This is a genomic window from Thiomonas sp. (genome assembly GCF_054608695.1).
This window is the reverse complement of the sequence record NZ_JBTRXV010000028.1, coordinates 1-44,388: the sequence shown is the minus strand read 5'-3', so window position 1 is coordinate 44,388 and position 44,388 is coordinate 1. Positions and strand designations below refer to the sequence as shown.

Here is a 44,388-nt window from a genome sequence, read left to right as displayed (position 1 = left end):
ACCCGCGGGCATTGCGCACCATTGCTACATCGGTCTTCCGCGGCACCGCATTCCACCTTGCCACAACCGGAGCACGCTGTGTTTCTTCGGCGCGATTTGCGGCAACGGGCCGATTACTTCGCTAACCGCTCCCAACACCGACAGGTGCCCCATGCCCGAAACCCGCATCATCCCCTTCAGCCCTGCCCTGCGGCATGACACCGGCCGCCAGCGGCTGACGCAGGCGCTGGCGCGTCTGCTGTTCGCGCTGTGCCTGGCCGGCATGGCCAGCGTGAGCTGGGCGCAGGCGCTGGGCATTGCCGGCGCCTGGAAGACCATCGACGACAAGACCGGCAAGCTCAAGGCGCTGATTCGCATCGTCGAACAGCCGGGCGGCAGCTACAGCGGCACCATCATCAAGAGTCTGGTGCCCGGTGCCGACCCGCACCGCATCTGCACCCTGTGCAGCGGCGCGCTGAAGGACCAGCCGATGATCGGCCTGACCATCCTCACCGGCTTGCGCCAGGACGCCGAACACCAACACAGTTTCAGCGGCGGCGAGATCGTCGACCCCGACAGCGGCAAGACCTACCACTGCAACGCCAGACTGGTGGACGACGGCGCCAAGCTGGACGTGCGCGGCTACATCGGCATCTCGCTGTTCGGCCGCACCCAGACCTGGGTGCGCGAGCCATGAGCGGCGCGGCGATGCAGGTCTTCGGCAGCCACGCCACTTACCCCAGCACGCGCCTGCCGCTGTTCGCGCGCAACGTGGTGGCCACCTCGCAGCCGCTGGCGGCGCAGGCCGGCTTGCGCATGCTGCTGGCTGGCGGCAATGCGGTGGACGCGGCCATCGCCAGCGCCGCGGCGCTCACCATCCTGGAGCCGGTGAGCAACGGCCTGGGGTCCGACGCCTTTTGCATCTTGTGGGATGGCCGGCAACTCCACGGCCTGAACGCCTCGGGCACGGCATCTGCGGCATGGACCCCGGCCTATTTCCAGCGCAAGTACGGCATGGATGCGCGGCAGCCACCCAAGCGCGGCTGGGACAGCGTGACCGTGCCCGGCGCCGTGGCCGCCTGGGCCGCGCTCTCGGCCAGGTTCGGCAAGCTGCCGTTTGCGGATGTGCTGCAGCCCGCCATCGACTACGCCGAGCACGGCTGCGCGGTGCCGGTGGTGGTGCAGCGGAAATGGGCGGCCGCGGCCGGCGACGCCGAGCTCACACGCCAACCCGGTTTCGCCGCGGCCTTCCTGCCCGGCGGGCAGGCGCCGGCGCTGGGCGAAGTCTTTCGCTTCCCCGCCGCCGCCCGCGCCCTGCGCGCCATTGCCGCGACGCGCGGCGAAGCCTTCTACCGTGGCGAGATTGCCGCGGCGCTGGCGGCGCACGCACGCGAGCACGGCGGCGCCATGACCGAGGCCGATCTCGCCGGCTACGCGCCGCAATGGGTGCAGCCGCTGGGGCAGGACTACCGCGGCCACACCCTGCACGAGATTCCGCCCAACGGCCAGGGCATTGCCGCGCTGATGGCGCTGGGCATGCTGAGGCGCTTCGAGCTCGGCAGCCTGACGGTGGACGCGGCCGCCACCCAGCACCTGATGATCGAGGCGATGAAGCTGGCCTTCGCCGACATCTACCGCCATGTCGCGGAACCGGGGGCCATGGCCTGCGCGCCCGAGCACCTGCTGGACCCCGATTACCTGGCCGAGCGTGCGCGCTGCATCGACCCGTCCCGCGCGCAGGACTTCGGCCCCGGCGCCTTGCCGCGCGGCGGCACCGTCTACCTGAGCGCGGCCGACGCCGACGGCATGATGGTCAGCTTCATCCAGAGCAACTACATGGGCTTCGGCTCCGGCGTGGTGCTGCCGGAGTGGGGCGTGTCGCTGCAGAACCGCGGCCACGCCTTCAGCCTGGATGCGGCGCATGCCAACGTCGTCGCCCCGGGCAAGCGGCCGTTCCACACCATCATCCCCGCCTTTCTCACGCGTGCCGGCCAGCCGCTCATGGCCTTCGGCGTGATGGGCGCGCACATGCAGCCGCAAGGCCATGTGCAGACCCTTGCCCGCATGCTGGACTGGGGCCAGAACCCGCAAACCGCCTGCGCCGCGCCGCGCTGGCTGGTGAACCACGACGGCAGCCTGAGCCTGGAAGCGAGCATGGACGCGGCCGTGGCGCAAGGCCTGGCCGCGCTGGGGCACCGGCTCACCACCATCCGCGACAGCTACCAGGACTTCGGCGCCGGCCAGTTCATCTGGCGCCTGGGGGACCCGGCTGTCGACGGCTATGTCGCCGCCAGCGACCCGCGCCGCGACGGCCAGGCCGTGGGGTTCTGAGCGCCCCCGCGTGTCCTTGTGAAGTGCCGATGCGCCGATGCGTTCAAGAGGTCGAACGCATCGGCGCACGGTGGAAGCCTCCAGGCAAAAGCCAGCCCGGCAGACGCTACATGCCGCGCCGCGCCAGGTAAATGCCAACCAAGACCAGCGCCGCGCCGGCGATCTGCCAGCCGGCCAACGCCTGCCCCAGCAGCACCCAGGCATAGACCACCGCCATGGCCGGCTGCACCAGCAGGCCGACCGAGGACAGGGCCGGGTTGAGCCGGCGCACGGCGTAGGCAATGACCACCTGGCCGCCAATCTGCACCAGTAGCGCCAGGCCCACCAGCCAGACCCAGCCGATGGCGGCGGTGGGCCACAGCCGGCCCTCGAACCAGGCGAAGGGCCACAGCACCAGCGCCGCCAGCAGGGTGACGGCGGCCATCAGCGGCGCGGTCGCCAGCCGCTGGCGGGCCTGCTGCACGCCCACCTGGTAGGCGGCGTAGAACAGCGCCGAGGTCAGGCCGCAGGCGTCGCCCAGCAGGGCGCGCGGGTCGTGGAAATTCGGGCCGATCATCAGGCTGGCGCCCGCCAGCGCCGCCACCAGCCCGGTGACATAGACCGAGCTCGGCGCCACCCGGGTGATGGCCCAGAACGCCAGGGCGATGACCACCGGGGCGAAGTTGGATTCGAGCGTGGCGTTGCCCACGGTGGTCCAGATGGCGGCGACATGGAACAGCAGCAGGTCGAGCGCGAACATGGTCGCGGTGAACAGCGTCAACCAGCGCGTCGGCCAGTGTTGCAGCAGCGCCGGCGGGGCGTTGCGGGCGGGGCGGTGCTGCAGTTGCAGGGCGCCGGGCGGCTCGGCTGCAGCCTCGGACAGTGGCACGATGGTGGCCGGCTGCCGCTGGCTTCGCCGCTGCCAAGCCACCCAGGCCAGCAGCAGCGGGGTGGCGATGGCCATGCGCCAGAACGCGCTGGCAAAGGGGCCGATGTTCGCGGAAGTGTCGGCCAGATGCACGAACACACCGGCGAGGCCGAGCACGGCGCCGCCCAAGAGTAGAACCAGGAAATCCATCACGACATTGTCGCTGGCATGACCGATGGCCTGTTTGCCCGCAGCCCTACGGCGCTTGGCGCGCAGCCGAAGCGAAAGCCGCACCCACCGGCAAGCTAACAAGCTGACCTCCGAGGCGTCAATCCGGCAGGCTGGTTTGCTGGAACACCGGGGGCAGTTTTCGCAGCGCCCGGATGCGCAACTGCTTGTTGACGTTCATGCGGCCGAACACCACCTCGATGGCCGAGGCCGGCACGCCGAACTCCTTGGCGAGAAAGCGCACCATGTGATCGGTCGCGCGGCCGTCACGCGGTGCGGCGGTCACGCTGACCTTGAGTTGCGGACCCTTGGGCTTGCCGATGGCGTCAACGCTCGCGCTGGGCTTGCCCAGGATGTTGACCACCAGCGTCTCGCCCTCCCACCAAAAGAACGATGCTCCCCGAACCTGTTGGGGTTTCATGGCGCAGACCGTCTCCGGGGCGCGCCGATGCGCGCCGTCAAACCCCCGGCGCCGAATGCGCAATGCGGCACGTCGCGGGCCTGTGCTGACGGCCGCTCAGCGCTTCAGCGCTTCATCGATGGACTCGCCCGGCCGCCACGGCCGGCCGAGCTGGAATTCGATGTAGTCGCGGATCAGGCGCCGCACCACTTGCGACGGCGTCTGGTCTTCGCGCGCGCACAAATGCTCGAACAACTCCTTCTTCTGCGGGTCGATCAGGATGGTCAATCGGCTGGTGCGTTGTTCCATGATGCGGTGACTTGTATTAGTATGGCACGCACATCTTATGTGATTTACCGTCCAACGCAACCCCACCATGAATGCCCTCTTGCTCCTGCCCGTCGCTTTGGGCGTGGTCTCGGGGTGGATCCTGATCGGATTGGCAGGTTTGCTGGCACCCCATTCGACGCGGTGGGTGGCCCACGGCCTGTTCCCCGTGGGCGCCATGGGCAGCGCGGTGATGGCCGGCGTGGGCTTGGCCGCCCTGTTCGCACCGGCCACGGTGATGCAGTTGTCCATCGGCCTGCCGGGCCTGCCCATGCATGTGCGGCTGGACGCCCTGTCCGGTTTTTTCCTGCTCCTGCTCGGCGCCTCGAGCGTGGGCACCTCGGTGTTCGCCGCCGGTTATTTCCGCACGGGCGAGGGCACGGCGCCGGGCTTGCTGGGCTTGCAATATCACGTGTTTCTCGCCGGCATGAGCGTGGTGATGCTGGCGGCCGACGCCTACACCTTCATGCTCGCCTGGGAAGTGATGGCGCTGTCCTCCTACTTCCTGGTGGTGACGCAGCATCGCATTGCCGAGATTCGCAGCGCCGGTTTCACCTACTTGCTGCTGGCGCATCTGGGCGCCATCGCCCTGTTGCTGTGCTTCGGCGTGATGATGGCTGGTGGCATGGGCGGCCTCACCTTCGCCGCGATGCGCGCGCACCAGCTCTCCCCCGCCTCGGCCAGCGTGGCCTTCGGCCTGGCCGTGCTCGGCTTCGGTGCCAAGGCCGGTCTGGTGCCGCTGCACATCTGGCTGCCCGAGGCGCACCCGGCGGCGCCCTCGCCGGTCTCGGCCTTGATGAGCGGCGTGATGCTCAAGACGGCGCTGTATGGCCTGCTGCGTGTGAGCTTCGACTTGCTGCACGCGCCGCTGTGGTGGTGGGGCGTGCCGCTGCTGGTGCTGGGCCTGTTCGGCGCCTTGTTCGGCGTGCTGTTCGCCGCGGTGCAGAACGATATGAAGCGCCTGCTGGCCTATTCCTCGATCGAGAACATCGGCATCGCCTTCACTGCGCTGGGCCTGGCGCTGGTGTTCCATGGCGTGGGCATGCCGCTGCTGGCGGCCTTGGCGCTGGCCGCCATGCTCTACCACGCGCTCAATCACGCGTTTTTCAAGAGCCTGCTGTTTCTCGCCACCGGCTCGGTGCTGCATGCCACCCAGCAGCGCAGCCTGGGGAGCCTGGGCGGGCTGTTGCGGCGCATGCCCTGGGTCGGCTGGACGGCGCTGATCGGCACTCTGGCCATCGCCGGCTTGCCACCGCTCAACGGCTTCATCGCCGAATGGCTGCTGCTGCAGGCGTTTTTGTTCACGCCGAGCGTGCCGCAGCCGTTTTTCAACATGCTCATTCCGCTGGGCGCGGCCGTGCTGGTGCTCACCGCGGCGCTGGCGGCCTATGTCATGGTGAAGTTCTACGGCGTGATTTTCCTCGGGCGGCATCGCGAGCCGCAACTCGAGCACGCGCACGACGCCGGCTGGCTGGAGCGTTTCGGCCTGGTCTGGCTGGCGGCCGGCTGCATCCTGCTCGGCCTGCTGCCAGGCCTGGTGTTGCAGTTGATCGACCGCGTCAACCTCTTGCTGCTCGGGCAGCCGCTCGCGCAGACCGGCAACTGGTTCTGGCTGGTGCCGATGTCGGCGCAGCGTGCTTCCTACAACCCGGGAATCGTGCTGCTGGTGGGCGGCCTGGTCATCGGCCTGACGGTCTGGTTCACCCACCGCGTCTACACCGGGCGCACGCGCCGCGCCGACGCCTGGGACTGCGGCGCGCCCGGCCAGACCGCGCGCATGCAGGACACGGCCGAAGGTTTCGGCCAGCCCATCCGCCGCCTGTTCGCGCCGTTTTTCCAGACCCACGCCGAACTGCCCCTGCCGTCCGATGCTGCGCCGCGCTACCGCGTGGTGGTGAGCGACAAGTTCTGGGCGCGCTTCTACAACCCGCTGGCCGACGCCGTGCTGTGGCTGGCGCAACGCGTGGGGCGCATCCAGCAGGGGCGCATTTCCATCTACCTGCTCTACAGCTTCGTCACCCTGCTGGTGCTGCTCATGGTGGTGGTGCGATGAACGTGGCCAGCATCTTCACCCAATTGTTCGCGGTCGCGGCCTCGGTATTGCTCGCTCCGCTGTTTTCCGGCTGGGTGGCGCAGTGCCGCGCCTGGCTGTCCAACCGCTCGGCTCCGCCCATCTGGCAGCCCTATTCTCGGCTGCGCAAGCTGTTCCACAAGGACGCGGTCATCGCCCGAGACGCCACGCCGCTGTTCCGCGCCGTCCCCTACATGCTGTTCGGCGTGATGGTGGCGGCAGCCGCCATCATTCCCTCGCTGTCCACCGATCTGCCGTTCGCCTCGGTGGCCGACGCCATCGCGCTGGTGGGGCTGTTCGCCCTGGCGCGGGTGTTCATCGCCCTGGCCGGCATGGACATCGGCACCGCGTTTGGCAGCATGGGCTCGCGGCGCGAAATGATGGTGGGCTTCCTCGCCGAGCCGGCCTTGCTGATGGTGCTGTTCACCTCCTCACTGATCTCCGGCAGCACCCTGCTGCCCACCATCGCCGAAGCCCTGCAGTCGCGCGCCCTGGCGATTCACGCCAGCCTGGCGTTTGCCGGCGTGGCCTTCGTCATGGTGCTGCTGGCCGAGAACGCGCGCATCCCGGTGGACAACCCGACCACCCACCTGGAACTCACCATGATCCACGAGGCCATGGTGCTGGAGTATTCGGCGCGCCATCTGGCCCTGGTGGAATGGGCCAGCAGCCTCAAGCTGTTCAACTACGCCTGCATTGGCTTCGCCCTGTTCCTGCCCTGGGGCCTGGCCGGCCGGGCCGACGGCGTGCTGTGGCTGCTGCCGGCGCTGCCGCCCTTGCTGCTGAAGCTTCTCGTTGCGGGTTTCGCCATCGCCCTGATCGAAACCTTGAGCGCCAAGCTGCGCATTTTCCGCGCGCCCGAATTTCTCGCCACGGCGTTTTTGCTCGCCGTGCTCGGCCTGCTGGTGCACCTGATGCTGCAGCATTGAGCATGACGGCAGCCCCATCCATCGTGTCCGCCGCCGCGTTGCCGCTGGCGACCCAGCTCATCCACCTGTTCGCCGCGCTGCTGCTGCTGCTGTCGTTCGCCATGCTGGCGCAGCGCCGGGTGGTGAACCTGGTGAACCTGTTCGCCGCGCAAGGCGCGACCCTGGTGGCCTGTGCCGTGGTGGTGGCCTACTCCACCCATCAGCCCGATCTGTATCAATCCGCCGCGCTCACCTTCGTCCTCAAGGTGCTGGTGCTGCCCTATGTGCTTCACAAGCTGATCGGCCGGCTGCATGCCGAGTGGGACACCGAGACCCTGGTGAACATTCCCACCATGCAGATCATCGGCATCCTGCTGGTCATCTTCGCCTTCGTCCTGGCGCAGCCCATCTCGCAGTTCGCCGGGGCCGCCACGCGCAGCACCTTGGGGCAAGCCATCGCCGTGGTGTTCCTGGCTTTCCTGATGATGATCGTGCGGCGCAAGGCCATTGCCCAGGTGGTGGGTTTCCTGGCGATGGAAAACGGCCTGCTGTTCGCCGCCACCAGCGCCACCCACGGCATGCCGATGGTGGTGGAGCTGGGCATCGGCCTGGACGTGCTGGTGGGCGTGTTCATCCTCGGCATTTTCTTTTTCCAGATCCGCGAACAGTTCGACAGCCTCGACCTGCAGCACATGGAAACGCTGAAAGAGGATTGAGTGGAACTCATCGTCCTGCTGGCCATTCCCCTGCTCGGTGCCGCGCTGCTGGCGCTGTTCGGGCATCGCGCTGCTGCGCCCCATCTGAACCTGGCCGCAAGCGCCGCCGCCTTCCTCGCCGCCTGCGTGCTCACCGCCGAGGTCATCGCGCATGGCCCGCTGCAGGTGCTGTCGGGCGAGTTTTTCATCGACCCGTTCAACGTCTTCCTGGTCACGCTCACCGCCTTCATCGGCATGACCACGGCCGGCTTTTCGCGGCCGTACATGCGCATCGAGCAGGAGCATGGCCGGCTCAATGCCGCGCGGTTGCGGCTGTATCACAGCATGTACCAGCTCTTCATGTTCACCATGCTGCTGGCGCTGACCACCAACAATATGGGCATCCTCTGGGTGGCGATGGAGGCGGCGACGCTGACCACCGTGCTGCTGGTGTCGCTCTACCGCACCAAGGCCAGCCTGGAGGCGGCGTGGAAGTACTTCATCCTCTGCGGCGTGGGCATCGCGCTGGCGCTGTTCGGCACCGTGCTGCTGTATTTCGCCGCCGAGCGCGTGCTCGGTGCCGAGGGCATGAATGCCTTGCTCTGGACCCAGCTCGATGGGGTGAAGGGCAAGCTCGAGCCGGGCATCATCGGCATCGCTTTCGTCTTCCTGCTGGTGGGCTATGGCACCAAGGTGGGCCTGGCGCCGCTGCACAGTTGGCTGCCAGACGCACACGCCGAAGGGCCGACGCCGGTGTCGGCCGTGCTCTCCGGCCTGCTGCTGAACGTGGCGCTGTACGCGGTGATGCGCTGCAAGGTGCTGGTCGAAGGCAGCGTGCGCGCCGCCTGGCCGGGGCAGATGCTGATGGGCTTCGGCCTGCTGTCGGCGCTGGTCGGCGCCTTCCTGCTGTGGCGGCAGAAGGATGTGAAGCGCATGTTCGCCTATTCGTCCATCGAGCACATGGGCATCGTCACCTTCGCCTTCGGCATGGGCGGACCCGTTGCCAACTTCGCCGCGCTGCTGCACATGACCGGCCATGCGCTGACCAAGAGCGCCATCTTTTTCACCACCGGACACGCCACGCAAAAGGCCGGCACCCAGCGCATGGACGCCATCCAGGGCCTGCGCGAACAATCGCCCGCGCTGGGTTGGGGGCTGATGCTGGGGGCGCTGGCGATTGTCGGCATGCCGCCGTTCGGCGTGTTCGCCAGCGAGTTCCTCATTCTCACCACGGCGATGCAACAGCAGCCCTGGGCCACACCCATCCTGCTGCTGGCGCTGGGCGTGGCCTTCGGCGCCATCTTCCTGCGGGCGCAAAGCATGGTGTTTGGCAGCAGCACCCTGCGCCGCCTGCCGCACCAGCCGAACATGGTGCCGGTGTTCGTGCATCTGGCGCTGGTGTTGCTGCTGGGGTTGTGGATCCCGGCATTCCTGGTGTCGTGGTGGCACCTGGCAGCCAGCATGCTGGGAGGCTGAAAGCCATGCGCGCACGCTGCTCCGTCATGCCGGTCGATCACCAGACCCTGGACGCGCTCGGCTGGGCGGCCCTCGCGCATCGCCTGCACGAGCAGGGCGCGCGGCTGCTGACCCTATGGGGCAGCGACACGCGGCCCGCACGCGGCGGCTTCACGCTGTTCGCCTGCTGGCTGGGCGCTGAGTCGCTGACCCTGGCGCAGCTCGACCTCGCCCCCGGCGTGACGCACTACCCCGGCCTGCACGAACGGTTTCCCGTGGCCGAGCGCCTGCAGCGCGCCGTGCGCGACCTGCTCGGCCTGCAGGCGCTGGGCATGGACCCGCGCCCCTGGCTGCGGCACACGGCCTGGGCGCCCGACGTCTACCCGCTGCGCCACGACGCCGCACCGCCCGCTCCCTGCGGCCAGCCCGAGGCCGAGCGCTACGCCTTCGTCCCGGTGGATGGCGAGGGCGTGCATGAAATCGCCGTCGGCCCGGTGCATGCCGGCATCATCGAGCCGGGCCAGTTCCGCTTCTCCGTGGTCGGCGAAAAAATCCTGCGCCTCGAACAGCGTCTGGGCTTCACCCACAAGGGCGTGGAGAAACGCTTCGAACAGCTCGGCCTGCGCGAGGGCGTGCGCCTGGCCGCGCGCCTGAGCGGGGACAGCGCCGCGGCCAACGCCTGGGCCTATTGCATGGCGCTGGAGACCCTGGCCGATGTGCAGGTGCCGCCGCGTGCGCTGCATCTGCGCGCGCTGCTGCTGGAGCGCGAGCGCCTGGCGAACCATCTGGGCGACCTCGGCGCCATCGGCAACGACGGCGGGTTCGGCTTCGCCCTGGCCCAGTTCTCGCGCCTGAAGGAAGACCTGCTGCGCCTCAACGCCCGCGCCTTTGGTGCGCGCTACCCCTTCGACGCCATCCAGCCCGGCGGGCTGGCCGCCGACCTCGACGCCGCTGCCGCCGACATGCTGCACGACCAGGCCGTGGTGTTGCAGGCCGAAGTCGAACGCCTGAAGACCATCCTCGACCAACACGAGGGCCTGCGGGACCGGTTCAAGACCACCGGCCGGGTCAAGCCCGAGTTGGCACTGGCCTTCGGCATGCTGGGCCTGGCGGCGCGGGCCAGCGGCCAGACGCTGGACCTGCGCGTCCTGCCGGGCTGCGCGCCCTATGCACGGCACCAGGTCAAGCTTGCCATGGAACCGGATGGCGATGTGGCGGCGCGCGTCGCCGTGCGCTTTGCCGAAGTGTTCGAGTCGCTGCGCCTGTGCCGCGAACTGCTCGACACCTTGCCGGAGGGCGCGGTGCGCGTGGAGCTTGGCGACGCCATCGCGCCGGGACTGGCGCTCGGCATGGTGGAGGGCTGGCGTGGCCCGGCCTTCATCGCGCTGCAAAGCGGGCCGGGCGGCAGCATCGCGCGCTGCCACCCGCACGATCCATCCTGGCAGAACTGGCCGGCGCTGGAGTGGGCGGTGACCCAGGACATCGTCCCCGATTTTCCGCTGATCAACAAGTCCTTCAACCTGTCCTATTCCGGGCACGACAGCTAGGAAACCCGCCATGTGGAAGACCTTGCGCCAGATCGTCCGCGTCGGCCGCATCAGCGAGCCGGGCAGCAGCGACAGCGCCGCGGTGCAGGCTGCAATCAGCCCGCAGATCCGCGCCGAGCTGCTGCGCATCCTCGGCCGGGCGCTGGCGGTGCGGGTGGTCGACGCCGGTTCGTGCAACGGCTGCGAACTCGAAATCAACGCCCTGTCCAACCCCTACATCAACCTCGAAGGTCTGGGCATGCACTTCGTCGCCAGCCCGCGCCATGCCGACCTGCTGCTGGTCACCGGCCCGGTGTCGCGACATATGGAACTGGCCCTGCGCCGCACCTTCGACGCCATGCCCGCGCCGCGCCTGGTGGTGGCCGCCGGCGACTGCGCCGCAAACTGCGGCGTGTTCGGCGCCGGCTATGCCAGTTGCGGTCGCGTGGCCGACGTGTTGCCGGTGGACGTGACGGTCGCCGGCTGCCCGCCGGCGCCGGCGGATTTGCTGGCGGGCATCTTGCAGGCGGTGCAAAGGCGGGTTTGACAGCGAGTTGAAAGTGCCGCGAAAGTGGGGAAAAAGCGCCACCAAAGCGGCCGTCATGGCGGCGCGCGCATCGTGCCGCAGCGACCAGTCAAGGCTTGCCCGCCTTGTCCGCGAGCGACTTCCGCAACGCGGCGCAATGGTCCACCGGCGGCGTGGGCGGTGTGAACCACACGGCGTCGAATCCGCTTGGCGGGCGCGGCGCGGTGTCGCCATCCACCCCCTGCAACAACAGGCTGAAGACGCCGGGCAACTTGGCGCCGTGGCCAACCGGGTCGGCCGCCGCCAGATGCAGGGCGATGCCGACGGTCTTGTCGGCGTGGAAGCTGCCGGCGAGCAGCACGACCGTGCGCCTGGACTGCAGCAGCGCGACGCAGCCCGCAGCCATGCTGGCGTCGCGGGCGAACTGGATGCGCGCCATCGCCGGCAACTGCGCCGCCGGCAGCAGGCCGCAATGGCTGTCGCGCACGTCGTCGATCACGCTCCGGCGCACAGCCTCGGGCACGCTCGCGTCCCACTTCGGGTCGCGGTAAGCGTTCATCATCTCGGCATCCGGCAGGTTCACCCCGACGACGGGAATGCCGGCGCGCACCGCCGCCATCACCGGCCCGACGTACAAGGCCCAAGGCCAGCCGTCGTCGTTCCAGTGCAAGGCCTGGCGCACGCTGGCTTCTGAGCGCCCCCAGGGTCGGGCCGCCGACCCGCCCCCCGTGGGGGTCAAGGAGACTTGGGGCGGCCCGGCGTTTCCTTGAGAGCGTCCCCAGGCCCGGCTCGCCGACCCGCCCCCCATGGGGGTCAAGGAGACTTGGGGCGGCCCCGCGCTTCCTTGAGAGGCATCGGCCGGGCCATCGAAGCGCCTGCCGGCATCCACCATTTCCAGCGCCACGGCGGCAAGCTGGCCGCGCGCCGCCAGCGCCTGAATCACCCAGGCTTGCAGCGCGTGATGGTCGGGATGGTCGTGCTGCTCGCCCAGCATGCAGATGGAGGCCGCTGCGCACTGCGCCAGAAGTTGCGCCGGCTGCAGCGCCAAGCCGTCGGCGCCAACGATGCGCCCGACCAGGGGCGAATCGGCAAAGCCAGTCTCTTGAAACGCCGGCAGTGGCGGCAGGGCGGGTTCGTGCGCCCACGCCCCTGGCTGGCTCAGCGCCAAACCCGAGGCTCCCAAGCCGAGGACGAGGGCGCGCCGGCGGGCGTCGTGGACGGGGCCGGAGCGATGGCGCGCGGGCAGGCGGGGTTTGGACATGGCAGGGCACATGCGAAAGCATGGATCGGAAAGGGCGGGCTGGGCTTGAACATAGCCCGAGGCGCAAAACCGTAGACATGATGGCGGTTTAGGGCGACGCTGAATCAGTTCCCGTGATGCAGCGCGCCGCGCATCGGGATGGGATGCAAGGCGCAAACCACAGCCATAGCCCAAGCCATGGCGCGGATTTGCAACGCCGCAGACCGCCCGAGGCGCGGATGCGATGCACACGAGGGACTTGTTCAGCGTCGCCATAGGGCGATGTCGGGCCGCAAGGCGGCATGCATCCTCGACAAGCGGCGGCGGTCGTCCTACGCTGAAACCCAGGGCCCGCTCACCGACCGTGGCCACGACCCATCGACTTGCAAATCCCAGCGCGTCATCGCGCGCGTCGCCGCCCATGCCGCCCGATATGCCACCCTACACGCCCCCCCAGACGCCGCCTCACACCCCAACCGATGGCGCGGGTTTGCGCCTGTTCTTCGCCCTCTGGCCGCAACCCGCACTGCGCGCCCTGCTGGCGCAGCACATGCAGGCCTGGCGCTTCACGCCACCGGCCAAGCCGACCTTGCCGGACAAGCTGCATCTCACGCTGCTGTTCATGGACGGCGTGCCCGAAGCGCGCTTGCAAGACCTGGTTGGCATCGGCGCCAAGGTGGCGAGCGCAACCCGAGCTTTGACCCTGCACCTGGACCAGGCTGCAGTCTGGCCACAGGGTGGTATTGCCCACCTGGCCGCGGGCCATCTGCCGCGCGGGTTGCTGGCTTTGCGCACGGCGCTGGCGCAGGCCGTGGAGCAGGCTGGCATCGGCTGCGACCAGCGCGCGTTTCGGCCGCATGTGACCCTGGCGCGTCACGCCCAGGCCAGCCATGCGCCCCAGGCCTTCGCCCCCGTTGCCTGGCCGGCTGCGGAGTTGTCGCTGGTGCAGTCGATGCTGGGCAGCGGGCGCTACGCGGTGCTGGACCGATGGGGCTCAGGCCAGGCATTGGGCTGATGGCCGGCTAAAGCCGCGGACCTTCACCTTGCTTTTAGCGTGAACGCAGGCGGTCCAGCATCTTGATTGCGAGGCCACGGATGGGTTTGTCGCTCACCAGCAGCAGCGAGCCGTAGAGCACGACGCCCACCAGAATTTGCAGCGGAATGCGCAGCGCAAGACTGGGCAGGTGGATCTGCGTGATCACTCCATACATCAGCAAGGCGAGTATCGAGAACTTGGCCAGATCCCGCCAGGGCATGGGCACGTACACGGCGCGCCGGCCGTAGTAGGCCGTGGCGGCGGTGTACAGCAGATAGCTCGCCAGTGTGGCAACGGCGGCGCCCTCGATGCCATAGGGTCGCACCAGCAGCGCGCTGAGCGCGATGTTCAAGGCCGCGGCCGCCAGCACGGAATACATCACCACCTTGGTGAGTTTGTTGATGTAGATGCCGGCGCTGAAAATCGGCGTGCCGCCGGCCACCAGCATGCCGCCGACGATGAGCGCAAACAGCGATGTGGAAACCTCGTACTTGTCGGAGGCCAGCAGGCGCAGCAGATCCGGACCCACCGCGGCCATGCCGGCCAGGATGGGTAGCGCCAGCACCAGGTAATAGCGCAGCGCCTGCTGTAGGAAGGCCACCGTTTTCTCCCGGCCCTGCTGTTCCCACTGGCGCAGATACATGGGAATGACCGCTTGCGCGAACGAGGCCGTCAGCACGCCCTGGAGGTATTCGGAAAAGTTGTACGCCGCCGAATACGAGCCCAGCGGCTGAGGTCCGAGCTGGTAGTTGATGATGTAACGCCCGCCCATGCTCAGCAGCATGTATGACAGCTCGCTAGCGAGTAGCGGCAGGCCGAACGTGAGCATCGCGACGAATAGCGGGCGCGAAACACGCTTGATGTCGAACAGGCGCTGTCGCGCGTAGTAGCCGACGATGAAAATCAGGGCCAGAGCCTCGGCGATCATGGTGCCGATGAAAAAACCGTAGAGATTGCGTGCTATGAAAAACAGTACCAGCAGCACCAGCCCAAGGCCGATGTATTTGCGCACCACCGTGAACAAGCTGTAGAGGCCACTGCGCTGTTCGGCGTTCACCAGGTTGAGCATGGCGCTGTCGACCACGCGAAACAGGATGAGCGGGGCGGCCAGGGCGATGAGGTCTTGCGCTCCCGTGTGACTCCACCAGGAGTTGGGCAAGGCCAGGAAAATCAGCGCGCTCAGCAGTGCAATGACGGCACCCACGGCGATCATGCTGAACAGCACCGTGGAGAACAACGCGACCTTGTCTCCCGCACGCTTGCCGCCTTCGATTTCGGCATAAAAGCGCACGATCGACTTTTGCAGCCCCATCTTGCCCACGCCAACGAGAAAGCCGAGCGTGACGTTGACCAGGCCGAGCACGCCGTATTCCGCGACCGTGAAGATGCGCGTGAAAATCGGAAACGAGATGATGCTGGCCAGCGTAATGAGCAGCGTGCCGATGGAATAGTTCGACGTATGCCGCAGCAGGCGCATGAGCATGCCGCCCTGCTCCTTCGGCGCGGAGCTGATGCCGTCAGTGTCGGTGGCCATCGGTGTGCAGTGGCCGCGTTTCGGTGGCCGGCGCAGTCGGGTGGGCGCCACGATACAGACGCAGCAGGGAGGCGGTGACGATCTCGGCGCAGTATGTGCGTTCGATGGCCGCGCGCCCGGCACGGCCCATGCGCAGGCGCAGGTCCGAGTCGTCGAGCAGGGTCTGCATGGCGGCAGCGAGCGCCGCTGGGTCGTTCGGCGGCACCAGCAGCCCCGTGCTGCCATGGGCCACCACATCTTCGTGGCCACTCACGCGCGTGGCCACCACCGCCAGCCCCGAGGCCATGGCTTCGAGCACCGCGTTGGGCAGGCCTTCCTGGTGCGAGGCCTGCACATACAGGCCGGCGTCAGCCAGAATTTCGGGAACATGGCTCACCGCGCCGGGGAAGTCCACACTGTCCTGCACGCCCAACTCGCGAGCCAGCGACCGCAGTTTGTCGTGCTCGGGCCCGTTGCCGGCCAGCACCAGGCGCAGCTCTGCCGGGCGCCGCACCAGCGCCCAGGCGCGTAGCAGCACGTCGATGCCTTTCACCGGCACATGCCGGCCGACGAACACCACGCGCCGCAAGGGCGCGTCGGTACGGTTGCAGGCGAAGCGCGCGCAATCCACCGCGTTGGGAATGGGGTGCATCCTGGCAGCCGGGTAGCCGGCTTCGAGCATGGCCCTGCGCGTATGCTGGCTGATGCACTGGAAGGCGTCGATGCGCTTGGCGCCGGCGTTGAGCAGGCGGTGGATGGGGCGGTGCATCAGCGCCGGGTCGAGAATGCCGCCGCGAAATTCGTCAGCTCCGGAAACTTTTGCCACCATGGGTATGCCCACCAGCCGCCGCACCCATCCAGCCGCCCCGGCCAGATTGCGCACCATGTGGATGTGGATGGCGTCGAATTCGCGGCGATGGCGCAACAAGTAGGCGGCGAAACGCAGATCGAGCAGGATGGAGCCCAGGCCTCTGACGCGGGGATAGCTCAAGCGCCGCACCGCGATGCCGTCGATCACTTCAAACTTCGCCTGCGACGCCTGCAGCCGTGGCGCCAGAACCCGCACCTGGTGGCCCTGCTGTGCAAAGGCTGTGCACAGCAGCCGCGCCTGCATTTCGGCGCCGCCGGTGGCGGGGTACTGTCCATCCACCACCATCAGGATGCGCAGAGGATCCAGGGCGGGAACACGATTGGTCTCCACAGAGTCCCCAAAGGTCTTGCGAAATGGCATGGAACTGGACATAGGTCGGGTACAGCGCGGTGCAAGCTTTCAGCCTAGCTGCAATACGATCGAGAAGTCACCCCATGTTCCGGTGCCGGTCAGGAATGTGTTTGAACGAACGGTAGTTGGCGGAATTTCACCAAGCTGTAAAAAATCATGCCTAAATATTCGTGCAACAACATGGATGATTTCTCCAGGCCACCGAGTTGCGGGATGAATCGGTCGAGCAGCGGCGCGTGCGTGCTGAGAAAGCCGGCTGGCCATGCACAGACCTTTTGCCCCGCGTCGCGAAAGGCCCTGTAAGAGCGCGGCATGTGATAGGCCGATGTCAGGAGGTAGCGCGCTGCCGGCGGGTCATGGGCCAGCATGGCGCGGGTGTTGATGGCGCTCTCGTAGGTGGTGTGTGAGCGCTGCTCCAGTTCAATGCGGTTTGCCGCAATTCCCATGGCTTCGGCGAGCGCGCCCATCACGCCAGCCTCGCTAAAGCGCATATTGCCCCCGCCGGAAAACAGCAAAACACTTTGTGGTGTTTGTCGCGCGAGCGCCACCGCTGCGAGGGTGCGGCGCAGGCCGTCGCCTTGCAGGGCGTTGAAATCGGTGAGCCGGTCGGGGGCGTGTTCGAAGCCACCTGCCAGCACGATGATCACACTGCCGGCAGGCGGCGGCCCGCAGCGGGCGTCGCGCCGGGCCCAGTTTTGCAACGTGGAAAAAACCGGATCGACGGTCAGCGGCATGGATAGCACGAGATAGACCAGCAGCACGCCGGCGGCGCCGAAGCGCATGAGCTTCGGGATGGGCATGCGCCACGCCATCACCGTTAACAGGACCAGGCACCAAGCGATAAGGGCCACGGGCGCAAGCAGGGATTCAAGCCAGAGTCTCAAGTCGAACACGATGGCGCATCCATCCTCTTGATGGTGGTCGATGACCGGTTTTTGGGTGAATGCCAGTGGGCTGGATGCTGCGCCTCAAACCTAATCGGGCGCATGTGCAGGGTCTGGCGTGGGTGGGGAATGGTGGGCGGGGTTCGGCAACTGATCCACGACAACGGTCTGCCGCTCCAGCAAGTCCGCACAAATCCAGTCCGTGAAGTCGCGCTGGGCGTTGATCGAGGTCATGACGTGGTCAATGGACGCCAGCAAAGCCGTGCGCAGATTGGGGATGGGCGCATCATCCAGGCCAAAGGCCTCGACGATTTGCGCCGCGTAGTTGACGTTGCTGAAGTCAGCACCCGACTGCAGCACCGAGACATGCACGCCCTTTTGCGTCAGTTGCGCGAAGCCCTGTGCAAGCTGAGCTTTTGAGGGTCGGTCGTCGACGGGGAGAGCGGCTTCGACGCGCAACCGTCGGAGCTTGCTTTTCAGCCACTGCGGCAGCGAACCCAGCAAACTAGCGGCACGTCGCAGATACAGCGCGAAGGCAGCCGTTTTGAGGCCATGGTTGCGTAGACGAACGACGAAAAAACGCCGCCGGCTCTTGCCGGTTTGCAGGGAGAAGGCGTCGTACAGGATGATGTGGCGCACGCGCGCATCTTGCTGCGCGGCCCAGTAGCTGGGCAGCGCGCCGGAGCAGAAGCCGAGCAGGGCGAAGTGCTGCACGCTCGCGGCGTCCTGCAGCGTGTCCATCGCGGCCTGCAAATCGCGCACCACCTGCTGCTGGTAGCTCAGTTTGCCGTCCGCCCCCAGGCTGTCGCCAATGCCGTGCAGGTCGAAGCGGATGGTGGGAATGCCGTGGCGCGCCAGTTCGCGCGCGAGTTTCACGTTGATGCGATGCGGCCCGATGCGGTGCACCACGCCGGCGTTGAACAGCACCATGCCGCATGGGGCGGCGGCGTCTGCGCGCGCGGCGGGCAGGGTCAGGGTGCCGATCAGCCCCTGGTCGGGGCCGAAGACGAGGGTGGCTTCATGCATGGACGGCTTCTGTCAGGGCGCCGAGCGCATGGTCCACCCAGGCCCGGGGAACGATGGCGGTGTTCAACGCGCTGTTGGTGGCCCAGTCGATGTCGGAGTCGGAGGGAGCGACGTGCAAGCGGGGTGAGGCCAGGAGGTCGCGCTTGGCCGTCCAGGCCGTGAACGCATCGACTTGCGGCGTGAGGATGATGGTGTTGCGGGCGCGGCCGGGCCAGGGTTGGTGCAGGCCGATGCGCTCGGCAATTTGCGCCTTGCAGGCCGGCGTCAGCGCAAAACCGAGCGCTTCGCCGCCGGGGTCGGGCAGGTTGAATTGGCGCAGCGCGGGGTCGATGCGCCAGCGCGAGCCGAACATGCCGGCCATGGTGTCGGCGTTGGACTGCTGCAAGGCCAGCAAATGGCTGCCGCCTTCGGCCACGGGCTCGAACAGCAGCAGATGGTCCAGCGCCTCGGCCCAATGACTTGAGGCCAGTGCCGCGATGTTGCCGCCCAGCCTCAGTCCCAGGCACGACAACTTTCCGGCGCGGCTGCGTTGCAGCAGCAAGTTGCCGGCGGCCACGGCGTCGGCAATGGCGCCGTCGAGGTCGAACGCGGCGTCATCGCCGGCCGAATCGCCGCTGCCGTAATAGTCGAAGCGCAGCACGTGGAAGCCGGCGGCCGTCAGGCGGTCGCCGAGCACGCGGTACAGGCGGTGGGCGCGAATGGCCTCCTGGCCGAAGGGGTTGCACAGCAGCACGGCGTGGTCGCGTGCCGCGGCGTCGGCGCTCGGCTCAAGATGCAGCGCGAACAGCTCGCGCGCGTCGCGCAAGAATCGCAGTGGGGTCAAGTTCGCCACTCCGGCTGATGGGCGGCGTCCTGCGGCTCGATGTGCGCGAAACCCCCAACCACGGCGAGCGCAGCGCAATAGCCGCTGGGTGCTGGCAGCGGGGTGATGTCGATGGGCGCCGCGGCGCCATCCACCTGCACAGTTTGGCGCTGCGTGTGCAAGCCCACGTGCAGCGCGCGCGGCTCCAGCCGCAGGCCGATGCCCAGCGCTTTCAGGCAGGCTTCCTTGCGTGTCCAGCAGCCGACGAAGGTGTCGGCATGGTCGGGCGCGGCGCATTGCGCCAGCTCGTCGAGCTCCGTTGCGCTCAGCACACCGGCGGCCAGGTCCGGCCCCGGCAGATCGCCCCGCACGGCTTCGATGTCCACGCCCACTTCGATGCCTGCCGTCACGGCGATCAGCGCCAGATCCTTGCTGTGGCTCAGGTTGAAGCACAGCGGCGCCTGGCCCGCCCCGCGCAGCGCTTGCAGCAGCACCGGCTTGCCGTGAGCGCCGGTGGCGAAGCGCAACTGCTGCGGCGGCACGCCGAGATAGGCACCGAGAATGCGCCGCAGCCAGGCATGCGCCGCCACGTAGCGCCGCCAGTCGTGGGCGTAGACGAAGCGCTGCGCACGTTCGGTCTCGGCGGCGTCGAGCAGGGCGGCGGCATCGGCCCCCATATCGCGCAGATCGAGCCGCCACACATGCACATTGCGGTCCTGTGGCCAAGCCAGCGTGGCCAGGCCATGGGCGCGCAGACGGGGCGGCAGCGTGGCGGCGAGGCTTGGCGGCCTGGGGTTGTACGGCGCATTGCCCTGCGCGCGCGACCAGCGTTGGGCATGAGGTTCGCGGTTGGGTGTGGACAGCATAGGGGCCTCCGTCGGGGGTTGTTCAGTGCATGCTCTTGCCGCGGCCCAGGCCGCCGAACAGGCGCTTGACCAGGCCGGGTTTGGTCAGGGCCTCAACTTCGAGTGCGTCGTAGTGGTGGGCGATTTGCCCCAGTGTCTCGAAAATGAGCAGGCGGGCGTTGGCGCGCTTGCCGGTGCGTTCATGCATGCCGATGACCGCCTGCATGGCGGTGAGCGAGTCGCCGCCAAGGTCGAAGTAGTTGTCTTGCGGTTCAATTTGCTCCGGCTTCAGGCCCAGCAATCCAGCCCAGACTTCGCTCAGAGCTTGCTCGGTGGGGGTGAGGGGTCGGGTGGGCTCGCGTGGGGGGCGGGCCGCATCAGGCGGAGCCAAGCTCGGCGCGGGTTGCGGCATGTCGCCGGACGAGAGATGCCGCAAGCCCGCTGCCGCGGTGGAATGCTCCGGCGCCAGCAGCGTGCGCAGCGGCTGTCCCGGGCCAGTGACGAAGCGCTGCACAAGTTCCAAGTAGCGGGCCTTGAACGCCGCTGCGGTTTGGGCCGTGTAGATGTCGGTGTTGTAGGTGAAGCCGCCTTCCAGGCCGCCCGGCACCTCCATCAGCCACAGGCCCAGGTCTTCGGTGGCGCCTTTCTGGAAAATGAGAATGCTGCTCTGCTCCAAATCAGCCCATTGTCGGGTGCGTTCCCGCGCGTCCTGGAACGAGAACAGCGCCTGGTAAATGCCAGCGCGCTGCGAGCGCGCCATCATCTCCGGCTCCATCGCCAGGCGTTCGAACGGAATGTCCTGGAAGCTCAACACATCCATGAACTCCTGCTTCACGCTGCGCAGATAGTCGGTTGCCGTCTGGTTCAGGTCGATGCGAAGCTGCAAGGGAAGCAGGTTGTTGAAAAAACCCATCACCGGCTCGACCTCGGTCATCATGCGCCCGCGCACAGGCACGCCGATGACGAGTGTCGAGCTGTCCGCCGCGTGCGCCATCATGGCACCGTAGAGCGCAAGCGCCAGCATATTGAGCGTGACATCCATCTGCCGGGCCAAGTCGTGCAAGCTTTCCGTCGTGGTCTTGTCGATGCGCACCCATTCGGTCGCGCCCTCTCCGCTCATGCCGGCGCTGCGGGGTTTGTCGGTTTTGGGGGCCTTGGGCGCCGGTGCCTCGGCCATGCGGATGTTCCACTCGCGCAGCTGGGCGGCAAAGACCGGGCTTTGCGTCCATTCGGCTTGCCACTGGGCGTAGTCGGCATACGTGACGGGCAAGGGCGGCAGGGTGTTGGCCGTGCCGTGCTTGCGTGCCGTGTAGCACGCGGCCATTTCGCTGTAGAGCAGATCGAAGGACCAGCCATCCCAGATGATGTGATGGGGCATGAACAGGAAGGCATGCTCCTCAGGGGCCAGCCGGAACAACGCGGCACGGAACAGCGGAACTTGGTGAATGTCGATGGGCCGGTCGACCATGGCCTGCATGCGGCGCATCAACTCGGCCTCGCGCTCGGCATCCGGCCATTGACTGAGGTCGTCGAAAGGCAGCTCGAACTCCACATGCGGCGCCACCACCTGCGCGTGCACGCCGTTCGTCGTGCGAATGAAGCTGCGCAGCACGGGCTGGCGCAACACCAGGTCGTGCAGTGCCTGCTCGAAGGCGTCGAGCGCCAGAGGGCCGCGCAGGCGGTGTGCCGAGGGCGTGTTGTAGACCACGCGCCCCGGGTACAGTTCTTCCATGAAGGCGATGCGCTCTTGCTGCGCGGTCAGCGGCGCGTCGATGCGCGAGGGGTCGTGGCGGATGGCAACGCGGCCCATGCCTCCGGCGACCCTGGCTTTCTCGATGGCCCGAGCCATGCGCTCGGCGGTGGGTGACTCGAAGACCAGTCGCAGGGGCAGATTGAGGTCGAGTGCCCCATTGAGTTGGGCGATCAGGCGCGCGGCGAGCAGCGAGTGTCCGCCCAGGGCGAAAAAATCGTCCAGCACGCTCATTTCGGGGAGCTTGAGCACTTGCTCCATGAGGCCGAGCACCGCTTGCTCCGTGGCATCGCGCGGCGGCACGCGGCTGCGCCCGGCCCCGGTTTGCGCCGGGTTCGGCGCGGGCAGCGCACGACGATCGACCTTGCCGCTGGACAGCAGCGGAATGGCGTCGAGTTGGACGATGTTCTGCGGCACCATGTAGTCCGGCAAAACCTGACGCAGACGTTCGCGCAGACGTTCGCTGTCGACCGGGCCGTCGCGTCCAACCACATAGGCGACGAGGCGCAAGTCACCGGGGCTGTCTTCGCGGGTGATGGCCACGGCGTGGCTGATGCCGGGCAGCGTGAGCAGATGGTTTTCGATCTCGCCCAGTTCGATGCGGTAGCCGCGCACCTTGACCTGATGGTCGCTGCGACCCAGATAGTCGAGCGCGCCGTCGCCGCGCCAGCGGGCGATGTCGCCGGTTTTGTACAGGCGTCCACCGGGTTTGAACGGATCGGTGATGAAGCGCTCGGCCGTCAGCTCCGGGCGCTTGACATAGCCCATGCCGACTTGCGCACCACCGATGTAGAGATCGCCCGCCGTGCCGATGGGCAAGGGCCGCAGCCGGGCGTCGAGCACATGCAACTGGGTGTTGGCAATCGGCGCGCCGATGGGCACGGTGCCGGAGGGCTCCGCAGGCCGGCATTCCCAGGCGCTGACGTCGACGGCGGCTTCGGTCGGGCCGTAGAGGTTGGCCAATTTGGCTTGCGGCAACAGCGTGAAAAAGCGCTCGACCAGATCGAGCGGCAGCGCCTCGCCGGAGCAGACGACGCGGCGCAGCCGGGCACATGCGGGTGCGGCGGGCTCATCGAGGAAGAAGCGCAACATCGATGGAACGAAGTGCATCACGTCAATGCGCTCGCGCTGCACCAGATCGGCCAGATAGGCGCTGTCGCGGTGGCCGTCGGGCCTGGCCACGACCAGCGTGGCTCCAACCGAGAGCGGCCAGAAGAACTCCCACACCGACACGTCGAAGCTGAACGGGGTTTTCTGCAGCACGCGTTCGCCGGGCTGCAGGGCGTAGGCCTGCTGCATCCACAGCAGGCGGTTGACGATGCCGCGATGCGCGTTCATCGCGCCCTTGGGCCGGCCCGTGGAGCCCGAGGTGAACATGACGTAGGCCGGGTCGGCATCGCCACCCAGCTGCGGCAACGGCGGCACCGCGTCGTCGGCTTGCCAGACGATGGCGTCGATGAACACGGCATGGCCGGCCGCAGCGAAAGCGCTGCTGCGGCCGGCATGTTCGGTGTGGCGCGTGACCAGCAGCTTGACCCCGGCATCTTCGACCATGCCAGCCAGGCGCTCGACGGGCAGGGATGGGTCCAGCGGCACATAGGCCGCGCCGCTGGCGATGATGCCCACCAGCGCCACCACCAGATCGAGGCTGCGCTCCAGACACACGCCCACCAGCTCGCCCGGCCCGGCGCCCTGCGCGCGCAGCGCATGGGCAAGTTGGCGGGCGCGGGCATGCAGCTCGCGGTAGCTGAGGGTTTGACCCTCGAACACGAGCGCGGTGGCGGTCGGGTCATGCTGCAGGCCGGCTTGCAGCAGATCGCTCAGACGCAGCCCTGGCGGGTTGTCGCGCGCTGTGTTGTTCCAGGCAGCGAGCAGGGCTTGCTCGGCTGGCGGCGGGGCCAACAGGGCGGCCAGGGGCTGGGCCGGTTCCGCCGCGGCGCGCACCAGCGCTTCGCGGTAAAGCTCAAGCCAGCGGCGCACCGTGGCCTGATCGAACAGCGCGGTCTTGTACTGGCATTCCAGCAGCAGCCCTTGCGTGTCCTGGGTGACGTTGAGATACAGCTCGAAATTTTCGGCGCTGCGCGGATTGGAAAAAACCTCCGCTTGCAGGCCCGCCGGGGCGAAGGCGGCGGCATCCATGCGCGCATCCAGATTGAACAGCACGGACACCAGCGGCAGGCGTCCCGGTTCGCGCTGCAGTTGCAGATGTTTGAGCAGGCCGCCGAAGCTCACGCTCTGGTGCTCGTAGGCGTCGAGCACGGCGGTGCGGGATTGCAGCAAAAGCGCGGATACGTCGGCTTCGACATCGACCAGCATGCGGATGGGCAGCAGGTTGACGCAGTGGCCGACGAGGCTGTGGCCGCCCTCGGCCGACTGCCCTGCGGCCGACACGCCGATGACGACTTCGTCTTGCCCAGACAAGCGTGAGATCAGGCCGGCGAAGACGCCGAACAGCGCCGCGAACAGGCTGACGCCATGGCGCGCACCGAGCTTGCGCACGGCTTCGAGCGTGCCGAAGTCGAGACGCAAGTCCTCACGCCGGGAGGCAAAAGCACGCTGGGGCAGGCGCGGGCGACGGGTGGGTAAATCGAGCGCGGGCACCGAGCGGTCGTACAGCGAGACCCAATGGCTTGTATCGGCCTCGGCCTGCTGGACATGGACTGGGTCGAGCTGCGCCAGGGCATGGTCGGCATAGGTTTCAGCGACGGGCAAGGCGGCATCGGGATGGGTTGACGCCGCGACGGTGAGCAAGGCGGCCAGCTCGCGCAGCAGCACGCCGAACGACCAGCCGTCGCAGACGATGTGGTGGGCGGTGAGCACCAGCACGGCATCGAACTCGGTCAGCTCGATGAGCTGGGCGCGCAGCAGCGGGCCTTGTTCGAGGTTGAACGGGGTGTCGACGTCGGCGCGGATATGGCGCTGCAGCGAGGCCTCGCGCTGCTCGGGGGTGAGGGCGCTGATGTCGTGCACGGGCATGTCGAGCGCGAGGGTTTCGGCGACGAACATGTCCTGGCCGTCGGCACCGAAGGTGGCGCGCAGCGCGTCGTGGCGGGCGACGAGGGTGCCCAGCGCGCGGCGCAGGGTTTCGGCATCGAGCGCGCTCTGCGATGGGCTTTGCAAGCGCAGGCTGACCGATTCGTTATAGGCCAGGCTGGCTTCGGCGCCGAGCTGGCAGGCGAGCCAGATTTCACGCTGCGCTTCGGTGGTGGGCACGACGCGGGCGATGGGCGCGGCGTCGGCGAAGGGGTTGTAATCGACGGCGGAGAGGCCGCCTGGGCCTGGGTCTTGGCTCATGTCGTTCATGGGTGTGTGCTCCCGGGTGAGAGGCTCACGCGCCCACCTTGAGGAAGCGGCCGGGTTCGGCCGGGTTGGGCACGAACCAGGCGGGCTTGCCGCTGGCGTCCTTGCCGAGGCGGGCGCCGGGCACGGGCGGCCTGGCGGCGTCGAACACCACCGACACCGGGGACTTGTGGCGCGGCAGGAATTCGGACTCCTGCAGCTCGCGCACCGAGTCTTTGAAGGCGGTGGCGACGAGGCGGATGTCGGCCTCGCTGTGCGCGGTGGTGAGGAAGCATGGGAAGTTGTCGAGGATGTGCACGCCGCGGCTGCGCATCATGGCGAACAGCAGGTCTTGCAGCGGGTGGTCTTCCAGCCAGGCGACGCGCCAGAGCGAGGCGAAGTGGCGGATTTCCAGCGGCGCGCCTTGCTCGCGGCAGAAGGCGCTGAGTTCTTCGGCCAGCGCGGTGGTCGAAGCGTTGAGCTTGTGTTGCAGCGTGGGCCCGGCTGCTTTCAGGTGCAGCAGGCTGGCGTGGGCGGCGGCCAGGGCCAGCGGGTGGCGCACGAAGGTGCCGGCGAAGTAGGTGACGCCGACGCTGGGGATGGAGTCGTCGCCGAACTGCCAGGGGCCGCCGTCGAGCGCGTCCATGAACTCGCGCTTGCCGGCCACCACGCCGATGGGCATGCCGCCGCCGATGACCTTGCCGTAGGTGGCCAGGTCGGCGCGTATGCCGAACAGCTCTTGCGTGCCGCCGAGCGCGGAGCGGAAGCCGGTGATGACTTCGTCGAAGATGAGGCAGGCGCCGCTGGCGGCGGTGATGCTGCGCACCTCCTTGAGGAAGTCCACCGGGCGGAATTCGGGGCGGCGGCTTTGCACCGGCTCCACCAGCACGGCGGCCAGGTCGTCAGCGTTGGCGCGGATGAACGCCAGCGCCTCGGGGCTGCCGTAGTCGAGCACGCGCACGTCGCCGAACATGCCGCGCATGATGCCGGGCGCGGCCGGAATGCCCTTGTGCTGCTTGCCGGAGCGCACCAGCACTTCGTCGAACGTGCCGTGGTAGGAGCCGGTGAACAGCACCACGGTGCTGCGGCCCGTCACGGTGCGGGCGATGCGCACCGAGGCCATGACGGCTTCGGAGCCGGTGTTGCACAGGCCGGCGCGGTCGAAGCCGGTGAGCTCGCAGATCAGCTCGGCCACCGGGCCGGCGAGCGGGTGCTGCGGGCCGATGTCGTAGCCGGCGTCGAGCTGCTGGCGCACGGCGTCGAGCACGAAGTCGGGCTGCCAGCCGAACAGGCTCATGCCGAAGCCGTTGAGCACGTCCACATACTGATTGCCGTCCAGGTCCCACATGTGCGCGCCCTTGCTGCGCTCGATCACGACTTGATAGACGATGTCCTTGATCATCGGCCGAAAGCCGTTGACCACGCGCGGGTCGGCGAGGTGGTCGCGGTGCTGCGCGGTGTAAGCGCGGCTCTTGGCGGTGCGCCCGACATACCGCCGCATGAACGCGGCCAGGCGGGCGCGCTGGCGCTCGGTCAAGGGACTTGCCTGGGTATGAATGCGGGCGATGGCGCCGAAGGCCTTCTTCACGTCGTAGCGCTGGGTGTCGTCGGGCGACGCTGCAGCGGGTGTCGATAGGGCTGGCGTGGCGTGTGTTGCGACAGCTGCGGACCGGGGTGCTGCAGCGGTCGCCGCTGCTGCCGCTGTTGTTTGCGGAACCGTGGCACTGGCGGGCGTGGCGGCAGCAGCAGCGGGCGACGCGGCCATGAGCGGCGTACCACTCAGCAAGGCGAGCTGCTGCGCCATGAGCTGCATTTGCTGTTGGATGAGTTGCTGCAAGGCGCTGGAGGGCACGCCTGTCGCGAGCGGTGGCATGGGCATGGCTTGCATGCTGGCTTGTGCGGTGGCGAACATCGCGGGCATGGCCGCAGCACATGGCGCGGCCTGCTCCATGTCCGCCCCCTGTGCCTGCGCGACCACGGGTGCCTGGGCTTGCGCGGCGGCCACTGGCTCGGGCGGCAGTTGCGCGTCGAGGTGGGCGGCGAGCAGATCCATGCTGCGCAGGCTTTCCATCAACTGGCGGAAGGTGACGGGAACGCCGAACTCCTTCCTCACCTGCAGCGCCGCTTGCGTCAGGGTGAGCGAGTCGATGCCGAGTTCGACGAAGGCGGCCGCGGCGTCGGCCTGGCTCAGGTCTTCGCCCGAGACGTCCTCGAACATGTCGCGCAGGCGGGCGATGAATTGGTCCTTGCGGGCAGCGGATGTCGGCGCGGCGGCGATGTCGGGCTGGGTCGTGGACATTGCAGAAGAGGGAGGGGGTGGAACGAAGGCCAGCACGGTGGCGCTGGGGTTGGGTGCTGAGCGAGCCATCCCCCTCCCGGCCTCCCCCACGGGGTGGGGGAGGAGCACGCGGCCGGCGTCAGCAGTGGAGTCTGCGGAGGCTTCAGTGGTGGCGCTTGTGATGGCGGCGGTGCTGGAACTGGGGCCTTGCTCCCTCCCCACGGCGTGGGGAGGGTTGGGGAGGGGAAGGTTTTGCGGCGTTGACGCGGCGTGCGCCACGGGCGCGTCGATCCAGAAGCGCTTGCGCTCGAAGGCGTAGGTGGGCAACAGGATGCGACGGCGGCCGGTGGCGGGGTTGGCGGCGGCCGCGGGCAGGTCAAGGCCTGCGGTCCACAACGCGCCCTGGGCGAGCAGCATCTGCGCGGCTTCGCGCTCGGGCGCGTCGGCCAGGCTGGCCACGGCGAACAAGGAAACGCCGGGCCGCCAACCGCCTGAGTCGGCTGGCCTTTGCGCTGTCCAATCCCGCGCCGGCGGGTTTGGAGCCGCGGCGCGCAGTCCCAAGTTTCCTTGGCCCCCTTGGGGGGTGGGGATGGCTGCACCATCTCCAGGAGGGCGCTTGCCATTTCCGGCCGGACCATGCTGACGCGCCAGGGTGGCGAGGGTGGCGCGCGGGCCGAGTTCGACCCACGCGGCGTCGGGGTGCCGTTGCAGCGCGGTGCGCACGGCGGGCGAGAAGCGCACCGGCTCGCGCAGGTGGCGCACCCAATAGTCGGCGCTGGTGGCGTCGGCATCGGTGAGCCAGGCGCCGGTGCGGGTGGAGGCGATGGGGATGGTGGGTGGCGAGAGCTTCACCGCGCCCACCGCGGCGGCAAAGGCGTCGAGCGCACCGTCCATCATCGATGAATGGAAGGCGTGCGAGGTTTGCAGCAGGCGGCATTGCACGCCGACGGCTTCCAGCTCGGTCTGCCAGGCTTGCACGTCGGCGCTGGGGCCGGCGACGACGCAGGCGGTAGGGCCGTTCTCGGCGGCCAGGGCCAAGGCGGTGGGAAGGCGCGCGAGCACCTCCGCCACGGGCAGGCGCACCGACAGCATGCCGCCGGGCGGCTGCGCCTGCATCAGCGCGCCACGCTGCGCCACCAGGCCGGCGGCGTCTTGCAGGGGCATGACCCCGGCGAGCGCGGCGGCGACGAATTCGCCGACGCTGTGGCCAATGAATGCCGCGGGCCGCGCACCGCGCGCCAGCCAGCTTTGCGCCAGCGCGTATTCGAGCGCGAACAGCGCGGGCTGGGTGGTGGCGGTTTGGGCGAGGGCTGCGCTGTCGCCATCGAACATGCGGGCCTTCAAGTCGAAGGGCAGGTGTGGGGCGAGCGCGTTCACCGCCGTATCGAAAGCCGCGCGGAAAGCCGGGTCTGCCGCGTACAGGCCGCTGCCCATGCCGGGGTATTGCGCGCCCTGGCCGGAGAACATCCAGATGGGCGCCGGCGCGCTGCTGCCGATCTGGCGCTGGGCGCGCAGCGCGTGGCTGGGCGTTTGCAAGGCTTGCACGGCTTCATCCGCCGTCGTTGCGACGACACACAGGCGATGCGCAAAAACGCTGCGCCCGACTTGCAGGGTGTGGGCGCAATCGGCCAGATTGATGTGCGGGTGCGCTTGCAGATGCGCGGCGAGCTGCGTGGCCATGGCGTCCAGCGCCGCGCGCGTTTTGGCCGAGAGCGTGAGCAACTGCGGGCCGGCGGCGGCGGAGGACGGTGCGCGCAGCGGCGCCTCTTCCAGCACCACATGGGCATTGGTGCCGCCGACGCCAAAGCCGCTGACCCCGGCGCGGCGCGGCTGCTCGCCGCGTGGCCAGGGCGTGAGCGCGTTGCAGACCGTGAACGGGCTGTGGGCGAAGTCGATGCCGGGGTTGGGGGCGGTGTAGTGGATGCTGGGCGGCAGGGTTTCGTGCGCCAGCGCCAGTGCCGTCTTGATCATCCCCGCAGCTCCGGCTGCGATGACCATGTGGCCGACGTTGCTCTTGAGCGAGCCGATGCGGCAAAAGCCGGTGTCGGCGGTGTGCTGGCGAAAGGCTCGGGTGAGGGCTTCGACTTCCACCGGGTCGCCCATCGGCGTGGCGGTGCCGTGGGTTTCGACATAGCTCACGCTGCGGGCGTCGATGCCGGCGTCGCGCTGCGCGGCGGCGATGACGGCGGCTTGGCCGTCCACGCTCGGGGCGGTGAAGCTGGCCTTGTCGCGGCCATCGTTGTTGATGGCTACGCCGCGAATCACGGCGAGCACCGAGTCGCCATCGGCCAGCGCGTCGCCCAGGCGCTTGAGCAGCACCACGGCGGCGCCGTCGGAGAACACCGTGCCCTGGGCGCGGGCGTCGAAGCTGCGGGTGGCGCCGTCGGGCGAGAGCATGGCGCCGTCCTGGTACAGATAGCCGCTGTTGGGCGGGCAGGTGACGGAGCTGCCGCCGGCCAGCGCCATGTCGCACTGCCCGGCGCGCAGGCTGACCACGGCTTGCGCAATGGCCACCAGCGAGGTGGAACAGGCGGTGTGCACGCTGACCGCCGGGCCGGTGAGGTTGAGGCGGTTGGCGGTGCGCGTGGCGATGTAGTCCTTCTCGTTGCCGAGCATGACCTGGAAGGCGCCGAGCTGGTCGATGAGGTCGGGCCGGTGCTGCACGTGATGCTGAAAATACGTGGCGTTGTACATGCCGGCGAACACGCCGACGGGGCCGGGCACGGCGTCGGGCGCGTGGCCGGCGCGCTCCAGGCATTGCCAGCACAGCTCGAGAAAAATGCGCTGCTGCGGGTCCATCAACGCGGCTTCGCGCGGGCTGATGCCGAAGAAGGCGGCGTCGAACTGATCGACCCCGTCGATGATGCCGCGGGCCTTCACGTAGTCAGGGTTGGTGCTCAGGCTGGCGGGGATGCCGGGGTCGAGCGAGGCCAGCAAGGAAGCGCCGGGCCGCCCCAAGCTTTCTTGCCCCCCTTGGGGGGTGGGAGTGGCGCAGCCATCCCCTGGGGGCTCACTCGAACTGAATTGGGTGATGCTGTCGCGCCCGGCGAGCAGATTGGCCCAGAACTGTTCGACATCGGCCGCGCCGGGAAAGCGCCCGGCGGTGGCGATGATGGCGATGGGCTCGGGGCCGCTTGCCTGCGCCGTGTGCTCATGCCGTGCGGCTGCGTCCTGCGCTGGCCCGGCCAGCATGCGGCTGGACAGGCGGCGCGCATCCAGCGCGGGCGCGGCGTTGTCATCAGGGTTGGGCGCGGTCTGCAGCAAACGTGCCAGGGCGGCGGGCGTGGGCTGGCTGAAGAATGCATGGGTGCCCAGCCTGCGTGCCGCATCGCCCAGCAGCGACAGCACCTTGAGCACCAGCAGCGAGTTGCCGCCGAGGTCGAAAAAATTGTCCAGCCGGCCAACCTGCTGCAGGCCCAGGGCTTGGGCAAAAGCATCGCACACGCGCTGTTCGGCTTCGCTCTGCGCGGCTTGGTAGGGGGTGGTCAGGTCGGGGCGGCTGCTTTCCGGCTCGGGAAGCGCTTGCTGGTCGAGCTTGCCGTTGGTGGTGATGGGCAGGGCGGGCAGCCAGACGAAGGCTGCGGGCAGCATGTAATCCGGCAGGCGTTTGGCCAGCAAGGTGCGCAAATCCGCGCTGCTCGGGGCTTGGCCGGAAGCAACGCCATAGGCGATGAGGCGAGCGTTGCCGGCGGCGTCCTTGCGCGCGATGACGGCGCAGGACTTGACGGCGGGATGCGCGGCGAGCGCAGCTTCGATCTCGCCAAGCTCGATGCGAAAGCCGCGAATCTTGACCTGGGTGTCGGCACGGCCGATGTAGTCGAGGTTGCCGTCGGGCAGTTGGCGCACGAGATCGCCGGTGCGATAGAGACGCTCACCGGCCGCGCCGAAGGGGTTGGGCACAAAACGCTCGGCGGTGAGTTCGGGTCGGTTGAGATAGCCAACGCCGAGCCCGGCTCCGCCCACGAACAGTTCGCCGACCTCACCTGCTGGAACCGCGGCCAGATCGGCGCCCAGCACATGCACCTGCGTGGCGGTGATCGGCCTGCCGATGGGGATGCTGCGGGTGTCTGCTGGCAGATCGTGCGGGATGGTGAAGGTGGTGGAGAAGGTGGTGCACTCGGTGGGGCCGTAGCCGTTGATCAGGCGCACCTCGGGCAGGGCCTGCAGCGCGCGGCGCACGTGGCTCACCGACAGCGCCTCGCCGCCGGTGAGCAGTTGCGCCAGGCCGCGCAAGTGCTTGGGGTCGTCGTCGACCACGGCGTTGAACAGCGCTGCGGTGAGCCAGGCGGTGTTCACGGCGTGCGTGTCGATGGTGCGGGCCAGGCCCGCCGGCGTGGGCAGGTCTTCGTCGTGCAGCACGCACATGCCGCCGTTCAGAAGCGGCCCCCAGATTTCAAGGGTGGAGGCGTCGAACCCCAAGGGGGCGGCGTGCAGCATGCGGGTGTCGGGTCCCAGGCGCATGTAGTTGGGCTCGATCACCAGGCGCAGAATGGCCGCGTGCGGGATGCCGATGCCTTTGGGCAGGCCGGTCGAGCCCGAGGTGTACATGATGTAGGCCAGCGGCACGGCCTGCGGCGGCAGTGGCAGCACGCGCGGCGGGAGGCTGGCTTGCGCGGCGTCGAGCACGAGCAGCGGGGCGTGCGCCGAGAACCGTTCGGCATGCGCGGCATGGGTGATGACGAGGCCGGCGCCGGCCTCGCGCAGCATGTGGCTGGTGCGCTCGACGGGATAGGCTGGATCGAGCGGCAGGTAGGCGGCGCCGACCTGCAGGATGGCCAGCAGGGTGGCGATGCTGTCGATCGAACGCGGCAGCGCCACACCGACCACGCAGGCCGGCATCACGCCGCAGGCGCGCAGGCGCAGGGCCAGGGCGTCCGCGCGTGCTTGCAGCTGTGCGTAATTCAGGGCTTGAGCGCCGTGCACCAGGGCCGTGGCATCGGCATGCCGCACCGCGAGCTGCGCGAAAACGTCAGTGACGGTTCGCGGTGCGCTTGCGGATGGGGCTTGGTGATCGGTCATGGCATTCCCTCTGCTGCCGGGCATCTTGGTCGTGGTGTGCGAGATGCTCAAACTTGTGTCGGATTCGACGTTCGAGTCGGCTGGCTGAGGCAGGAAAAACCAGAGTGAAGGACTGCGGCGCGACGGAATCGATTGGTGATGAGTCTAGAAGCGCATCGCGCGGATTTGTGCCCCCCGAATAGGGTGAAACGGCTGGCGTGGGCACCGCGCGAGGGTCGAAATGCAAAGCGCCGCGAACGAGTCGCGGCGCTTTGCTGCACCGACTGCAAGCTGCTTGGCGCCAGTACGCGTGTCAGTACGCGTAATAGCCGTAGGGCGACGATGCCGAGGGCGTGCGCGACTGGTTCAGCAGGGTCATGACGATGGGGCTTTCTTCCAGGATGGCCAGCGACTGCTGCACCGAACCCTGGTGGGTCTTGCCGGCGTGCACCACCAGCACGATCTGGCCCATTTGCGGCGCCAGGGCCCGCGCCTCGGCCGATGGCAACAACGGGGGGCAGTCGAAGATGACGATGCGATCCATCTGGTGCGCGGCGAGGCGGTTGAGAAATGCGGCCATGGCCTGGCTGCTGAAAATTTCGGTGGCGCGCTCGTTCTGCGTGCCGACGGGCAGGAACGTGAGCTTGTCCACATTGGTGGCAAGCTCCACCTCCGACAGGTCGAGTGCGGGGTCGAGCAGCAGATCGATCAGGCCGCGCCGCCGGCCGGTGATCCCCAGGCGCTGGGCCGCGGCCATGCGGGTGGCGTCGGCGTCGACCAGCAGCACGCTGTGGTTCATCTCCATGGCCATGCTCATGGCCAGGTTGATGGACGTGTAGGTTTTGCCCTCGCCGGGCAGGCTGCTGGTGATCATGATGAGGTTGCCGCGGTCCACCGGCTCGGCGGTCTTGCTGCCTTGGGCGTTGGCGAGGAGCGGGCGCTTGACGCCGCGGAACTCGTCGAGCAGGCGCGAGCGCGGGGCGTCGGGCACGAGATAGCAGGCGTCTCGCAGCGCCGCGAAGTCGATGTCGACGCGGTGCCTGGGGGCTGCGAGCGGCGCCGGTGCGGGGGTGACGTCCTGCAGCGCGCCGGCCAGGGCGGCGGGCTGGGCCGGGCTCAGCGTCGCCACCTCGGGGTCACGTGCCCAGGGCATGTCGACCCCGGCTTTGCGGAGCTCTTCGAGGCGTTTGCTGGCTTGTTCGATGGTGCTCATGGCGTCGCTCTCAATGGGTCAGGTGCAGCATGTTGATGACGGTCCAAACCACGAACACGACCACCAGGGCGCCGCTGCCGAGCATGAAAAGGTTGCGACTGCGCTGCTCGTGCTGCGCGGCGGCCGGCGTCAGGCTCAGGGTGATGGAGCCGAGCACGGCGCGCTCGGTGCTTTCACGCAGCTGCCGGGCGTTGCGATAGGTGGGCGCGAGCAGGACCAGCAAATAGGTGGCGAGCACACCCAGCGCCAGTGCCAATAGGAGCACGACGGCAATCAGGAAGGTGCGATGGGGAAAGAGGGCTGCAGGGGCCAGGCGCGGGGGGTCGACGATGCGGAAGTAATCCAGCTTGCGGCTGTCGTCCTGGTTGCGCGACAGCATGGCCGCTTCACGCCGTTGCACCAGTTTCTGGTAGTTGTCGTTGAGCACGTTGTAGTCGCGGTTGAGCTGGATGTACTGCTCGTCGAGCTTGGGCATTTGCGTGGCCTGGGTGCGCAGTTGCGCGAGGCGCGCTTGCACATCGCTCACCTGGGCTTGCAGCGATGCAGCGTTGGCATCCGCCTGTGCCAGACTGATGCGCAACTGTTGGTAAATCGGGTTGGTGGCTTCTGAATATTGTGCCGAGACGCTAGGGGTGACAGGTGGGGCGTTGGCCAGGCGCTGCTGCTGTTGCTGGCGTTCGCTCTCCAGCCGGGCCAGGGTCTGGCGCGTGGCGATGACGTCGGGGTAGGCATCGGTGTAGCGCTGCAGCAGATCATCGAGGTGCTTGCGCTGCACGGCGATGCGCTGGTCGATCTCCGACTCCTGCGGCGCCATCACGATGTTGGTGCCGGGCAGTAGCGAGGGAGCCAGCGTCGGCTTGACGTCAGCGAGTTGCCGCCGCAATGCATCGCGCGAGCTGGCAGCTGAACTGAGCTGGCCCTGCAGCATGGTGAGTTGGTCTTGCAGCTGCGCCTGCCTGGTGTAGTAGTCGGTCGCGGCCTGGCCTGAATAGCCTGGATGCGCGGTCTTGAACTGCTTGAGCTTGTTCTCGGCGTCGCGCAGCTTGGCGTCGTAGATGGCGATCTGGCTGTCGATGAACTGCACCGCCTGCTCGGAGTCCTTGCGGTTGGCGTTGATGCCATTGCTCACGAACAGGTTAAGCAGACTACGCACCACGCCCAGCGTTTTTTGTGGGTCGTTGCTGACGTAATCGATTTCGTAGAGATTGTCCTGCCCGTTAATCTTGATGTGCAGGGTTTTCATCAACTGCTTGATCAGGAATTCGCGCTGAATTTCAGTGCTGCCGGGCTTGAGCAAGTGGTTTTCGTCGATGATGGTGTTCAGGTTGGAACGCGCCAGTAGCGTGCGCGCCAGCAGGTCGACTTGCTGGCTGACGTCCGGCTGCACCGTCAAGCCCTGGAGCAGCGGGCCCAACATGGTTTTGGTATCGACGTACACGGTGGCGCTGGCCAGGTAGCGCTCTTTGTAGACCACCAGGCCGAAGGCGCCGAGCAGTGCGAAGACCCAGGCCACGGCCAGGCCCCACCAGCGTTTTTCCCACATGGCGGGGAGCAGATTGAACAGGGGGCGGAGCAGATCATTCATGGCGTGTCAGGGTGTGCAAGATTGAAGCAAGATCGAATCATCCGGGTCTTGGTCCGATGGGTAAACCTGCAGATGCGGGGGTGTTCATCTCCAAGTTCGGATGGGGCTCTGCATATAGGGGCGCCGTGGTCTTCACGCCCTTTCCAGATAGGCGCGAAATGCATGATCCTGCCGCGCCAGCAGCCAGTTCGACAGATGCCATGCGATGCGCTCGGCGGCGTGGCCGTCCCACAGTTCGGGCAGGCGTGAGGGTTTATCGCCGGAATCGAGTATTTCGGACATTTCACGAAAAATGCGGCGAATGCTGCCGCCCACCAGGACGTTCGTGCCGCCCTGGATGGAGGCCAGGCGCTCGCTTTGGGTCGCCAGCGTCAGGCAGGGAATGCCCAGCGCTGCGGACTGGTCCTGCAGCCAGCCGCTGTCGGTGAGAACGCAGGTGGCTTCGCGCATCAGGCCCAGCATTTCGAGATAGCTCAGCGAGGACATGGTGGCAATGGTCGAGGACTGGGCCTCGGCGCTTGTCCGGTTCGCGTACAAGGCCGCCTGCAGCGCCGCTGGCATGGGCCAGATCAGCGCGATGGTCTTGCTGATGCGACGCAGGGCCGAGCCCAGTTCGGTCAGGACTTTCACGCCGTCGCCCTCCAGCGCATGCTCCAGCCAGACCAGGGCATAGCCTCTGGGATGGGTCAAGATATCGCTCGGAACGCCATGGCTCTTGACGGTCAGGTCGGGGGGTACGCTGCGCGGCAAGGCCTGGTGCATGGCGTCGATCCAGGGATTGCCGGTCATGTGCACCCGGTTGGCAGGAATGCCTTCGGCCTGCAGTCGCACCAGGGCAGGGCGTTCGCCGGCGCAGAGCAGGCTGGAGGCGTGGTCGATGAGCACACGATTGGTTTCACGAAGCGCGGCGCGGTCGCCATGCCGCAAGCCGGCATCGACCCGCACCACCGGAACCCCGATCTGGCTGGCGGCGACGGCGCAGACCACCATCGCGGCTTCGTCCCCACTCAGGATGACGGCGCTGGGCCGCTGCTGATTGAGCAGGCCGGCGAATGTGGCCATGACCTCGGCCAAGCGGCCGGCCACCGTCTGCGCCTGCGGCTCCAGGATGAAGTCGGTGTATGGCAGATCGAGATCGGCCGCATTGCGCGCGGCCAACTCGGCGTCCTCGATGGCATCGTGCGCGAGGATCTGCACCAGCACCGTCCGCGGCAGATCTTCGCGCTGCGCGAATGCGCGCAGCAGTGCGCTCATGACCACCACCCCAGCTTGCGACGCCGCGACGCATAGCAGCGGCCCCGGCATGCCGTCGCCAGCTTCGGGCGGAGGCGAGCATGGCAAATTCAGGTCGAGGTAAGCACCCGAGGCGGCGGTGATGTTGGGCGGGGCGATCAACACGGGGCGCAAATGCGATTCAGCATTGCCTTCATGCTTCGGCGGCTTGGCGTCGAAAGGAGGGCTTTTGCCTTTCGCCGTGGCAGATGTGGCTTGCGCCGGCTCGGTGAAGGTCGCATGCGTGGCGGATGCAGGCTTGCCAGGTGCAGCTTCGGGTTGCATGGCCGGGTCCGTGCCGCTGAGCTCGGCACGGATTTCACTGGCGACGCGGTCCACCCGTGCGGCGTCGATCGTCTCCTGGCTTTCCAGAAAGGCCGACAACAACAAGCGGCTGCACAGCATATTGATGCGCCGTGGCACACCGCCCGACCAGTGGTAGATGGCGACAAAGGCGTTGTCGGCGAACGCGGGGCGGTTGTTCCAGCCGACATGGCGCAGACGGTGCTCGATGTAGGCGCGCGTTTCGGCCTCGTCCATCGGACCGAGGTGGCAGCTGGCGATCACGCGCTGGCGCAGTTGTTCCATTTGCGGCAGGCGCAGGATGTCGCGCAGCTCGGGCTGGCCGACCAGAAAGCTTTGCAGCAGGGCGCGGCTGCCGAACTGGAAGTTCGACAGCATGCGCAACTCCTCGATGGCCGCCGGTCCCAGGTTCTGCGCTTCGTCGATGATGAGCAGGGCGCTGCGGTTGGTCGTGGCCAGCGAAGCGAGATAAGCCTCCAGCGTGACCAGCAGCTTGGCCTTGCTCATGCCGTCGCAGGGTATGCCGAAAGCCAGGGCGACTGCCGAGAGCAGCTCGCCGGCTTCGAGCTGGGTGCTGACGATCTGCGCCGCCACGACCTTCGCCGGATCGAGCTCGGCGAGCAAGGCGCGCAGCAGCGTGGTCTTGCCGGCGCCGATGTCGCCGGTGACGACGATGAAGCCCTCGCCCTGGAAGGCGCCGAAGCGCAGGTACTGGTGCGCGCTGCCGTGGCCTTTGCTCTCGAAGTAGAAGCTGGGGTCGGGGTTGATCTGAAACGGCGGCGCCGTCAGGCCGAAGAACTGCTCGTACATGGCCGCTTTCGCGCTCAGAAGCGGTGGACAACGCCTGCAAAGACCGCCGACTCATTCGAGTTTCCCACCAAAGTGGATCTCAGGAGCTGGCGGCGTACGCCAAGCAGCCCCGTGGTTCTGGGGGAGAACTGATGATCGAACTGGGCGACGAGGCTGGTCTGGCGCGAGCTTAGTCCCGCATTGAAGCCAAAGCCCGAGTTGTTCGCGCGCAGTAATGTGACGTTCAGGTTGTCGATGGGGGTCAGCCTGCGGCCGTAATTGAACGCTACCCCAGTCTGAATATTGTCAGATGAGAAAGTCTGTACGAGTTGAAGCAGGCTTTGCCCTGGCAGGAAGAGGTCTTCGGTCTTGGTGCGGTAGAGCGAGATGGCATAGCTGTTGCGCTGGCGCAGCAGCAGAGCGGTGATGGACAAGGCGTTTTGCAGCGTGGCCGAGGAGGTGTAGAAGTTGCTCGCGGTGGACAGCCCGGCCGGCAGTCCCGAATTGGTCAACAGGCCTTGCACAGCCTGGGCGCGCGCCACCGGATCTGGGTATTGCGAAAGCAGCATGCCATCGAGGAGGGTGGTGATATTGCTGCCTGGCACGCCGCCGCCAGCCAGGGCTGAGAGGTAGGTGGATGGGCCGCGTGTCCAGTTCATGCTGAACCGCAGCAAGGGTGAGCCGCCACGCGCCTGGATATTCCAGCCCGTGCCGAAGTAACGGTGCTCCACCGTGGCGTCAATGTTGCCGAGGGCATTGGGTTGCCACGAGCCGCGCACACCGTAGATGGGTTTTTTCTCCTCGGCGAGAAAGGCCGTGACCCTTTCATAGCCGCCGATGAGCCCGAGTGTCAGGCGATCGGACAAGGCGTAATTGCCGATGGCGCGAAACGAGGTGTCCTTCAGCGAGGCGAACGGCAGGTTGGTGTAAGTGGTGTCGGTCTGTCGTGCAACCAGGGTGTAACCCCAGGGCAGGGGGCGCTGATCCAGGCTGACCGTCTGGACCGAGTAGCGCCCGCCGAACACCCCCGCATTCGTCGGGTTGTTGTTGATCTTGGTCCAGATATCGTCGCTGCTGGCAATGAAGCGCAAATCCGGGTTGATCAGTCGGTCGATATACGGATTGATGCGGTACTGGGTGGACGTGTACTGATTGGATGTTCCCGGCGTCTGCTGCCCGACATAAGGGTTCACGATGTTCTGCTGGGACTGGACGCCAGCATTCAGGTAGACGAAGCGATCGACCAGTTCCGATCTCAGATTCAGGCTGCCGATGGGCAGCACGCGGTTGGTTTGCGTGCCGCGCGCGTAGTACAGTCCGTCCAGGCTGAAGTCGCCGCGCAAATGCCAGTGGGCATGGTCGGAGACGACGACCAGGCGAGGCACGACCTCCAGAACGGTGTCGCTACGCGGGCTCAGGCCCGTGCCGAAGTTGGCATTGCTGGTGCCGGTCGCCAACACCGCCACGGAGGGCGCCAGATAGGTTGTTGGCGCCGGCGCCAAGTTCTCGGCTGCAGCCCCCGATGCCGCCTCGGCTGGCAAGACCGGGGCGGCGGGAATGGCTGGGATCGCAGGAGCACCAGGAACAATCTGCGCTTGCGCCGCGTTCCAGTTGCCGAAAGCAGCACAAGCAGCAACGATGGCGCTGGCAAGCGCCGTGCGATGAAAGGTCATGGTGGGCTCCCGGGATTCACGCCTGTTTCGGCATGTGGTTGTTGGCTTGAGGCTACGACGTGATTGCTGCGCGCTCAGAACCAGCCTTGCGGGATGACGATGGTGTCTCCCGGCAGGAGCGGCACGTTGTCGGCCATATTGCCGCGGCGCAGCAGGCCGTCGAGATGCACACTGTAGGACTTGCCACCGCGAATGAGCACGGCGTCGTTGCCGTTGGCGTAGGGGCTCAGGCCGCCGGCGGCGATCATGGCGTCGAGCAGGGTCATTTTGTCGCGGTAGGGAATGCTTTGCGGCTTGGCCGCCGCGCCGACGATGCTGACCTGCTGGCTGAGCGCGCCATGGAAGTTGCTCACGACCACGGTCACCACCGGATCGCGCACGTACTTGGCGATGTCCTTGGAGATCTTGGCGGCGAGCTGATCGGCCGTCAGACCCGCCGCCTGCATGCCGCTCACCAGCGGCGAGGAAATGCGGCCATCGGGGCGAACTTGCACGGTTGAGGACAGGTCAGGGTTCTGCCACACGGTGATGTGCAGCGTGTCGCTGGGGCCGATGATGTAGTGGTAGTCGGACGCCGCGACCTGGCCGGGCGCAGGAGGAAACCGATTGCTCGCGCAGGCCGACAGCAGCAAGGCCAGCAGGGCGACGAACACGAGGGAAATGCGGGTCAGCCGAAACGGCGTCGCGGTGGTGCGCATGAACTTCTCCAGAGACAGCGTGCAAGCTGGCAAACGTCGGGAACAGCCCGCGTTTCAGCGCAGTCTAGGACAGCCTTTCGTGCTGCGATCACCCTCTATCAGGGGGTTACTGCCGGGTGGGGGCTATGAAAAGATGCGCCATCGCTTCGAAATCCGCATACGCGCTTTCGGCTCGGTGACAAACACCATCACTGCCTGCAGCCAATCGGTTGTCCCGAGTGGTCAGCAGGGTCGGCAGACCACTCGCCATGCGCCTGTGACGACCCCTGAAAGCCGGGCAGTGCATGCAGACACAGGCTGTACACGGGGGAGTCTTTCCATGATCCGGGTTTTTGATCAGTACGTTCCGACACGAACGGTGCTGGAGTTGTTGACCGATTTCATCGTGCTGATGCTCTCGGCCGTGCTGTCCGGCGCCACCTTGGTGATGCTGGCGCGCCCCAACGATCCCGACCTGGTGGCGGTGCAGGCCACGCTGCTGCCGGCGGCCATTTTCGCCAGCGGCATGTTGCTTTTGTACGTCACGTTCGGCGCCTACCAGCGCGATCGCGTGAACTCCCTGCGCACCTTGCTGCTGTGCGCGCTGCTGGCCACGATGGTCAGCGTCGGCCCTTTGTTTTTCGTCTACGCCCAGTCGTTTTTCCCGCACCGCTACGCCTTGCGCTTTCTCGGCTTCGCCTACCTCTATCAGTTCTTGCTGCTGCTGCTGATTCGCCAGCCCCTGCTCGGCAGCCACACGGCGCGGTTGTGGACGCGAAGCGTGCTGCTCGTCGGCTGCGGGCCTGACGCGCTGAGCGTGGCCACCGACATCGACAGCCAGGCCTCGGGGGTCTATCGTCTGGTGGGGTTTTATCCCTCGGGGCACGAATCCGGCCAGGCGCCCAAGTTGCCTGCACCGCTGTTTTCCCGGGACCAGGAACTCAATGCCCTGGTTGCCGAGCACCGCATCGACGAAATCGTGGTGGCGGTGCGCGAACAGCGGGGCGGGGCGCTGCCGCTGCGGCAATTGCTGGAGTGCCGCATCCAGGGCATTCCGGTGCATTCGCTGGCCACGTTCAGCGAGCGGCTCAAAGGCGAGGTGCCGTTGGACAGCCTGAAGGCGAGCTGGCTGATTTATGGCCACGGCTTCGCTCAGGGCGCGGTGCGCACGGTGGTCAAGCGGGCGTTCGACATTGTGACGTCGCTGGCGTTGCTGGCGCTGGCGTGGCCGGTCATGCTGCTCACGACGCTGGCCATCTGGATCGAGGACGGTGCGCCGGTGATCTTCCGCCAGGAACGCGTCGGCCGCTTCGGCAGGACCTTCGACGTGCTGAAATTCCGCAGCATGCGCAAGGACGCCGAGAAGGACGGCGTTGCGCGCTGGGCCCAGGCCAACGACAGCCGCATCACCCGCGTCGGCCGCTTCATCCGCAAGACGCGCATCGATGAACTGCCGCAGTTGTTCAACGTGCTCAAGGGCGAGATGAGCCTGGTGGGGCCGCGCCCCGAGCGCCCGAGCTTCGTCGACCAGCTCACCGAGGACGTGCCGTACTACGCTGTTCGCCACAGCGTCAAGCCGGGCGTGACCGGCTGGGCGCAGGTGCGGTTTTCCTATGGGGCCTCGCTGAGCGAGGCACGGCGCAAATTGCAGTTCGATCTGTATTACGTCAAGAACCATTCGCTCCTCCTCGATTTGCAGATCATTCTGGAAACGGTTCGGGTGGTGATTTTTGGCGAGGGCGCGCGCTAAAGCCCGGGCGTCTCGCTTCACGGCCCGGCTTGTGCCGGGCCTTTCATCCAACCCTGTTCGAAGGTGATGTATGACGGTTGTCGCAGTAGTCGGGATGGGTTATGTCGGGCTGCCCCTGGCGGTCGAGTTCGGCAAGAAACATCGCACCATCGGTTTCGATCTGTCGCAGGGCAAGATCGACGCCTACCTGAAATGCGTCGACCCCACCGGCGAGGTGGCCACGAGCGAGCTGCAGGCCGCCAAGCTGCTGGAGCCAACGTCGGATGCGACGCGGCTGCGCGAGGCGGATTTCATCGTCGTCGCCGTGCCCACGCCGGTGGACGCGGCGCATAACCCCGACTTCTCGCCGCTGGTGTCGGCCAGCCGGTCGGTCGGGCGCCATCTGAAACCCGGCGCCATCGTGGTGTTCGAGTCCACGGTGTACCCGGGCGCGACCGAAGACGTCTGCGTGCCCATCATCGAGCGCGAATCCGGCCTGCGCTGGAAGACCGATTTTTTCGTCGGCTACTCCCCCGAGCGCATCAACCCCGGCGACCGCGAGCACACGCTCACGCGCATCGTCAAGGTGGTGTCGGGCGACACGCCTGAAACCCTGGAGAAGGTTGCCGCCATGTATGGCAGCATCATCACGGCCGGCGTCTACAAGGCGTCGAGCATCAAGGTGGCCGAGGCCGCCAAGGTCATCGAGAACACGCAGCGCGACCTCAATATCGCGCTGATGAACGAGCTCTCGCTCATCTTCCACCGCATCGGCATCGACACCACCGAGGTGCTGCAGGCGGCGGGCACCAAGTGGAACTTCCTGCCCTTCCGCCCGGGCCTGGTCGGCGGGCATTGCATCGGCGTCGACCCCTATTATCTGACGCACAAGGCCGACACCCTCGGCTACCACCCGCAGGTGATTTTGGCCGGGCGACGCATCAACGACAGCATGGGCACCTACATCGCCGAGCAGACCGTCAAGCAGATGAGCCAGGCCGGCTATCCCATTCGCGGCGCCAAGGTCATCGTGCTGGGCCTGACCTTCAAGGAGAACTGCGCCGACTTGCGCAACTCCAAGGTCATCGACGTCATCCATGAGCTGCGCTCCTACGGTGTCGAGGTCTGCGTGCACGACCCCATCGCCACGCCGGCCGAGGCCAAGCATGAATACGGCGTCGACCTCCTCGCTTGGGAGCAACTGCCGCGCGCCGCGGCCATCGTTGCTGCCGTGGCCCACGAGCCCTATCGCCAAAAGCCGATGCAGGACTTCCTCGGCAAGCTCGAACCGCGCGGCGTATTCATGGACGTGAAAGCCGTGTTCGACGCCGCACAACTGCGCAGCCACGGCGTACAGGTCTGGCGGCTATGAAGATCCGCAGGTCACGGCAAGTACTGCCCACCCCCCAAGGAGATCAGCGAACCTTGGGGCGGCCCTTCGATTGGCTGGTCAGGAGCCATCGATGAGCGACTTCTCCCTGCCCCCGCTGTCCCCGTCCTTCGACCTGCGGGCCGCGCTGCAAACGCCCCGGCGTTGGCTGGTCACCGGCAGCGCCGGGTTCATCGGCTCGCATCTGCTCGAACACCTGCTGCTTGCCGGTCACAGCGTGGTCAGCCTGGACAACTTCGCCACCGGCCACCGCAGCAACCTGGACGAGGTGCGCAGCAAGGTGGGCGAAGCCGCCTGGGCGCGCCATCACTTCATCGAGGGCGACATCGTCGACCCGCAAACCTGCCAGCAGGCCTGTCGCGGCGTCGACTTCGTGCTGCACCAGGCCGCACTCGGCTCGGTGCCGCGCTCACTCGAAGACCCGCTGCGCACCCACGCCGTCAACGCCACCGGTTTTCTCAACATGCTGGTGGCCGCGCGCGATGCCGGCTGCGCCCGTTTCGTCTTCGCCGCATCCAGCTCCACGTATGGCGACCACCCGGCGCTGCCCAAGGTCGAATCCGTGATCGGCAATCCCCTCTCGCCTTACGCGGTGACGAAGTATCTCGACGAGCTGTACGCCAGCGTCTTCACCCGCAGCTACGGCATGCAGACCATCGGCTTGCGCTATTTCAACGTGTTCGGTGCACGCCAGGACCCGAATGGCGCCTACGCCGCCGTCATCCCCAACTGGGCGCGCAAAATCAGTCGGGAGGAAGCCTGCCTCATCAACGGCGACGGCGAAACCACGCGCGACTTCTGCTTCATCGCCAATGTCGTCCAAGCCAATCTGCGCGCCGCTCTGGTCCCGGCGCAAGGCGCGGTGCATGAGATTTTCAACGTCGCGTTCGGCGAGCAAACCACACTGAACCAGCTTCATGGCCTGCTGGGCGAAAACCTGCAGGCACTGATGCCCAATCTGAAGCTATTGCCGCCCACCTACCGCGACTTTCGCAAGGGTGATGTGCGTCACTCCTTGGCCGACATCGGCAAAGCCCGAAGTCTGCTGGGCTACGCGCCAACGCGCAGTGTGCGGCAAGGGTTGGGCGAGGCGATGGGATGGTATGTCGCCGAGCGGCATTCGTCGTCACGCCCGTTTACACGGGATGACTGCAAGCTGATCGCCGAAAAGAGCCTCTAAGTTTCCCACTACACCGTCTGAATTCCGTGATGACTAGTCGCCAAAGCACACTGCGTCTCGTGGTGATTTTCTCGATGCTTTGCATGGCAATCGGCTGGAACCTCGCCGATCGGGCTCGCATCAAAGATCTTCTGCGACCTGTGGCACGCGAGGCCTATGGCTACGGGAAGGCGCTTTACCTGAACTACGCTCGCAGCAGCGCTACGGACCCATCGAAATTCCCGTCCGTGACAGTGCCGGAAAGGCCCTTGTCCGAAGAGCCGTTCCGGGAGTTTCTTTCCCACCTTCCGTGGCGAGTGTGGCAGCCGACGACGCCGGTGACGCCGCCATCGACGACGGGCAAGACCTACTACGTCAGCACCAGCGGCAGCGACAGCAACAACGGGCTGAGTCCGACGACGGCCTTCGCCA

At 67.2% G+C, this 44,388-nt stretch carries 30 protein-coding genes; 13 read left to right on the top strand and 17 right to left on the bottom strand.

Features of this window, described 5'->3' with window-relative positions:
• Positions 1-151 precede the first annotated feature (151 nt).
• Both ACYCUK_RS11195 and ACYCUK_RS11190 read left to right on the top strand, forming a co-directional pair.
• Positions 152-676 (top strand): DUF2147 domain-containing protein, encoded by a 525-nt coding sequence (locus ACYCUK_RS11195; protein ID WP_461594848.1) that lies wholly within the window; start codon positions 152-154, stop codon positions 674-676.
• Positions 673-2,310 (top strand): gamma-glutamyltransferase family protein, encoded by a 1,638-nt coding sequence (locus tag ACYCUK_RS11190; RefSeq protein WP_461594847.1) that lies wholly within the window; start codon positions 673-675, stop codon positions 2,308-2,310. Before ACYCUK_RS11195 ends, ACYCUK_RS11190 begins: the two co-directional genes overlap by 4 nt.
• Before the next feature lie 106 nt (positions 2,311-2,416).
• On the opposite strand, the gene ACYCUK_RS11185 is transcribed toward ACYCUK_RS11190, so the two are convergent.
• The 3 genes from ACYCUK_RS11185 to ACYCUK_RS11175 form a co-directional block, all read right to left on the bottom strand.
• Entirely contained in the window at positions 2,417-3,469 is a 1,053-nt protein-coding gene (locus ACYCUK_RS11185; RefSeq protein WP_461594846.1) for a DMT family transporter, read from the bottom strand.
• Positions 3,470-3,485: 16 nt separating this feature from the next.
• Entirely contained in the window at positions 3,486-3,806 is a 321-nt protein-coding gene (locus tag ACYCUK_RS11180) for a DUF167 domain-containing protein (RefSeq protein ID WP_461594845.1), read from the bottom strand.
• A gap of 96 nt (positions 3,807-3,902) precedes the next feature.
• Positions 3,903-4,094 carry a ribbon-helix-helix protein, CopG family gene (locus tag ACYCUK_RS11175; RefSeq protein WP_461594844.1) on the bottom strand — a complete coding sequence of 64 codons (192 nt, stop codon included), beginning with the start codon at positions 4,092-4,094 and terminating at the stop codon, positions 3,903-3,905.
• A 67-nt stretch (positions 4,095-4,161) separates the two neighbouring features.
• Between ACYCUK_RS11175 and hyfB the strand changes: the two genes are divergently transcribed.
• The 6 genes from hyfB to ACYCUK_RS11145 are packed head-to-tail and all read left to right on the top strand — an operon-like array spanning position 4,162 to position 11,314.
• Positions 4,162-6,165: a hydrogenase 4 subunit B gene (hyfB, locus tag ACYCUK_RS11170; RefSeq protein ID WP_461594843.1), complete on the top strand. Its 2,004-nt coding sequence runs from the start codon at positions 4,162-4,164 to the stop codon at positions 6,163-6,165.
• Positions 6,162-7,112: a respiratory chain complex I subunit 1 family protein gene (locus ACYCUK_RS11165; protein ID WP_461594842.1), complete on the top strand. Its 951-nt coding sequence runs from the start codon at positions 6,162-6,164 to the stop codon at positions 7,110-7,112. Before hyfB ends, ACYCUK_RS11165 begins: the two co-directional genes overlap by 4 nt.
• 2 nt (positions 7,113-7,114) lie before the next feature.
• The gene (locus ACYCUK_RS11160) at positions 7,115-7,807 is read left to right on the top strand and encodes a formate hydrogenlyase (protein ID WP_461594841.1); all 693 of its coding nucleotides are present in this window, start codon (positions 7,115-7,117) and stop codon (positions 7,805-7,807) included.
• A complete protein-coding gene (locus ACYCUK_RS11155; protein ID WP_461594840.1) occupies positions 7,808-9,262 on the top strand; it encodes a hydrogenase 4 subunit F in 1,455 nt (484 codons plus the stop codon).
• A gap of 5 nt (positions 9,263-9,267) precedes the next feature.
• Positions 9,268-10,788 carry a hydrogenase large subunit gene (locus ACYCUK_RS11150; protein ID WP_461594839.1) on the top strand — a complete coding sequence of 507 codons (1,521 nt, stop codon included), beginning with the start codon at positions 9,268-9,270 and terminating at the stop codon, positions 10,786-10,788.
• A 10-nt stretch (positions 10,789-10,798) separates the two neighbouring features.
• Complete coding sequence (locus tag ACYCUK_RS11145; RefSeq protein ID WP_461594838.1) at positions 10,799-11,314, top strand: NADH-quinone oxidoreductase subunit B family protein; 516 nt, start codon at positions 10,799-10,801, stop codon at positions 11,312-11,314.
• Between the two features lie 88 nt (positions 11,315-11,402).
• On the opposite strand, the gene ACYCUK_RS11140 is transcribed toward ACYCUK_RS11145, so the two are convergent.
• Positions 11,403-12,554 (bottom strand): ChaN family lipoprotein, encoded by a 1,152-nt coding sequence (locus ACYCUK_RS11140; protein WP_461594837.1) that lies wholly within the window; start codon positions 12,552-12,554, stop codon positions 11,403-11,405.
• A gap of 412 nt (positions 12,555-12,966) precedes the next feature.
• On the opposite strand from ACYCUK_RS11140, the gene thpR reads away from it, so the two are divergent.
• The gene (gene thpR, locus ACYCUK_RS11135) at positions 12,967-13,548 is read left to right on the top strand and encodes an RNA 2',3'-cyclic phosphodiesterase (protein WP_461594836.1); all 582 of its coding nucleotides are present in this window, start codon (positions 12,967-12,969) and stop codon (positions 13,546-13,548) included.
• Between the two features lie 34 nt (positions 13,549-13,582).
• Here thpR and ACYCUK_RS11130 read toward each other — a convergent pair whose 3' ends face one another.
• The 13 genes from ACYCUK_RS11130 to ACYCUK_RS11070 all read right to left on the bottom strand — a co-directional run bounded on the left by ACYCUK_RS11130 (position 13,583) and on the right by ACYCUK_RS11070 (position 39,699).
• On the bottom strand, positions 13,583-15,103 hold the full coding sequence (locus ACYCUK_RS11130) for an oligosaccharide flippase family protein (RefSeq protein WP_461594835.1): 1,521 nt from the start codon (positions 15,101-15,103) through the stop codon (positions 13,583-13,585).
• Complete coding sequence (locus ACYCUK_RS11125) at positions 15,087-16,325, bottom strand: glycosyltransferase family 4 protein (protein ID WP_461594834.1); 1,239 nt, start codon at positions 16,323-16,325, stop codon at positions 15,087-15,089. The genes ACYCUK_RS11130 and ACYCUK_RS11125 overlap by 17 nt, the downstream gene beginning before the upstream one ends.
• 77 nt (positions 16,326-16,402) lie before the next feature.
• Positions 16,403-17,104: a YdcF family protein gene (locus ACYCUK_RS11120; protein ID WP_461594833.1), complete on the bottom strand. Its 702-nt coding sequence runs from the start codon at positions 17,102-17,104 to the stop codon at positions 16,403-16,405.
• Positions 17,105-17,278: 174 nt separating this feature from the next.
• Positions 17,279-18,214 (bottom strand): alpha/beta fold hydrolase, encoded by a 936-nt coding sequence (locus tag ACYCUK_RS11115; protein ID WP_461594832.1) that lies wholly within the window; start codon positions 18,212-18,214, stop codon positions 17,279-17,281.
• Complete coding sequence (locus tag ACYCUK_RS11110; RefSeq protein WP_461594831.1) at positions 18,207-19,037, bottom strand: serine aminopeptidase domain-containing protein; 831 nt, start codon at positions 19,035-19,037, stop codon at positions 18,207-18,209. The genes ACYCUK_RS11115 and ACYCUK_RS11110 overlap by 8 nt, the downstream gene beginning before the upstream one ends.
• Entirely contained in the window at positions 19,034-19,882 is an 849-nt protein-coding gene (locus tag ACYCUK_RS11105; protein WP_461594830.1) for a 4'-phosphopantetheinyl transferase family protein, read from the bottom strand. Before ACYCUK_RS11105 ends, ACYCUK_RS11110 begins: the two co-directional genes overlap by 4 nt.
• Positions 19,883-19,904: 22 nt before the next feature.
• On the bottom strand, positions 19,905-24,914 hold the full coding sequence (locus ACYCUK_RS11100; RefSeq protein ID WP_461594829.1) for an amino acid adenylation domain-containing protein: 5,010 nt from the start codon (positions 24,912-24,914) through the stop codon (positions 19,905-19,907).
• 25 nt (positions 24,915-24,939) lie between these two features.
• Complete coding sequence (locus ACYCUK_RS11095; RefSeq protein WP_461594828.1) at positions 24,940-32,187, bottom strand: amino acid adenylation domain-containing protein; 7,248 nt, start codon at positions 32,185-32,187, stop codon at positions 24,940-24,942.
• Positions 32,188-32,479: 292 nt separating this feature from the next.
• A complete protein-coding gene (locus ACYCUK_RS11090) occupies positions 32,480-33,379 on the bottom strand; it encodes an XrtA-associated tyrosine autokinase (protein WP_461594827.1) in 900 nt (299 codons plus the stop codon).
• A gap of 10 nt (positions 33,380-33,389) precedes the next feature.
• Positions 33,390-34,964: an XrtA system polysaccharide chain length determinant gene (locus ACYCUK_RS11085; protein ID WP_461594826.1), complete on the bottom strand. Its 1,575-nt coding sequence runs from the start codon at positions 34,962-34,964 to the stop codon at positions 33,390-33,392.
• A 132-nt stretch (positions 34,965-35,096) separates the two neighbouring features.
• Positions 35,097-37,349, bottom strand: coding sequence for an XrtA/PEP-CTERM system-associated ATPase (locus ACYCUK_RS11080; protein ID WP_461594825.1), 2,253 nt, complete (start codon positions 37,347-37,349; stop codon positions 35,097-35,099).
• A 14-nt stretch (positions 37,350-37,363) separates the two neighbouring features.
• Positions 37,364-39,001 (bottom strand): TIGR03016 family PEP-CTERM system-associated outer membrane protein, encoded by a 1,638-nt coding sequence (locus ACYCUK_RS11075; protein ID WP_461594824.1) that lies wholly within the window; start codon positions 38,999-39,001, stop codon positions 37,364-37,366.
• Between the two features lie 74 nt (positions 39,002-39,075).
• Complete coding sequence (locus ACYCUK_RS11070; protein WP_461594823.1) at positions 39,076-39,699, bottom strand: XrtA/PEP-CTERM system exopolysaccharide export protein; 624 nt, start codon at positions 39,697-39,699, stop codon at positions 39,076-39,078.
• Between the two features lie 319 nt (positions 39,700-40,018).
• Between ACYCUK_RS11070 and ACYCUK_RS11065 the strand changes: the two genes are divergently transcribed.
• The 4 genes from ACYCUK_RS11065 to ACYCUK_RS11050 all read left to right on the top strand — a co-directional run.
• Positions 40,019-41,428: a TIGR03013 family XrtA/PEP-CTERM system glycosyltransferase gene (locus tag ACYCUK_RS11065; RefSeq protein WP_461594822.1), complete on the top strand. Its 1,410-nt coding sequence runs from the start codon at positions 40,019-40,021 to the stop codon at positions 41,426-41,428.
• Between the two features lie 70 nt (positions 41,429-41,498).
• Positions 41,499-42,779: a nucleotide sugar dehydrogenase gene (locus tag ACYCUK_RS11060; RefSeq protein ID WP_461594821.1), complete on the top strand. Its 1,281-nt coding sequence runs from the start codon at positions 41,499-41,501 to the stop codon at positions 42,777-42,779.
• Positions 42,780-42,870: 91 nt separating this feature from the next.
• Complete coding sequence (locus ACYCUK_RS11055) at positions 42,871-43,977, top strand: SDR family oxidoreductase (RefSeq protein ID WP_461594820.1); 1,107 nt, start codon at positions 42,871-42,873, stop codon at positions 43,975-43,977.
• A gap of 59 nt (positions 43,978-44,036) precedes the next feature.
• A partial coding sequence (locus tag ACYCUK_RS11050) for a hypothetical protein (RefSeq protein WP_461594819.1) occupies positions 44,037-44,388 on the top strand: 352 nt, incomplete at its 3' end.

Coding starts and splice junctions, on each gene's coding strand:
- ACYCUK_RS11195 (WP_461594848.1), top strand. CDS start 152: ATGCCCGAAACCCGCATCATCCCCTTCAGCCCTGCCCTGCGGCATGAC.
- ACYCUK_RS11190 (WP_461594847.1), top strand. CDS start 673: ATGAGCGGCGCGGCGATGCAGGTCTTCGGCAGCCACGCCACTTACCCC.
- ACYCUK_RS11180 (WP_461594845.1), bottom strand. CDS start 3,806: ATGAAACCCCAACAGGTTCGGGGAGCATCGTTCTTTTGGTGGGAGGGC.
- ACYCUK_RS11175 (WP_461594844.1), bottom strand. CDS start 4,094: ATGGAACAACGCACCAGCCGATTGACCATCCTGATCGACCCGCAGAAG.
- hyfB (WP_461594843.1), top strand. CDS start 4,162: ATGAATGCCCTCTTGCTCCTGCCCGTCGCTTTGGGCGTGGTCTCGGGG.
- ACYCUK_RS11165 (WP_461594842.1), top strand. CDS start 6,162: ATGAACGTGGCCAGCATCTTCACCCAATTGTTCGCGGTCGCGGCCTCG.
- ACYCUK_RS11160 (WP_461594841.1), top strand. CDS start 7,115: ATGACGGCAGCCCCATCCATCGTGTCCGCCGCCGCGTTGCCGCTGGCG.
- ACYCUK_RS11150 (WP_461594839.1), top strand. CDS start 9,268: ATGCGCGCACGCTGCTCCGTCATGCCGGTCGATCACCAGACCCTGGAC.
- ACYCUK_RS11145 (WP_461594838.1), top strand. CDS start 10,799: ATGTGGAAGACCTTGCGCCAGATCGTCCGCGTCGGCCGCATCAGCGAG.
- ACYCUK_RS11140 (WP_461594837.1), bottom strand. CDS start 12,554: ATGTCCAAACCCCGCCTGCCCGCGCGCCATCGCTCCGGCCCCGTCCAC.
- thpR (WP_461594836.1), top strand. CDS start 12,967: ATGCCACCCTACACGCCCCCCCAGACGCCGCCTCACACCCCAACCGAT.
- ACYCUK_RS11130 (WP_461594835.1), bottom strand. CDS start 15,103: ATGGCCACCGACACTGACGGCATCAGCTCCGCGCCGAAGGAGCAGGGC.
- ACYCUK_RS11125 (WP_461594834.1), bottom strand. CDS start 16,325: ATGTCCAGTTCCATGCCATTTCGCAAGACCTTTGGGGACTCTGTGGAG.
- ACYCUK_RS11120 (WP_461594833.1), bottom strand. CDS start 17,104: ATGCCCATCCCGAAGCTCATGCGCTTCGGCGCCGCCGGCGTGCTGCTG.
- ACYCUK_RS11115 (WP_461594832.1), bottom strand. CDS start 18,214: ATGCATGAAGCCACCCTCGTCTTCGGCCCCGACCAGGGGCTGATCGGC.
- ACYCUK_RS11105 (WP_461594830.1), bottom strand. CDS start 19,882: ATGCTGTCCACACCCAACCGCGAACCTCATGCCCAACGCTGGTCGCGC.
- ACYCUK_RS11100 (WP_461594829.1), bottom strand. CDS start 24,914: ATGAACGACATGAGCCAAGACCCAGGCCCAGGCGGCCTCTCCGCCGTC.
- ACYCUK_RS11095 (WP_461594828.1), bottom strand. CDS start 32,187: ATGACCGATCACCAAGCCCCATCCGCAAGCGCACCGCGAACCGTCACT.
- ACYCUK_RS11090 (WP_461594827.1), bottom strand. CDS start 33,379: ATGAGCACCATCGAACAAGCCAGCAAACGCCTCGAAGAGCTCCGCAAA.
- ACYCUK_RS11085 (WP_461594826.1), bottom strand. CDS start 34,964: ATGAATGATCTGCTCCGCCCCCTGTTCAATCTGCTCCCCGCCATGTGG.
- ACYCUK_RS11080 (WP_461594825.1), bottom strand. CDS start 37,349: ATGTACGAGCAGTTCTTCGGCCTGACGGCGCCGCCGTTTCAGATCAAC.
- ACYCUK_RS11075 (WP_461594824.1), bottom strand. CDS start 39,001: ATGACCTTTCATCGCACGGCGCTTGCCAGCGCCATCGTTGCTGCTTGT.
- ACYCUK_RS11070 (WP_461594823.1), bottom strand. CDS start 39,699: ATGCGCACCACCGCGACGCCGTTTCGGCTGACCCGCATTTCCCTCGTG.
- ACYCUK_RS11065 (WP_461594822.1), top strand. CDS start 40,019: ATGATCCGGGTTTTTGATCAGTACGTTCCGACACGAACGGTGCTGGAG.
- ACYCUK_RS11060 (WP_461594821.1), top strand. CDS start 41,499: ATGACGGTTGTCGCAGTAGTCGGGATGGGTTATGTCGGGCTGCCCCTG.
- ACYCUK_RS11055 (WP_461594820.1), top strand. CDS start 42,871: ATGAGCGACTTCTCCCTGCCCCCGCTGTCCCCGTCCTTCGACCTGCGG.